The sequence below is a fragment of the Microseira wollei NIES-4236 genome, assembly GCF_020521235.1.
Taxonomy (GTDB): Bacteria; Cyanobacteriota; Cyanobacteriia; order Cyanobacteriales; family Aerosakkonemataceae; genus Microseira; species Microseira wollei.
Genome location: NZ_BLAY01000083.1, coordinates 1 through 43,269 on the forward strand (window position 1 = coordinate 1; position 43,269 = coordinate 43,269).

Below are 43,269 nucleotides of genomic sequence, written 5' to 3' on the forward strand. Positions count from 1 at the left end.
AGCTTGCACAGCTATTCACAAAAAGGATGGTTATTCGTATGCGGCATAGACCTTGCCCCTCCTTTCCTCTCACCGCCAAAGGTCGTACCGTTATGGCGGGAGTCTCCAGGAGGGAAGACAGATGAAAACAAAAATATACCTTTAGCGCGATCCTGGCGGTAGTTCTAAATGCTGAATCAGAAAAAAAATCAGCCTTCGGCGTGACCCTGGTGTCAGCCCTAGGGTAGTATGTTGCTCTAGCCTTGAGTTAGTAACCTATAAATCGATTAGCTAATCGGTTAAAAATTCATCATAAAAGGGACGGATCTCATGGCTATTCAACGTGGTTCTAAAGTACGAGTTCTGCGGAAAGAATCCTACTGGTTTCAAGATATAGGAACGGTGGCTTCTGTTGACCAGAGCGGCATCAAATATCCGGTTATCGTTCGCTTTGAAAAGCTTAACTACGCAGGCGTTAATACTAATAACTTTGGTATGAACGAACTCGAAGAAGTGGCAGGAGCGCAAAAAAGCACGCCCGCAGCTTCTGGCGGTTACCAAACCAAACTCGACGCAGGTCGCCGCAAAACAGGTGTTGATATGCCAACCGATGGCAAACCAACTGCTGCACCAGAGTCTGGAGAAGGTAGCTCTGTAGTAGCAGGATCTCCAAATCAAGGAACTGAATCTCGTTAAGTTGTGCCGGAATTACCCGAAGTAGAAACAGTTAAACGCGGTCTGAATCAAGTAACCTTGAACCAGCAAATCCAGGGTGGAGATGTTTTGCTCTCCCGCACCATCGCCCACCCGTTTTCTGCTGTCGAGTTTTTGGCTGGGGTTAAAGATGCTGCAATTGTGCAGTGGCATCGCCGGGGGAAGTATTTGCTGGCGGAATTGGCAGTAGGAGAGGCGGGGACGCGGGGAGGCGGGGAGGCGGGGAGGCGGAGAGAGGAAGAATATGGTTCCATCCAAAATTCTGCGGGGTGGTTGGGGGTTCATTTGCGGATGACGGGACAATTGCTTTGGTTGCATCGCGATGCGCCTTTGCAGAAACATACGCGGGTAAGATTGTTTTTTGGCGAAGATTGGGAGTTGCGGTTTGTAGATCAGCGCACGTTTGGGCAAATGTGGTGGGTTCCGCCAACAGAAGCACCCCAAAATGCGATCGCCGGACTGAAAAAACTGGGGCCAGATCCTTTTTCAGATGGGTTTACTGTGGATTATTTGGTGGAAAAATGGCGCTCGCGTCGTCGTCCGATTAAAAACGCGCTTCTAGATCAGGAGTTAGTCGCCGGAATCGGTAATATCTATGCCGATGAAGCGCTGTTTCTCGCTGGCGTCCGACCAACTACCCTGTGTACGGAATTAAATCGGCAACAAATCGAACGTATAAGAAATGCAATTATCGAGGTTTTGCAAGCAAGTATTGAGGCGGGGGGAACAACTTTCAGTAATTTCCTAAACGTACAAGGTATTAATGGGAACTATGGAGGCGTGGCTTGGGTTTATAACCGCGATCGCCAACCCTGTCGCGTCTGCGGCAGCAAGATTGAGAAATTGAAGTTAGCAGGGCGATCGGCTCATTTTTGTCCCCAGTGTCAGTGTTGACCAAGACGACGCCCAGACGCCCAGACGGGGAGATGCTCTGCGCGACCGTTCTCAAGTGAGAAGCACCCGGTATGATGACAAACCATTTTAAAATGCAAGCAGGTATAGATGAAGAAGTGTTGAAAGAGTGAGCTATGGCAGTCAAAAAGGGCGATTTGGTGCGTGCGGTGCGGGAAAAGTTGGAAAACAGCGTAGAAGCGAAGGCTAGCGATACGCGGTTCCCGCCTTATATTTTTGATAGCAAGGGGGAAGTGGTAGACTTGCGGGGTGACTATGCCCTGGTCAAGTTTGGGAAAGTACCAACCCCAAATATTTGGTTGCGCGTCGATCAATTGGAAGCTTTTAAATGATAATGCCTTCCTCTGTTTGGCCAAACAATTCTCCGGCACGGGTTTCGATTATCGGTGCTGGAAAAGTTGGTAGCACCTTGGCGCAGCGAATTGTGGAGAAGAATATTGCTGATGTGGTGTTGCTGGATGTGGTGCCTGGTTTGGCAGAGGGAATGGCGCTGGATCTGATGCAGGCGCGAGGGATTGAGAGATGCGTTCGCTTCGTTTTCGGGACGAATAATTACGCAGATACCGCCGAGTCAAATGTAGTAGTTATTGCTGCCGGAAGTCCGCGCAAACCGGGGATGAGTCGCGACGATTTGTTGCAGGTTAATGCAAAAATTGTGGTCGAAGCAGCTAAGAAAGCGAACGCACATTCCCCCGATGCAATTTTGCTCGTGGTTACTAACCCGCTAGATGTTATGACTTATCTGGCATGGCAAGCTAGCGGGTTGCCATCTCAGCGCATTGTTGGTATGGCAGGCGGTTTAGATTCAGCCAGATTTCAAGCATTTATTGCTATGGAATTAGGCGTGCCGACTGTAGATGTTAGCGCGATGGTACTGGGAAGTCACGGCGATTTAATGGTACCTTTAACCCGATACTGCACAGTCAGCGGCATTCCGATTACCGAATTAATGGACAATGCAACCATCGAGCGTTTAGTTGAGCGGACTCGTAACGCCGGTGCAGAGATTGTGCATTTGTTGCAGACGGGGGGTGCTTATTTCACCCCTGCTGCTACTACTTGTTTGATGGTGGAATCGATTTTATTTAACCAGTCGCGGTTCATGCCAGCTTCTGCTTATTTGCAAGGGGAATACGGTTTAAAAGATATTTTTATTGGCGTTCCCTGTCGCTTGGGAAGCATTGGCGTTGAAAGCGTATTGGAATTAAATTTAACCGAAACCGAACGCGCCGCGCTCCATGTTTCGGCTCAGTCTGTGCTAAAAAATATCCAGCGTGCCAAACAATTAATGTAGGGTGCGTTAGGCGAAAGCCGTAACGCACCATTGGGTGGCAACTGGGTGCGGGTTTAAATAAACAGTCGATGATTCCATAGATAGTTGCTAAAACCCGCCCCTACATATCTGACCAATTAGCAATTAGCAATTAGCAATTACCAATGACCATCAAAAAAATTATTTCGATTGGATTGTTAGTTTTCATCCCCATTTCGATTGCAGCGGAATATTTAGAATGGGGTGCGCTGACAGTTTTTATCACAGCAGCGCTAGCAATTGTACCCCTGGCAATTTGGTTAAGTACGGCAACCGAAGAAGTAGCTATTGCAGTGGGTCCTTCGATTGGTGCTTTGTTAAATGCCGTGTTTGGTAATGCGACTGAGTTGATTATTGCTTTGGTAGCTTTAAAGGCGGGATTGGTTGATATTGTTAAAGCCAGTATTACGGGAACAATTATCAGTAACCTGCTGTTAGTGATGGGACTTTCGATGCTGTTTGGGGGAGTAAGATATAAAGAACAGGAATTTCAACCAATAGTGGCGCGGGTGAATGGGTCATCGATGACATTGGCGGCGATCGCTATCGTTTTACCTACAACGGTAATCTACACCTCGAATGGCGTTGAAGATGCAGCAATTCGCAATCTTTCCTTAATTGCGGCAATTGTATTAATCGCGGTTTATGCGCTAACGCTGCTGTTTTCTTTGAAGACTCATAGCTACCTATACGAAGTTGGATTGGTCGAATTAGAAACAGAAAATGGCGAAAATACAGAAGCAGAGAAGCCAAATTTAAAACTTTGGTTAGCCGTGTTGGTAATATCAACAATTGCCGTAGCGTTTGAATCGGAAATATTTGTTGGCGCGGTGGAAGAAGCGACCAAAGGATTGGGGTTAACGCCGCTGTTTACGGGGGTGATTCTTTTACCGTTAGTTGGCGGTGCGGCAGAATATGTTACCGCAGTCAGCGTGGCGATTAAAAATAATATGGAACTATCGGTTTCGGTGGCGATGGGGTCGAGTTTGTTAGTCGCTTTGTTGGTGGCTCCGGTTTTAGTTTTGGTGGGGTTTGTGATTGGTCAACCGATGGATTTGAATTTTAATCCATTTGAAGTAGTGGCGGTGGCGATCGCAGTCCTTATTGCCAATTTAATTAGTTTAGACGGACGCTCGAACTGGTTGGAAGGAGTGCTACTTTTGGCAACTTATATAGTTTTAGGAACGGCTTTTTATTTTCATCCGGTTTAGGATTTTGCTGGCTAATTGCTAATAGGTAATTGATTTAACCATTAGCAATTAGCTATTAGCAATTAGCGCTAAATTGTATCTGTATCGATATTCAATTCTCGCAGTTTAGCTGCTAATATTTCCGATTTTTGAGCTAACTGTTGTACTTCTTCTTCCGGCGATAAAACCAACTGTCCTTCTGGAGTGAAGTAGCGCAATTTTCCAGAGTGAATTCCCAGATACAATTGTAACTGGTGACTCCACAACAAACTTTGTGGGTTTGGTTCTATGGGTTGATACTCACCATCGACTAAATGGAATCCAGCAAATTCTAATGTATCGGGGTCGAACCAAAAATAATCGGGGGTGGGAAAGATGTCTTGGTAAATTTGTTTTTTTAATCCTCTGTCAGTGGCGGCTGTTGAGTCAGAAAGGATTTCTATAATTAAGTTAGGATACTTGCCATTTTCTTCCCAAACAACCCAACTTTTGCGGGGTTGCGGATCGGTTCCTAGCACCACAAAAAAATCGGGACCTCGGAAGTCTTCAGATTTTCGCCAATCAGGACTGTAGTATATGGTAAGGTTGCCAGCAGCGTAAAAGTCGTTGCGGTTTCGCCACAACAATTCAAGGCATTGTAGAAGCAGCATTATTTGCCGCAGATGCAAGTCGCTTTCCCAGGGAGGTTCGTTGCTATATAAATCGCTAGGTGGAAAGATAACATCTTTTGGCAAATCTGCGGTAGTTTCTAAATCTTTAGCGAGGGACATATAGCGGATTGCAGTCGGATGAGGTACACCTTGGTTTGTCAAGCGCGCAGCATTAATGCTGCCCGCACACTGCTGGCGCGAAAATTGCTGTACCTAGACTCGCTTGCAATCCGCTGTAACTTGAGGAGAGGAGTGGGTATGAGTCTAGTTTAGCGGAGTGGGATTTAGGCGATTGCTGAATCGGGAAGAATCCAGTGGGATACCTGCTACGGACACCCACTCGCGCTTCCCAAATGGGAGAGCGATACCTGCTACCCACACGCTACCCTTCGGGAACTGCTTCCCAGAACGCGATCCCACTTGCTTGCCAGACGCGATTGCTATTAGTATAAAAAGGATGCTCAAACTAAACTTTCGCGCATCTCTAAATTTAGATAGCAATCTGATACAGAGTGCTAGATAATGCTATGGAAGTCAGTGTAATTGCTGAGGTAGTTAAAGTCCCGTGGCAAGAAATTAAATAACGAATATGTCAGACAGATCAGAAACAAAAACAGGTCTACGCAGCAGTGAAAGTCAATCAACAACTCGCCTGCTTCTAGCATTGTGGGAGTTAGGAGCGCATAAAAGTGATGAGGTGAAAAGGGTAGATTTGACGGAAAAAATTAAACGAACCGGAGAGAAAGCTTCAGATTATCAGAGCATATTTGACAAATGGGAGCAAGAGGGAGCGGACGCATTCGAGATCAAAAACCGCAACAGAGTCATCTGACTGACAGAAAAAGGCGTGTAGATGCTAAGGGAGTCGCTTAATAGTGACGAATTTTTTGAGAGTGCTGCTATGAATTTAGTTTAGCCGACTGGGGTTGGGGCGATCGCTTAAACTGACTCCACCACTGGGGAAAAATCTAGTGGGATACCTGCTATAGACGCTGACTCGCAATTTTCCTGCCATTAGGCATACAGGATACTTGCGCTTCCCACATGGGAGAGCGATACGTGCTAGGCACATGCTGCGCGTGAAGCGAAGCTTTTGCCTCAGGGATACGCACTTGCTTGCCGGATGCAATCTCTATTAGTATAAAAAAGGGACTAAAACTAACCTTTCGTGCATCTCTAAATTTAGATACCCATGTCATTGGGAGTGCTAGATAATGCTAGCATTTTTAGTGGAATCGCTGAGAATGCTAAATTCCCTTGTTCAACAAAGTAAATAACGAATATGTCAGACGCATCAGAAACAAAAACAGGTCTACGCAGCAGTGAAAGTCAATCAACAACTCGCCTGCTTCTAGCATTGTGGGAGTTAGGAGCGCATAAAAGTGATGAGGTGAAAAGGGTAGATTTGACGGAAAAAATTAAACGAACGGGAGAGAAAGCTTCAGATTATCAGAGCATATTTGACAAATTGGAGCAAGAGGGAGCGATCGCATTCGAGATCAAAAACCGCAACAGAGTCATCTTCCTGACAGAAAAAGGCGTGCAATTGCTAAGGGAGTCGCTCAATAATCCCGAATTTGAGTTTGATAGTCAAATTGGCGCCAGAACCGCAAATGCCCTCTTGCGGTGGATGCGGGAGATGGCAAGTTCTGGTAATGGAGCGAGTGCGACGGTAAAAGAAGAGAAGGGAGAGGGAGAGATCGCATCCTACGACGAGTTTAAGTCTGTAGCCTTGGAAGTATACGACAAACTGAACAGCGACTACAACTTAGACGATCTAGTCCCGATTTATCAACTCAGGCGAGAAATTGGAGAACGTGTCAGCCGTTCTCAATTTAATGAATGGCTGCTGGAAATGCAAACTAATGACATTTTCCAACTAATCGGCGGTGAAATGCCCGGTATTACCCCAGAGCAAGTGGAAGATTCTATCAAGACCAAAATTGGCGGAGTGCGTTACTACGCCAAACGCTTATAGTTCTCAAAACCCATCTATTTTGGTTAGAGTTTACTACCTCACACACAAACCACAAACCATGACAAACCTCCAAGAAATTAATGCTGCTCTAGAGCGACAAAACCCCTTTGCCAAGCCTCCTTTTCTTAATGCACAAGATATTTGGGGTAAAGAATTCTTCGATTTTGAAAGTTTAAACTCTCATGCTTCTGATGCTGTATTTAAAGCACTTGAGCAAATTCGTGTGGGTCAATACCCAACCACTTCAATCGCCATCACCGCTCAAGACGGAACAGGTAAAACCCACATTATCAGCCGCATCCGTCATCGTCTACAGTCTCAAGGAGGTGCATTGTTTATTTATGCGAACAAATACGGGAATCTTCAGCAAATTAAACAAGGTTTCCAAACCATTTTAGCTGATAGTCTGGCAAATATTGGTAGCCAAGAAGTTCGGCAATGGCAAGAAATAGCAACAGATATGGCTAATGAGGCATTAAGAGCCGCTAACCCGAACAAAAATAATTTTTCTGCCAAACAGCTAATCCAGAAAATAGAGAATTTTGAAGAAACTAAACCTGAAGAATTTCAGAATTGGCTGAAAAAGCTTACTCAAACATTTTGCAGAATAAAAGATGTTAACAATCCTGATATTGTCAGAGCAATTTTCTGGACACTTTCAGACGAACAAAATCTTTATGCAATCAAATGGTTAGGCGGTCAAGAAATAGCCCAATATAAAGCGAACGAACTTGGATTACCTACACAAAACCAATCTTTCGATGCGGTTATACAAATCCTGAATCTGATTAGTGAATCCAACGAAATAGTTGTTTGTTTTGATGAACTAGATAGTCCAGAAATTGACCATGAAACATCTTTAACCAGAGCGCAAGTTGTCGCTGGGTTAATCAAAGAACTGTTTGAAAATCTCAAGCGTGGGGTTATTCTCAGCGTCATGATGCCCGGTGTTTGGAACAACAAAATCAAAACACTACCAGGGGGAGTGTCTGGTAAGATTTCTGCTCAAGGAAACCCGTTAGAACTCCAATATATGAATGGGGATTCTATCGTCCAGTTAGTGAGTTTGTGGTTAACGGAATATTACAAAGCGAAAAACTTAGTACCTCCTAATCGAATTTATCCATTTACAGAAAGTGAACTCAGGAGTCTGGCAAGCGAAAAACCAACTGTTAGACAAGTTTTGCAGTGGTGCAGAGATAACTGCAACCCTGGCGTAGAACCACCAAACCCAGTTGAAGTTGCTTTTGCTAAAGAACTGGAAGAAAATATGGGAAGTGCTTTAGATGATAATTTCCTCATTGCTAATGCGCTTCTGTTTAGTTTCCAGAGGTTGATCGCTCAAACAGTTGAACGGGTAACAATTGAAGATGTAACGGAGAAAGTGAAGAAAAGAGGTGGCAAGGATGATTACATTAATTTCAAGATAATTGGCAAAGAAAATGGAAAAAATATCAGCATTGGAGTTGCCGTCCTACAATACACTGGCGGCAAAGCTTTAGGCGCGGGATTAAGAAGGTTAAACGATTACGAAACCTTTGGTTTAACTCGCGGTTGTTTGGTTCGTTCCAAAAACAAAAAAATTACTACCCACATGGAAAACAACTATCTTGTACCTCTGGTTAAGCAAAAAGGTGGGGAAGTGGTGCCGTTGAAAGAGGAGGAAGTCAAACCCTTAATAGCGATTCATGCTGTTTATCAAAAGCGTGACGTTGACTATAAGGTGAGCGACTTACAGATTTTTAATTTTATAGCTGAGAAAGGGGTTGAGAAAATGCTAGGAGCTAGTAACCCTTTAATTCAGGAGATTCTCAGCGATCCATCTTATGAAGTTCCTAGCGAGATGATTGAAGAAGAACCCGTATTTTCAGAAGAAGCTCAAGCGGCTGATGTATCTGGTTCGGATAGTATAGAGGAGGGAATTGATAATTTACTCAGTCAGATAAATCAAGGCTGAATTTAACACTGCTTTATCTAATTTTTGGCATAACCCGTCCATATTAAAGCCCGCCAGGGATTCAAACCCCGCCCCTGTTAAAGCCCGCCAGGGGTTCAAACCCCTGGCTAATAGCGAAAGTCCGTTAAAACGGACTGAAAACCCAAGTCTTCCCAGTCGGTTTTAACCGACTTAAGCTAAAAGCCCTTGGATTTAAATCCCTGGCGGGCTGGCGGAATAGCAGATAATAACATAACCATATGACGCGACTCTATCTTGACACTGCAATTAGGCTACCTGCGCCAGATGTTGAAGCATTAATCCAAGGTCGAGCGATCGCTGCTATACCTCAACAATTTCTCGATCCGGGGCGGATATTTGCCCTATATCCTGCTGATGCGGCTAACTCTCCACCAATAAATTCTGAAACAGTCCAGATTAAAGCTTGGGCTAGATGCGAACTTTGCCAAATTTTGGATAAGTCTGAACCTTTAGAATCTTTGTCTCGATTAACTATTTGGACAACAGAAGCGTTAGAAAATATCCTATCCCAACGTCCTTATATTTTTCTGGCCTATTTCCGCGTTTATTTACTACCAGAACCATTAGAAATACCTGCAAACGAGCGGGGTCAATTTGTGGGATTACCCCAAGCAATGAGTGTTTCTGATTCTACCGCAGTGTTAAGCGAACGCACCTTCTCCCAACGCCGCCATCAGCTAGAAAACCGCCTCCCACCCCCGCATCCAGAATTAGAAGAATTACAAGCAGCAGTCGCTCAATTAAACACCCCCGAATCCAAACAATTAGACGAGCAAATCCAAATATTTTTAGGCTGGAAAGAAGCAGAAAATGCAACTGAAGATAATTCAGATTTAGCTTGGATTAAAACCATTACAAGTTTAGGCGATCGCAGCCAAGAACTGGATGAGAAAAAAAGCAACTACCAAGCTGGTACAGATTTTGAAAATATTGTGCGTAAAAGCTTAGAATATTTAGGTTTTACCGTCGATGAAGCCTACAAAGGCGGTGCAGGTGGCTTAGATTTATTCTGCTCAAAACCCTATCCTCTAGTTGGGGAATGCAAAGCCGGAAAAGCCATTCCCAGCCGTACCGCTGAAGAACTAATTAAACTGGGTGGAATGCGTCTGGATGAGTCACAATTTCAAAATGCAGCTAAATTAATTATCGGCCCAGGTAAGCCTTCTAAAGATGTTTTAACAGCCGCACAGAAATTCAAAATTAGTATTATTAATCCTATGAGCCTGCAAAAATTAACCGAATTGCAAGCACAATATCCCGGTTCTGTCAACTTATTTGAGTTGAAGAAATATTTAGAACCGGGACAAATCGATAACAAAATTGACGAGTATGTTGAGAAAGTAGTGAAAGAGGTTAAGCTGCGATCGCACCTCGTTAGTCTAGTCAAAAAATACCTGGAAAATACAGGACTAGAGAATGTTGGGGTTGACGCTTTACACGGTATATATTTCGGATCAAATCCAACTCAGCCATTAAAAACAGAGGAAATGTACGAAATTCTGCTCGAACTTTCCTCGCCGTTGACGGGATATTTGGGACGGAATAAGGGGAGCGATTGGAGGAGCGATCGCTTCTACTTCCTCCGCGACTTGACAGTAGACTTAAACATCAACCCCTCGACTAAGTAAATCAACTGAAAATAGGGCGGGCGAGACGCCCACCCCACAAGAGGCTGAATTGTCTTGTGGGGTGGGCATTCTGCCCGCCCCCCACCCCAGAAGCGGCTGAATTGTCTTGTGGGGTGGGCATCCTGCCCGCCCCATCTTTAACGCAATCATAACGGCTACCGATCCTCAGCAGGTGCAGTCAAGTACAGGCGGATAAAGTCGTCTGCTGCGGCTGGATTAATGCTGTACAGTCCATCCCTGATTTCCAGAATCGTCTCACCACCTGGATCTCTAACCTCATTCACCCAACGGCTGACATTGGCAGCTCTAATCCCCATCACGACTGCTAATCCGTTTTGGCTGATGCCATGAATCTCCAACACCTTTTTAAGGGCTTTGCCTGCTCTTCCCATGCTGAGATTGTGTCACGACTGCTCCCGATCTTGATCTGGAATATCCAAATAAAGCTGAATAAACTCATCTGCCGCCTCTGGGTTAAGAATCATCAGCGCTTTCCTAACTTCATATACCGCCTCAGCTACGGGGTCGCGAATTTCATTCACCCAACGGTGAACGTTCCCTCGTCGAATACCCATTGTCACCGCCAGCCGATTTTGGCTGATTCCATATTTATCCAGCACGTGTTTAAGCGCTTTGCCTGCTCTTCCCATGCCTCAGATTTTGTCAAAGGCTCATGACCAAGTAAATGCCCCCTTAAGGGGACATAAGGTGTAAAATGAAAACGTCTCCCATAGGGGACAATACCGTCTATAACAAAGTAAAAACCCAATGAACAAAAGCTTTTTCTTACAAACCGCGCCAACACCAACCTTTCCCAGCCTTCTGGGTGCGCTGGGCGATCCAATGCCAGGTAAAATACCCGTCCGCATCCTCGTCATCAGCACTCCCTTTGGCGTCAATCAAACGATTCACACCTTGCACGCTCTCCGTTTTGCCGATGTCAGTCTGTGGAGTCCCCTGTTACCCGCACCCAACCCAGGGGAAGTCATGAGTATTTTGACGCGATATCTGACCCTATAAGCGATCGCGCAGAAACCCGGTTTCTCAGAGAAACCGGGTTTCTGTTTCACCCCTTTTGTCATATTTCTTTAACATTTAGCCAAAAAAGCAAAAAACGGTAGCTTATAATACAGAAATAGAGAGAAACATTTATCTCATTACCCCGATTGACATAACTTGACAGGAGACAGACTTTATGAAACTCAGTTATCGCGGCGTCGCTTACGAATACGAACCACCTGCCATCGATATGATCGAAGGCGAAATCGGCGGCAAATATAGGGGACAGCCTTGGAGATGCAGCTATCCTAGACACATACCCGTACCCCAACCGGCACTTGATTTAAAGTATCGAGGGGTTGCCTACAGCACCTATGGGAAAGCGCCAGCAGGTGCGATCCCACAAACCGGCAACCCTGGCAAAGTCTCCCCCGAATTGGTAGAAACTCACCTAGCGAATATCCGCCGCCGCCTAGAACATAGATTGCAAGTTGCCAAAGACTCCGGCGATCAAAAATTAATTCGGATGCTGGAAGCCGAGTCAAAGCAATTAGTGAGATCGCGCTAGTTTTTACTAACGCAAGTTGCTAATTGCTAATTGCTAATTGCTAATATGAGGATTTTCTCTGACATTAACCATTAGCCATTAGCCATTTGCTTCTATTCCTGAGATAACTAGCAACTTGCGTTACTAACTAATTCGTAACTCCTCTACACTCGTGAGTAAATCTTGTGCTACCTTGACAAGATTTTGCAGATTTTCCGATGCTTTCTGTGCGGCTTCTTTTGAAGTATCTTGGGGTTTGAATTCGACTGTTTGAATAGTTGCGGCTAGACTTCGCGCAGTTTGATCCAGTTGCTGCGTATCATCGGTTATCGCGGGCGCTACCACATCCCACTGTTGTTTTACATTCAAGATATCTTCTAAAGACTGTTTGACTTCTTGTGCCAAGTTTGTGCAATCAGTCACTTGCTGAGTTTCAGCTTGCATTGCATTCATTACCGAGGTAATATCATCCTGCATTTGCTTGGTAATCTGTTCGATTTGTTGCAACGATTGCAAAAAACCGTTGCTTAACTGTTGTAAATTGTGAGCAACTTTCGCCATTTGCTTCCCTTTATCCCCCACACCCGTTGCCTCAATCGAAGCATTGAGTGCTAGCAAGTTGATCCGGGAAGCATTTCCAGAAACATCGGCAACATAATCCGAAAGTTCTGGCAAAAATTCCCCTAGTCGCTTGATTTTTGGCGGTGTTGTTCCTAAAAATTCTTGTATTTGTACAATTTGTGCCGCGCTTTGTTGCGCGACTTCATCCCCATTTAACGCCGTGGATGCGGTAACTTCAGCTAATTGTTCCACCTCCCGCCCATTCAGGGCAACCCGTTGTAGCGAATCGGTCATCGCCTCGATAGAATTAACCGCCGGGGTTAGTTGTTGAACTTGCGGTAGCGGGTAGGCGGCGAAAAATTTGGCGATATTTTCGCTATTGGTAACTTCCTGAGCCACTTTTTGGGCGCTAGTCTTGACTTGTCGCACCCTTTCTTGTAATGAAAGTGCAATCAAATTTAAACCGTAGGCGACTACGCCCAATTCCTCTGGCAATTTTGCCCTGGTTGTTACGGTAAAATCTCCGTTTGCCCAACTTTTGATCGCTTCCTCAAGCACAAGTACCTGACGGGTTATATTTTGGCTATCGTATTCCCAGGTTTGCACTTGCCCATCGAAATCGTCCATCATTTTTTCGACGACAACAGCCATTTGGTTAAATTTTGTGGCTAACTGTCCCAATTCATCCTGAGAATAAACCCTAGCGCGGGCTGGGTAATTACCTTGACAAAGGGACTCCATTTGGGATCGCATATCTTTCACCTGTCGCCGCATCCGATTAGATAGATAGCTTTCTAACCCCAGGGAAACGATAAACGACGCAGCACCAGCAGTCCCCGCGATATAGCCTTTTTCAGTCGGATTAAACGCAGCCCCAGGGAGTGTATAAGTAGTGGTGGCGGTGGCTAAAGCCGTTATCCCGCCACAGATCAAAGCATTCCAGAAGGATTGATAAGGCATGGGATGGGAAAATTAATTTGTTATGGTTCATTTTCCATTACACCTCTTGCATCAGCGCCTGGAAATAAATTTCATGGTGTAGGGAAAGTAGAATAATTTTTGGTTTATATTGAAAGGTTATCTAATTTTCCCTACTGGTAGCAGAAACCAGAAGTAGGGACACGGCGTAGAATAATTTTTGGTTTATATTAAAAGATTATCTTATTTTCCCTACTGGTGGCAGAAACCAGAAGTAGGGGCACGGCGTAGAATAATTTTTGGTTTACACTAAAAGATTATCTTATTTTCCCTACTGGTGGCAGAAACCAGAAGTAGGGGCACGGCGTAGAATAATTTTTGGTTTACACTAAAAGATTATCTAATGCCGTGCCCCTACAAAACCCCTACTCAGCTATAAGCCTCCATCGGTAAGCAAGAACAGACGAAATTGCGATCGCCAAACGCACTGTCAATCCGTCCCACTGCCGGCCAAAATTTATACTCCCTTGTCCAAGGTGCGGGATACGCCGCTTGTTCGCGAGTATAGGGATGTTTCCATTCCCCAGCAATTAAACTTTCTGCGGTGTGGGGTGCATTTTTAAGCACATTATCCAGCGCATCGGCTGAGCCATTTTCAATCGCTTCTATTTCTTTACGAATCGCAATCATCGCCTCGCAGAAGCGGTCTAATTCTTCTTTGGATTCGCTTTCCGTCGGTTCTACCATCATCGTACCCGCGACGGGCCAAGAAATAGTAGGGGCGTGGAAACCGTAGTCCATCAGGCGCTTAGCGACATCCTCGACTTCGATGCTGGCGGATTTTTTCAGCGATCGCAAATCCAGAATGCACTCATGCGCCACTAAATTCGACTCGCCTTTATACAAAACCGGGTAGTAAGGTTCTAACCGACGGGCAATATAATTCGCATTCAGAATTGCCACCTTAGTTGCATCGGTCAACCCCGCGCTGCCCATCATGGCAATATACATCCAAGAAATTACCAGAATGCTAGCACTCCCCCAAGGCGCAGCCGAAACCGCACCCATTGACTTCTGTGCGCCCCCCCTTGCTAAGGGGGGGTAGGGGGGGATCCCATGACCGGGTAAAAACGGCACTAAATGGGAAGCAACGCCAATCGGTCCCATACCGGGTCCACCGCCGCCGTGGGGGATGCAGAAAGTTTTGTGCAAGTTCAAGTGACAAACATCAGCACCGATATCTCCTGGACTGCACAACCCGACTTGGGCATTCATATTCGCCCCATCCATATAAACTTGTCCGCCGCAAGCGTGAACGATGTCGCAAATTTGTTTAATTTGTGACTCGAATACCCCGTGGGTGGAAGGATAGGTAACCATCAACGCCGCCAGTTCGGATTTATGCTTTTCGGCTTTATCTTTAAGGTCGTTGATATCAACATTACCAAGGTCATCGCAAGCAACGGGAACGACTTTCATGCCGCACATAACAGCGCTGGCGGGGTTGGTTCCATGTGCCGAGGTAGGAATTAAACAAACGTTGCGATTGCTTTCTCCCCGACTCTCGTGATATTCCCGAATTACCAGCAACCCGGCATACTCACCTTGAGAACCCGCATTTGGTTGCAAAGAAATCCCCGCCAACCCGGTAATTTCTGCTAACCATGTTTCCAATTGCTCGAATAAAACTTGATAACCCCGCGCTTGGGATAGCGGTGCAAATGGATGAATCTTGCCAAATTCAGGCCAAGTCACCGGCATCATTTCCGCTGTAGCATTCAGCTTCATCGTACAAGAACCCAACGGAATCATTGAGGTCGTTAGCGATAAATCTTTTGCCTGCAAGCGATGCATGTAGCGCAAAAGTTCCGTTTCCGAATGATAGCGGTTGAAGATAGGATGGGTGAGGTATTCCGTACTCCTGGCGAGGGATTTTGAACTTTCACTCCCCCCCAAACGATCCCCCTCCTGTCCCCCTTCCAAAGGGGGAAGCCAGCGGATGCTGCGCTTTTTTTCTCCGGGGGTCAGGGGGGGATCCGATGACAATTCTTCTAAGGTAAAGGGAAGTGAAGCCGAACCTGCAAAAATCTCCAATAAGTCTTGCAAGTTTTTTGTTGTCGTTGTTTCATCCAGGGAAATCCCGACGGTTGTGTTATCGAAAACCCGGATATTAATTTGACGCGCTTCCCCAGCTGCTAATATTTCTTCTAAGCTGCGATCGCCCAATTCTACCCGCAAGGTATCGAAGAAGTATTCCGAACCGATTTTATATCCTAACTGCTTTAATCCTGCTGCCAAAATTGCGGTCAGATTATGGATATTTTCGGCTATTTTTTTCAGTCCTGCAGCGCCGTGATAAACCGCATACATACTGGCAATCACTGCCAGCAAAACTTGCGCGGTACAGATATTACTCGTCGCTTTTTCGCGGCGGATATGTTGTTCGCGGGTTTGCAGTGCTAAACGCAGAGCAGTTTTACCTTGAGCATCTTTAGATACGCCGACAATTCGTCCCGGAACTTGCCGTTTATACTCTTCTTTAGTGGCAAAATAAGCTGCATGTGGCCCACCATATCCCATAGGAACGCCAAAGCGTTGCGTACTACCAACTGCTATATCAGCGCCAAATTCTCCCGGTGGTTTTAGCAAGCACAAACTTAACGGATCTGCTGCTACCGTTACCAATGCACCGACGCTGTGCGCTTGTGCGATAAAAGCTTGGTAGTCGTAAATTGTGCCATCGCTGGCGGGATATTGCAGAATTGCGCCAAAAATAGGTTTATCGAAGCTAAAAGTTTGATGGTCCCCCACAATAATCTCAATGCCTAGGGGTTTGGCGCGGGTTTGCAATACGTCGATGGTTTGGGGATGACAATCTTGGGAGACGAAATAACCGTGAGCTTTATTTTTGCAGATGCCATAACTCATCGCCATCGCTTCGGCGGCAGCGGTTGCTTCATCGAGTAAAGAAGCGTTGGCAATTTCCAACCCCGTCAGGTCTATAATCATCGTCTGGAAGTTTAACAGCGCTTCCAGGCGTCCTTGGGCAATTTCTGGCTGATAGGGAGTGTAAGCAGTATACCAACCTGGATTTTCCAGAATATTGCGTTGGATAACCGGCGGGGTGATGCAGTCGTAATACCCCATGCCGACAAATGAGCGGTAGACTTGATTTTTCGAGGCAATTTCTTTTAATTGAGCTAAAGCGGCGTATTCGCTTTGTGCCGGTGGGAGTTGCAGCGGATTCCTCAACCGGATCGACTCTGGCACCGCTGCGTCAATTAAAGCATCCAGGGTATCAAACCCCAATAGTTCCAGCATTTGCTGAATTTTATCCGCTGTCGGCCCAATGTGCCGCCCGACAAAAGAATGAGACACTAGACCTGTTTCTCCTTGTTGCAGATGGGTGGTAGAACCTGGCACAGATTGCCCTCCAGATATGAATAGCTTATTAAGTTTTAACAATTATTTCAGCATCTGGAAGCAAGTAACGAACGAGGAAAGATGCGCTACGCACCTGAAACACCGGAATGATATCATGTCCGCTCGGCTAAGGCATCGTGGCAGGGGCGGGTTGATCGATACAATTCGCTTTCTACCAAACGGGACTGGTAAAACCCGCCTCTACGACGCCATTAACTATCAGGACTTACGCAGCAACTCCAGATATGGTGGAGATGGTGCGTTACACTGCGTTAACGCACCCTACATATAGAGATGTTGCGTAAGTCCTAAATATACGAGTAGAGACATTACATGTAACGTCTCTACTACCGGACTGGATATGATTTCGCCGCGTCGCCGCGTCGCCGCGTCATCCCTATTCCCCTTCCACCAAAGCGCGATACTCGGCAGCAGATAGCGCATCGTCGAGTTCTCCAGGGTCGTCGATGCGAACTTTGAGCAACCAACCTTCGCCGTAGGGGTCTTCTGCTATTTGTTCGGGAGAGTCCATCATCGCTTCGTTGCGTTCGACTACCGTCCCGGAGATGGCAGAATTCAGGTCTTCTACCGCTTTCACGGACTCGATGGTACCGAAGCTTTCTCCCTTGGAAAGCGCCGCGCCGATTTCTGGTAATTCCAGAAATACGATATCGCCTAGCTGATCGACGGCAAAGGCGGTAATGCCAACGGTGGCAATGTCACCATCCAAGCGCACGAATTCGTGGGTGTCTAGGTATTTTAGGTCATCGGGATATTCAAAAGGCATTTTGAAAAGCTCCTCAAACAGCCTTGCTCAGTTTACAACACCCGATCTAAGCGCGATCGCATCTCATTAAAATACAGTTAGATCGCTCCCAACCCGATGGACAAAAAAACCGTTAACAGACTACTCTGGGGAGAGTTTTCCCTAAAGCGGATGATACGTTCTACCATCTTCATCTACGCCTGTTTTTGCACCTGGGCTTATTTTTACACCGACCGGATGATATTTCTGCCCCAACCATCCACCTATGAGGACACGCAAGACATTCTCAAGCTGACAACCGCCAATGGCGTCCAAATCTCGGCAATTTACCTGCCCAATCCCAACGCCAAGTATACTATCCTCTACTCCCACGGCAATGCGGAAGACTTAGGCTATGGTCTGCCTATGTTGAAAGAATTGCGAGATATCGGATTTAGCGTTTTTGCCTACGACTACCAAGGTTACGGAACCAGTCAGGGTACCCCAAGCGAAGGCAATGCTTATAAAGATATCGATGCTGCTTACAATTATCTAACTCAGGAGTTAAAGATTCCACCCAATAGGATTATCGCCTACGGACATTCGGTTGGGGGAGGCCCATCGGTAGATTTAGCTGCTCGTAAACCGATTGCTGGTCTAATTGTAGAAAACACATTTATCACCGCATTTCGGGTCGTCACCCACATTCCCATCGTCCCTTTCGATAAATTCGCCAATATCGACAAAATTAAAAACCTGCGTTGTCCGGTTTTGGTCATGCACGCAACTGCTGACGAAGTAATTCCTTTCTATCACGGTCAAAAACTGTTTGATGCGGCAAACGAACCCAAGCGCTTTTTGTGGATTGAAGGTGCGGGTCACAATAATTTTAAATGGGTTGCGGGGGAAAGATATGTAACAGCTTTGCGCCAGTTTGTGGAATTAGTGAGCAGTCAGTAATTTGTTATCGGATCTTTGATGGCTAAAAACCCGGTTTTTTGGGATAAGTATGCACTTTTAGAGCTAAATTTTGCCAGAAAAACCGGGTTTCTTGGCTGATTGTGAATTTTATCAGAAGTTTTATCTTTCCACATAGCGATCGCCGAGTTTTTATTATAAATTTAATCTAAGTGTTTTTCTGACCGCAATGACCGCTATCCCACATCCCCCAAAAGACATAATCTGCTCAGCTGTAGAATTTCCCGGCGCCCCAATACCCCTTGATTCCCTATTTTACATCGAACGCCCTCCCCTAGAAGCACGCACCTATGCAGAAATCAGCAAACCTGGGGGTTTGGTGCGGCTAAAAGCTCCCAGAAAAATGGGAAAAAGCTCCCTCATGCTACGCATTGCCGATCAAGCTGCGGTTTTAGGCTATCGTACAGTCACCGTAGATTTTCAGCAAGCAGACTCAGCTATTTTTACCAGCTTGGACAAGTTTTTACGCTGGGTTTGTACCAATATTGCTCGTCAACTCGAAATAGAACCGGATTTGGATGATTACTGGGATGAAGACATCGGCAGTAGTTCTAGCTGTTCTATTTATATGAAAGGTTATTTACTCAAGCAAATAACCTTTCCTCTGGTTTTGGTATTGAATGAAGTCAATCGAGTGTTTGAACACCCCCATATTGCCCAAGATTTCTTGCCATTGCTGCGATTTTGGTACGAACAAGCAAGACAAGACAAAGTTTGGCAAAAACTCCGCATGGTAGTAATTCACTCCACCGAAGTTTATGTAACGTTAAATCTGAATCAATCGCCGTTTAATGTAGGACTAGCGCTCAAGCTATCCGAATTTACACCAGACCAGATGCAAGATTTAGCGCAACGGTATGGACTCGATACTGCTTTATTCGAACCATTAATGCAGATGGTAGGAGGACATCCTTATTTAGTACATTTGGCTCTCTATCACCTGAGTTGTCAAGACCTAACTTTAGATAAACTACTGCAAGACGCTCCCACTAACCAGGGAATTTATAGCAACCATTTGCGAAGTCTCTTGGCGACGCTTCAGCAGCGCCTCGAACTAGCATCAGCGTTTAAACAAGTTGTGACAGCACCAGATAGCGTTTGCTTAGACCAGCTGATTGCCGATCAGTTAGACAGTATGGGAGTGGTAAAATTGGCAGGAAATGCTTGTACTGTATCCTGCGAATTGTATCGTCTCTATTTCCAAGCGCAAAACTTAGACGAAGAGCATTTAAAGTCTGTTTCCCGCCTCAAGCAGTTGGAGCAAGAAAACCAAAAGCTAAAAAGTTTAGCTAATGTAGACGAACTGACTCAAATTTTCAATCGGCGATACTTTAATAGTTACTTGCAAGCCGAATGGGAACGAATAGTTAGTCAAGCTTCTCCTCTTTCTATGATTGTGGCTAAAATCGAGCAGTTTAAACTTTACAAAGAAGTTTATGGCATTCCTGCCAGCGATAATTGCTTGGGAAAAGTAGCCCAGGCAATTAGTCAATTCCTGCAACGTCCTGGCGATCTAGTCGCTCGGTATAACAGTGAAGAATTTGCCATTTTTATGCCTGAAACCGATGCAACAGATGCTATGAGAATTGCCGAAAAAATTCTAGAAAGAGTTGAAGATTTAGCGATCGCTTTCCAACCCCCTGGCATGGGAGGTCTGCCAAGCGATGTCATCACGCTCTCTCTAGGAGTAGCTAGCACTATTTCCAATCGGCAAAAAGATGCATCTATACTGATCCAAACTGCTGAAAAAGCGCTGAATCAAGCGAAAAGAGAAGATATGGGTATCTACTTAATTCAATTTTAAATTGGTTAATGGGTAATAGAACAAACAATTACCAATTACCAATTACCAATTACCAATTACCCATTACCAATTACCCATGACAAATTACGCTTACCAAGTTGGCGGGAGTCTCGCCACCGATGCTCCTACCTATGTAGAAAGACAAGCAGACAAGCAACTTTACGAAGCCTTAAAAGCGGGTGAATTTTGTTACGTCCTCAACTCCCGTCAGATGGGAAAATCTTCTCTGCTGGTAAGGACGATGCATCGATTGCAAGCCGAAGGATACAAATGCGCTAGCATCGATATTACCAGTCTCGGCAGTCAAAATATTACTCCCGCTCAGTGGTATAAAGGCATCGTTTCCCAATTATGGCTGGGATTCGATTTGTTAGGAAGTTTTAATTTAAAAAAATGGTGGCGCGAACAAGAAGAAGTTTCGTTAATTCAGCGGTTAAATTGGTTTTTTGATGAATTGTTGAGCGGTCAATTTTATCAAGAGAATATAGTTATTTTTATCGATGAAATTGATAGCGTTTTGAGTTTAGATTTTCCAGTGGAAGATTTTTTCGCTTTAGTGAGATTCTGCTATAATCAAAGAGCGATTAATCGGGAATATCAACGCCTTACTTTCGCAATTTTTGGGGTGGCAACGCCGTCAGATTTAATTAAAGATAGAAAACGCACGCCGTTTAATATCGGTAGAGCAATAGAATTGCATGGCTTTAAATTAGAGGAAGCGCAGCCCCTAGCGAAAGTATTAGGCAATAAAATCGGCAATTCCCAAATAATTCTCAAAGAAATCTTAGCTTGGACTTCAGGACAGCCGTTTTTGACGCAAAAGCTGTGCGATTTGGTACTGGATATAGTAGAAACCAGGGAAAACTCGTCCAATCTGATAATTCCCCCTGGAACAGAAGCATTTTGGCTAGAAAATTTGGTGCGCGATCGCATCATCAAAAATTGGGAATCCCAAGATGAACCAGAGCATTTGAAAACGATACGCGATATGCCTCCGGCACGCTACGCGAACGCATCCTCCGCAACGAGCAACGCGCAGGCAGATTGCTAGGCATTTATCAGCAAATTTTACTAGAAATAGCAGTTCCAATCGATGACAGCTCTGAACAAACCGAACTAATCCTATCTGGATTAGTTGAAAAACAAGACGGGTTACTCAAAGTCAAAAATCGAATTTATCAACAAGTCTTCAATCTCGAATGGGTAGAAAAACAATTAGGTTCCCTGCGTCCCTATTCTCAAACCTTTGATGCTTGGATTGCTTCCAAACAAACAGACTTCTCTCGACTGTTGCGCGGACAAGCCTTAAAAGATGCCCAAAAATGGGCGCAAGGCAAGAGTTTGAGCGATTTAGACTATCAGTTTTTAGCTTATAGCGAAGAGAGCGATCGCCAAGAAACCCAACTCGCCCTAGAAGCGGAACGGCTCAAGGAAGTTGAGCGCAGACTCGCGCAAGAAAAACAAGCTGCCAAACGACAAAAGTTATTCATCGTTGCACTTTCATCAGCATTCGCGATCGCTACTGGATTAGGCATCAGCGCTCTCTGGCAATATCGCCAAGCACGTGCGAGCGAACGGCAAGCCAGGATAAACGAAATTCGAGCGCTGGTATCTTCTTCAGGGGGGCTATTTGCCTCCAATAATCGGTTAGATGCGTTGATAGAAGCACTGCGAGCCAGAAAAAAACTGCTGTCATTAACTGAAGTAGATCCCGATACTCAAAGCAAGGTAGAATTAGCCCTCCAGCAAGCAATTTTGGGTGCGGATGAATACAATCGCTTGTCAAAACCTGCTGCTGGAAACTGTGGGCTTACCTTTAGCCCGGATGGCGAGACGATCGTGGCGACGGGCAAGGAAAATACCATCAACCTGTGGGCAAAAGACGGTAGGCTGCTGAAAATGCTCCAAGGGCATCAGGCTTTAGTGGGAACGGTAGCCATCAGCCAGGACGGTCAAATCATCGTTTCTGGTAGTGGCGATCGCACTGTAAAAGTGTGGAAAAAAGACGGCACCTTACTCCACACTTTAAAGGGTCATCAAGCCCACGTGGGAGGCGTTGCGATTAGCCCCAATGGTGAATTCATCGCTTCTACCAGTGAAGATGGAACGGTACGGCTGTGGGGTAAAAATGGCACCCTGCTCTTCACCTTCAGTGCAAATACAGTGATGAATTCGCAAGTTGCGTTTACTCCAGACAGTCAGAAAATCGTTGTCGGTAGTGCCAAGGGAATGCTGAATATTTGGCAGGTTAACGGTCAACTGCTAGCTAGCGTTAAGGCACACGAAATTGTGGCAATTGGCGTTGCCGTTAGTTTTGTTGGAGATACCATTGCTACTGCTTCAATGGATGGCACAATTAAACTTTGGCAATTGTCTGGAAACGTCCCCCGACTGCTGACAACCCTCACAGGACATAGCGGTATGGTTTTGGCAATCGCCTTTAGTCCCGACGGTACGCAGTTGGCATCGGTATCAGATGATAAGACTGTCAAGCTTTGGCAGCGAAATGGCAGGACTTGGAATCAGGTAGAACTTCTACGCACTTTTGCCGGACACAGTGCCATGATTCTGAGTGTAAACTTCAGTCCGGATGGCAAAACCCTTGCGTCTCTGAGTGTAGACAACAAGGTGAAACTCTGGAAACCCAATAACTCCCTACTTAAACCCCTCAATGGGCATAAAGCGCTGGTGTTTGGACTCGCCTTTAGTCCGGACGGCAACACTCTAGCTTCCGCCAGCGTCGATAGAACCGTTAAACTATGGCTCTTTGGCGATGGGAGTAAGTCACCATCCCTACGCACCCTGAAGCATGATGGCGTTGTTATGGGAGTTGCTTTTAGCCCCGACGGCAAGCGGTTAGCTACCGCCAGTGGGAATGCCACAATCAAACTTTGGACACCGCAGGGAGAATTGCTGGCAACCCTCAAAGGACATGAAGGTGCAGCCAGAAAAGTCAACTTTAGTCCTGATGGCAAGCTGCTTGCTTCTGGCAGTGCCGATGGCACACTGGGACTGTGGAATCTGGAGGGGAAAACCCCTGTTCTGCTGGGGCGGTTCCGGGGACATCAAGGCGGACTCTGGGTTGTCAGTTTTAGCCCCGACGGTCAGATTATTGCTTCCTCTAGTGGCGACACGACAGTCAAACTCTGGAAAAAGAACGGTGAGTTACTCAGAACCTTACAAGGGCATAAAGCAATAGTGAGGTCGGTGGCGTTTAGTCTTGACGGTCAACTGCTAGCCAGCGCTAGCGATGACAAAACCGTGAAACTTTGGCGACCTGACGGGACGCTGCTGACAACCCTTGTCGGTCATAGCGATGGAGTCCTGTCCGTGGCGTTTAGTCCTGACGGTCAACTGCTGGCTTCCAGCAGCGCCGATGGGGTAGTTAAACTCTGGAAACTAGAAACGGGCCAGATGCCCGTCTTGCTGACAACCCTGAAAGCCCATACTGGGGGCATTTGGGATCTGGCTTTCAGTCCCGATGGCAAGTTACTCGCCTCTGCTGGCGAGGACGGTAAGGTAATCTTGTGGAACCTGCAACAGGTGAAATCTCTTGACCGCGTTATCGCCTATGGTTGCGATTGGGTGCGCGATTATTTACGCACGAATGGGAATTTAGAAGAAAGCGATAGAAATTTGTGCGATGGGATTGGAAATTAAATACAGTAGGGGCACGGCAGTATAGATTTTATCGGTAAAACAACCAAATCTCCGACGCCGTGCCCCTACTGTCATTAAGATCGGTTTAGCGTTGACAAAATCCATATGTTATTAGACTACAATCCACTCCATTGTCGCCCTTCTTCCGAAGAACTTCCCGACTCGGACGATACCCCCGTGGATAACCAACTACAACATTTAATTCCCACCCTCTTAGAAGCAATTCTTGCACTGCTCTGGGCCGAGCGGCAAGATTGGTATTTTGGCGTAGACATGGGAATTTATTACGATGAAAACGAACCCGCCATTGTCCCTGATGGATTTCTCAGCATAGGAGTCGAGCGATTTATCGACGAACTGTTGCGCCTCAGTTATGTCCTGTGGGAAGAACAAACAATCCCGATTTTCGTCTTAGAAGTCGTTTCACAAAAATATCGGGGAGAATACAGTACCAAAAAGCAAATGTATGCTGAATTGGGAGTCTTATACTATGCCGTTTATAACCCGCGTCGCCGCCGCAAACCTTCCTTGGAAGTTTATCGATTAGAACAGGGAAAATATGTGTTGCTTTCAGGCAATCCGATCTGGCTGCCAGAAATTAATTTAGGATTGGGACACCAAGTAGGAACTTATCAGGGAATCACGCGGGAATGGCTCTATTGGTATGACGAGCAAGGGCAAAAGTTGCTAACACCGGAAGAACGGATACAGGAAGCACAACAACGCGCACTGACGGAACAACAACTGCGCTTCGCAGCCGAACAAAAAGCAGAAATACTAGCTCAAAGACTCAGAGAACTGAATATCGATCCAGAAACCCTTGCTTGACGAGAGATTGTGCGATCGCTCTCTGTGCGACGGCATCGGAAATTCAGTAATTACAATCAATGTAGCGCTAGCAAAACCCATATGTTATTAGACTACAATCCACTCCATTGTCGCCCTTCTGCCGAAGAACTACCCGACTCGGACGATACCCCCGTGGACAACCAACTGCAACATTTAATTCCCACCCTCTTAGAAGCAATTCTTGCACTGATCTGGGCCGAGCGGCAAGATTGGTATTTTGGCGTAGACATGGGAATTTATTACGATGAAAGCGAACCTGCGATCGTCCCCGATGGGTTTCTCAGTTTGGGAGTCGTGCGATTTATTGACGAACTGTTGCGCTTGAGTTACGTCCTTTGGGAAGAACAAACAGTTCCGATTTTTGTTTTAGAAGTAGTTTCGCAAAAATATCGTGGGGAATACAGCAGCAAAAAGCAAATGTATGCTGAATTGGGAGTCTTATACTATGCCGTGTACAATCCTCGTCGCCGCCGCAAATCGCCTTTGGAAGTGTATCGATTAGAAAACAAAAAATACGTCTTGCTTTCGGGAAATCCCATCTGGCTACCCGAAATTAATTTAGGACTGGGGCGAGAGATAGGAACCTATCAAGGAATCACGCGGGAATGGTTGTACTGGTATGACGATCGAGGACAAAGGTTGCTGACACCCGAAGAACGCATTCAGACAGCCGAACAACTTCGACTCACAGCCGAACAACGCAGTCTTGAAGCCGAACAACTTCGACTCACAGCCGAACAACGCAGTCTTGAAGCCGAACAAAACGCACTTCTCGAACAACAACGTCGCCTCGCAGCCGAACAAAAAGCAGAAATTCTGGCTCAAAGACTCAGAGAACTCAATATCGATCCAGATACCCTTGCTTGACGAGAGGTTTTGCGATCGCTAGTTTGTGCGATCGCATCAAAAATTAAGTCTTGACAAATCAACTAATTTCTGGGATGATAATATCATAATGGGAATCCGTGCGCCCATATAAGCTCTGGAGAAATTAAGATTTTAAAGTCAAATAGAATAGTTATCTGGGCGGTTAGATATCGAGGATAACCATAGCCATCCAACCATTGTCTGTTTCCTCTCAAGCAAATTAGAAATTAAGTCTTGACAAATCAACTAATTTCTGGGATGATAATATAATAATGGGAATCCGTGCGCCCATATAAGCTCTGGAAAAAATCAGATTTGAACCGAGAATAGAATAGCAATCCGGTTTTTGGGTAGTTAGATATCGAGGATAACCATAGCTGTCCAACCATGGTCTGTTTCCTCTAAAGCGAAGCGGTGTAAAGTGACAGCTTTGACATCGACTCTTTGGTGATGTTTTTCTGGGTCGAGAGTTTCGCCAGAGGTGATGGCGTTGAGGTGAAAAAGGGTATCTTTTTGTGCGATGGTGACTTGTTGCGGACGGAGTAGGAGGAGTTCGCTGTCTTTGTAGTAGATGAATTCTTGCAGAAAGTTGAATAGCAACATGTCTAGGGCGTCGTTTTCCAGAGAGAAGGTGCGAGTTTGGTGAGGTGCGATCGCATCCAAATTTTCGATCATAGTATTAACGGTAGCATCCCCGGCGGCGATGAAAAGAGCTTCCAGGTCGCTTCCCGTAGCACAGAAGGCGATGTCGGCGATCGCAATATCTTCTAAAAACTCGTATTTTCTATTCAGATTCCGCACCCATTAATACCGTTTCATAGCAAAACTATCAACTGTCAAAGCTACTTAGATTGACTCGAAGAAACTGTACTTTTACGTGAAACCAAAATGTTTGTAGGTCCAAAAGGAAGCCACTTCTTAAATGCATATCGTTTTACCTCTTTATAACCATCTAGAGGGCTAAATGAAATCATATAATCATCTTTATCCACCCACCACCAACTTTTTTCACGCTTCCCCTTATACTTAGGGCTGTATAAATACCAGCCGTTAAATTCAAACCCACCGTCGATCTGGTTAGGCGATATCTTAGATTCTTGCATTAAATTATCTAAGGCTTGCCAGCGAACTCGGTTCCATGATAAGTAGTCATGTGTCGCTCCTATAGTGAACCAAGCGGAGAATAACATGATTATCATAACAAGAGAAATCAAGCGTTTATCGAACTTTTCATTCGCCGCAATCTTTCTGGTAAAAACTACAACCAGCATCATCAAAAACGGCAATAAAAAAAGCAGATAGCGGTCGAAAAAACCTCCTATTCCTAGTGGGGCAAAATAAATGCCTATTTCAGAAATTATAAAGACTTTTAACCATTTTTGATTGTCTTGATAGCTGGAATCATTACTGAATATTCCTCTGACAGCAAAAAGTAAATATAGAATCAGTAAAACAGCACCAACTATGCTTATAGATGTTATGATTAGCCAAAAGATTTTCACAGCCTCCGGCACAGGTAAATTGTTTAGGATGAAGGCGTCACGCAGTGTTAAAGGACCCAGGCCAAACTCAGAGAGAATATTTCTTGTTATAGGGAGTTGAAAGCCTTTTGATATCACTGATATTCCGACTATTATAAAAATCATCAATAAAGCAAAAACAGTTAATTTCCTTTGTGTCTGAGAAAATTGCTGAAATTTGAGCGGGAATATTACTAGAGTAAACAGTAACATAAATAGCCCCAGATATACTAAAGCAAGCATTGTATTTCTCATAAAAAATTCACTCAAATAAAGCAAATTAAAACCGGAAAAACTATTTAAAATATCCTGAATTTGCTTACCGTGTAAGTTTGGTATACCTTGTCTTGTTGAACGCAACCATCCTTGATAATATAGCTGTATTAATACACCTAAGATTGTCGGGCTAAAACCTTTAATAAAACTTTTTAACGCTGCTCCTTTTTTTATGACGTAAGCGCAACCGAATGCTAAAAATATTGCGAATCCTAACTGACGAATTAAGATGGCTATACAAGCAAATAAGATGCCAATAATAATTTCAATATTTGAGTCGCGTTTAATTCCACGTATCAAAAAATAGACAGATAAAGTCCCAACCGCAAAAAAGGGAACATCAGTCATAAAAGTATTGGAAAGTCCAAAATATATTGGATTCAATGCCACTATCAAAGCTCCATATAAAGCCAATCTTTGGGTTAAATTTACTTCTCTAAGAAGCCCATAAGTCGCGTTCACACCTACTAATCCTAAGGTTAAAGTTGAAAAGCGAAGTGCCGTAAATGAAAAACCAAATGGCAAACAAAATAATGCTCCCCAAAAAATCTGAGCCAATAGGTTTGTAGCAGTCCAACCTGAGATTTTAACATCCCCTTTTTCGACTATATATTTTACAGAAAATCCATAAGCCCAGTCATCATTTAAACCAAAATCCCCGATAGGATTTACCAGGATTACCATCCCAGCCCAAATAGCAGTTATTATCAACAGGTAGATAATTTCAGAGTTTGACGACTGACTAAGATATCCCCAACCAAGTAACTTTTGCTTCATAATTTACACCTGGACTTGATTGCCAATTTTCAGTTATAAAAAAACTTAGCCAAAGCTAAGAAGTTGAACCACCAAAGATGTCAACTAGAGCGCGAGCCCACAGCCATTTAGATTACCAAAGACATTAGCATATATTTGTTAAATTGTCCAGATTAAAATATTAAGAATAACTATAGCCATTGTGGGAAAAAGTTGAATAGCAGCATGTCTAAGGCGTCTTTTTCTAGAGTAAAAGTTGCCTTCACTGCTGATGGCAAGAAGATTATGTGCTGCCGCACGGACAAAACCCTCAAATTTTAGCATCTCAAAGGTGAATGGCTCAATACCATTAAATTACAATCATCTGCTCAATCTTGGACGGCAACACTTAGCCGATTATTCAACTATGGCGGCGAGATGGCAAGTTGCAGTTTACCTTGATTGGACATACGGCTGTTCGTTGCAATTGGGTGCAGGATTATCTGCACGGGAGTACAGAGTTGGCAGAAAGCGAAATACTGTAGGACGCCTTGCCCTCTTGCTTGACAAATAAATAGTTTTGTGTTATGTTAAAATTATAATGGGAATCCGTGCGCCCATATAAGCTCTGGATAAAATAAGATTTTAACCGAGAATGGAATAGCAATCCGGTTTTTGGGTAGTTAGATATCGAGGATAACCATAGCAGTCCAACCATGGTCTGTTGCCTCTAAAGCGCAGCGGTGTAACGTGACAGCTTTGACATCGACTCTTTGGTGATGTGGCGACGATCAAGGTATGGCGCGGGAATGGTTATATTGGTATGACGAGCAAGGACAAAAGTTGCTGACACTGACCGAGCAACAGCGCCGTCTAGAAGCAGAACAAAAAGCACAAATTTTGGCGCCAAGGCTTAGAGAACTTGGTATCGATCCAGAAACCAATTTCTAGAATCCCGGTTTCTGGGAAAAATTCTTGATCGATCTACTTGACAAATGCCGTAATTTTCTGGGATGATAATTTCATAATGGGAATCCGTGCGCCCATATAAGCTCTGGAAAAAATCAGATTTGAACCGAGAATAGAATAGCAATCCGGTTTTTGGGTAGTTAGATATCGAGGATAACCATAGCTGTCCAACCATGGTCTGTTTCCTCTAAAGCGAAGCGGTGTAAAGTGACAGCTTTGACATCGACTCTTTGGTGATGTTTTTCTGGGTCGAGAGTTTCGCCAGAGGTGATGGCGTTGAGGTGAAAAAGGGTATCTTTTTGTGCGATGGTGACATGTTGCGGACGGAGTAGGAGGAGTTCGCTGTCTTTGTAGTAGATGAATTCTTGCAGAAAGTTGAATAGCAGCATGTCTAGTGCGTCGTTTTCCAGAGTGAAGGTGCGAGTTTGGTGGGGTGCGATCGCATCGAGATTTTCGATCATGGTGTGAACGGTAGCATCCCCAGCGGCGATGAAAAGAGCTTCCAGGTCGCTTCCCGTTGCACAGAAGGCGATGTCGGCGATCGCAATATCTTCTAAAAACTCGTATGGCATAATTTTAACCGCTCGATAATTTCTGCTCTTTTTGGCAGCAACTGCTTACCGATAAAAACTAACTCGGTTGCATCTTGCTCAAAAGGTTCGAGTTCCCAGCGTCCGGCGACAAAATTAAACAGATAAATCCGATCCTCAAATCGGATAAACCCTTTAGCGCGATAAACGTCGGTTCCCAGACTGGCAACAAAATCATCGAAGCAGTCGCGATTGAAATTGGCGCTGGAAGTATAGCTAAACGATTCAAATTCCGGTTGGTGGACGTGGTGCGGGAGAGGTTGCACGCGTTCGCGTCCAATGCCGAACAGCAAATCAGAGTCTACTTTACAGCGGATGGTGGGTAAAATAGTGGCAATTTCGTTGATACTCCGCAACTTTGCTTCTATTTGTTCTAACTCGGATTCCGACACCAAATCAGCTTTATTTAAAAGGATAGTATCTGCGGCTGCGATTTGGATGCGGGTAGTATGTCCGATACTGGGATATTTGATGATGGAATCCGCATCCATCACCGTTACAACGCCATCGAGTCGCACGGTTGGCAAGCTTTCTTGAATATCGAAAACCAGCGCATCCGGTTCGGCAACGCCGGTTGTTTCCACAATGATGTAATCCGGAGCGACGCTATCTATAATTTCGTTGACAGCAGCTTCAAATTCTCCCAGCAGGGAACAGCAAACACAACCCCCACCCAGATCCGCCATCTCGACGTTTTTCCCTTGAACGATCTTACTGTCGATGGCAATTTCGCCAAATTCGTTGATCAAGATGGCGATCTTTTGGGGAAAAATATCGAGAATGTGGCGCAGGAGGGTGGTTTTTCCACTCCCCAAGGGTCCCGTAATCACTGTTAGCGGCGTCCGAACTTGCATCATAGGATTTCAGATTTTAGATTATTGGTCACGGTGCGATACATCTTATCTCTTCTTCTCTTCCTCTGGAGCGTCCTCTGCGCCTGGAGCGGTTCATTTCAATTACCCCTTAATATTGCCAATCGGACTAAGGCGCACCACCTTTTTACTAATTCCAGCTAACTCAGCAGCTTCGATCACATCGTCGATATTTTTATACGCACCTCCTGCTTCTTCTGCAAGTCCAGACCACGAAGTACTGCGGATATAAATACCTCGGTTTTCTAGATCTTTTTGCAGCTTTTCTCCCTGCCAAGTTTTGCGTGCTTTAGTCCGACTCATACTCCTGCCGCTACCATGTGCAGTACTAAAGAAACTTTGCTCGCCGCTGCTAACTCCCACTAATAAATACGATCCAGTTTCCATGCTACCGCCGATAATCACGGGTTGACCAACGGTTTGATATTTTTGCGGCACATCTGCCATGTTGGGACCAAAGGCGCGGGTTGCACCTTTACGATGGACTAAGAGATTGCGCTCAACTCCATCTACCATATGTCTTTCTAACTTGGCAGTATTGTGAGCTATGTCGTATACGACACGCATTCCGAGGTCTTGTGCATCGGTGCCAAATATCTCGGAAAATACTTCGCGGATGCGGTGTAAGATGACTTGGCGATTGGCAAAGGACATGTTTAAACCGCACTTCATCGCCGTAAAATAAGCTTGTCCTTCGGGGGAGTTAAACGGCGCGCAGGCAAGTTCGCGGTCTAAAATTTTAATGCCGTACTTGCTTTCCATTACTTTGAGGAAAACTTGCAGGTAGTCGGTGGCGACTTGGTGTCCAAATCCGCGACTACCGCAGTGGAACATGACGACTACTTGATCTGGTTGGGTAATGCCAAAAGTTGCAGCTAATTCGGGGTCGAAGAAGTCCTGTTTTCTGGCAACTTGTATTTCCAGATAGTGATTCCCCGATCCTAAAGTGCCTATTTGATTAAATCCTCGATCGATGGCTTTTTCGCTAATTTTTGACGAGTCTGCACCCTCGATGCATCCGTTTTCTTCAGTCAGGTCTAAATCTTCTTCCCACCCATAACCGTTGCGGATGCACCATTGGGAACCTTGTTCGACAACTTGGCGAAATTCTTGCCGGGAAATTTTGACAAAACCAGTGCTTCCGACTCCGGCGGGTACTCTTTCGTAGAGTCTATCTACGAGTTTTTTGATATAAGCCCCAACGTCTTTGTAGGTGAGGTTTGTAACTACCAGGCGCATGCCGCAGTTGATATCAAAACCGATACCGCCGGGAGAAATGACGCCGCCTGCTTCTACATCCATCGCCGCAACGCCACCGATGGGAAATCCATAACCAAAGTGTCCATCTGGCATACACAAGGCGTATTTTGTGATGCCTGGAAGCGTGGCGACGTTGGTGACTTGATCGTAGACGCCGTCGTCCATCTCGCGCATTAATTTTTCGGTGGCATAAATGCGTGCGGGTACTCGCATTCCTTCTTTGTAGGAAACGGGTATTTCCCAGACGGTGTCGGATATTTGTTGGATAATTTGTTCTATATTTGCCATGAGAAGCTCTCCTGGCTCTACTGTTTGCTATTTTAGAGGGTAGTTTTTGATCGCTTGTCCCTCTAAAGTGGGATACTTTCTCGCTTTCCAACCGCAGCATACATAATTATATCAAATCCGGTTCGACAACCCCTCTTATCTTCCTCTTCTTGGCGTTCTTGGCGTCTTGGCGGTTCATTTAAAAAGGGGGTGATTGAATGAACCGCGAAGACGCGAAGGACACGAAGGAAGAGGTAGGTAGAGTTTGTGGGTAGTTCACCCTTCTACTAATTGCCAGAAGCGATCGCTTTCTACCAGCGCGTCAAAATCCGGGTCGTTTTTCGCTTGTTCGCGATATTTTGGTTCGAGAGCGATTGCGCGTTCTAAACTATCTAAGGCTAGTTTTGACCGCTCTTGTAAGGCATAGCAGAGTGCTTTGTTGTAATATGCATTAGCATATTTTGGTTCAATTTTCAAGGCGCGATCCAAAGTTTCGATTGCTTCTAGATCGCGTTCTAGTTTTATCAGCATTTCGCCTTTGTAGTTCCAAGCTTTATGGGAGTCGGGGTTGAGTGAGATAGCGCGTTCAAAGGATGCGATTGCATCTTCATACCGCTTTAATACTCCCAATGCCAAACCGCGATTAATCCAGGCTACTGCATCGTCGGGTTTCAGTTCAACTGCTTTGTCAAAGGATTTGAAAGCTGCTTCAGATTGTTCCAGGGTTCCGAATATTACACCGCGATTGACCCAAGCTTCGCGATCGCCCGGATTTATTTCCAATGCTTTATCGAAGGATGCGATCGCTTCTTCATAGCGTTTCAATTTTCCTAGAGTCATTCCCCGCTGGAACCAAGCTTTATCGTTTTCTGGTTGAATTTCTACGAGTTGGTTAAAGGTGGAATATGCGACTTCATACCGCTTTAATTCTTTGAGGACTAAACCGCGATGATACAAGGTATCGGGGTCATCTGGTTTGAATTGCAGGGTTTTATCGAAGGATGCGATCGCTTCGTTATACTGCTTTAATTCCCAGAATGCGAGGCCGCGATTGTACCATACTTTGGCATTATCTGGTTTGAGGTCGATGGCTTGTTCGTAGTTGGCGATCGCTTGTTCATAACGCTGTTGCGCTAATAGTTCATCGCCTTGATTCACATAGTCATCGGGACTCAAAAATAACTGGGGATGATTCGCTTTGAGGCGTTCGATTTCTGCGCTCAAAGCTATGACTTTTGGCATTACTTCGGGGATGACTGCTTCCGCAATAGAGATAGGCGATTTATCTGCTAATTCTTGCAATATTTGTTCTTTTTGGGCTTTAATTTCCGCGAATAATTCAGCCATCCTTGTCGAATAGGTTGTTTCAAAGTTTTCCAGATTCTGGTGGGTTTTATCCTTTTGGGTTTCAATATCTGTCTGGAATTGGGACAAGAAAGCTGTGATGTCGCTTTCGAGTCTTTCCAGATTTTGTAATGCTTTATCTTTCCGCTTTTGGATCTCTGTCTTAACTAGGTTAAATTGACCTGCTACTTCGGTTGCCAATTGTTCTAAACTTTGCAGGGTTTGCTTTTTCTTGTCTCGCATATCGGTTCGCGATCCTTCTACTTCATTGGCAAACTGGGATTCTATATTTTTCAAGCTCGCGAGTATCCCATCCATTTGTCCTTGAATTTGGGCATGAGATGCTGAAAGTTGACTTGTTTGAGCAACTCCCATTTGCTCCATCTTTTGCAATGCTTGCTCGTGTAGCTGTTGAGCTTTTTTGGCTGCTTCTGAATGAATTAAATTCATTTGTGGCACAAAATCTTTCTCGATTTTACTCAGATTCTCCAAAAGTAAATCCCGGTGCTTTCTCACTTCTGACTGAAGTTGTCCCACTTGCAGAGCAAACTCGGTTTCAGCTTGTTTTAAGCTATGCAATACAGATTCTTTTTGTCCTTCTACTTCCGACTGCATTCCCGCTAGCTGGGGTGCAAATTCGGCACTTAATTTTTCTAGGTTTTGAATGATTAATCTCCGTTGCTTTTGCAATCCTGTTTGCAGTTCGGTTATTTGGGTAGCGAACTCGGTTCCCAATCTCTCTAAATTCTCTAAAACTGCTTGCTTTTGCTGTTGAACATCGGTTTGAATACCCGCTAGCTGGGGTGCAAAGTCGGCGCTGACTTTCTCTAAATCTTGAACGATTAAATCTCGTTGTTTATATAAATTGGCTTGGATTTCAGCCATGCGAGATGCCAATTCGGATTCGGATTTTTCTAAATTTTGCAATACGGCTTCTTTTTGTGCTTGAACGTTGGTTTCAATGACTTGTAACTGGGGTGCGAATTCGGCACTCAATTTGGCTAAATTATCCAGGAGCAACACTTTTTGCTGTTCTGCATCCGACCGGAGGTCTACGAGTTGATGCCTCAAGTCTGTCTCTAAGTTTCTAATCGTTGCGTGTGCGGATTGAATTTGGGTTTCTAATTCGGTTATTCCCTGTTGTTTAGAGTGGGATAATTCCGCGAGCAATTTAGATGTATTTTCCCGTTTAGTGCCGAGTTCGTGCTGAAAGTTTTTGGCTTCTTCATGGATATCGTCTTCCAGGTTTTCCGCCTCTTCCAGCAATCGAAGCACTTCTTGATTTGCTTGCGCCAGCTTGGTTTCTAAATCTTTGACTTCTTTGAGGTGATTTCTGACAATTTCTGCGACTTGGTGAATCACCGCTTTCCGCAATAGGAATAAAGCTGCGATCGCACCCGCCAACAGCAGCGCTAAAATAGCCAGCATGACGTTAAACAGCGTCGTCGTCTGTGCCACCCTAGCATCGACTTGCTGTTGCACGCGCTGTTGTTGGCGCAAACGCTCCAATTCTTGCCGTTCCTGCTTGGAAATTCCAGAGGAAGTCTGAGCTAGAGTAGGTTTTTCACTGACAAAACCAACAGACAATAGCAAGGTGGAAAGGACAAGGTTGCGTTGGGATAGTATTAAGGCGAAAAGATTTAGATTCTGGCGCTGCATTTTAATCCCCCAAATTAACTTTTGTTCCACTACTTGCTAACCTGCTAATGGCTCAAGATATTACCACGGCTGCATTTTCAGATGCTAGCACGTTGTATGGAGCGTTGTGCTTTGATGCCAACCCGGAATTATTTGGCGAAAACCGTTAGCAGAACCGGACCTAACAGGTGATGGTGACCCAAACAGTTTAATCGTACCTGTTTTCCCAAGCGATATGCCGACCGCACGCTGCGCGAACGCGCGCCGCCGGACTGTAAAACCGAACCCCACCCGGAGAAACGGGGATATACGCCGACTCGGACTCAGACTGCCTGCGGGTGGTGATATCGACCAAATAAAACCGACCGTTGGGACGCAACACGCGACTGACTTGCTGAAAAACTTGCTCAGGCGAGTCGTAGTGCAGAAAACTCAGCGTGTTGAACACAGCATCAAACTGATTTTCCCCAAAAGGCAGCGCCGTTGCATTCCCTTCTAGGAAGATGATACGGGGTCGGTGACGGTTATGGGCGCGCGCTTGCCGAATCATTGCGGCAGAAAAATCCAATCCCGTCGCTTGTAAAGTCGGTTCCTGACTTGCCAAACGGTCAAGCAGGCGGGAGGTCCCGCATCCAATATCGAGGACTTGCGCTTCCCTGGGTAACTCAACGTATTCGAGTAAGCGCTTGTGAATTGCCTGATAAAACACCGATGGGAACAAGATATCGTAAGCAGGTGCCCACCGATCGAATAGTTGCTGTTTGTTATTCGGTATCCGATGAATCATATCATGTCCCTGAGCAAAGGTTGTGTAACTGCTAATAGCTAATCGCTCATGGCGGTTCTGGAGGCAATTGACAATTAGCAATGAGCAATGAGCAATTAGCAATTAGCCATCCATACACTACCGATACTACCGAACATGATATCATTGATGTTTGTTGCTTTGGCGAATCGGGATTTCAATCCACAACTCGGTTCCCCGACCGGGTGCGGAAGAAAACAGCAAATTTCCCCCATGTTTTTCTACTACAATTTGGTAGCTGATGGCTAGCCCTAAACCCGTACCTTGACCGACTGGTTTAGTCGTAAAGAAGGGGTCAAAGATGTGTTTCTTTACCGCTTCTGTCATGCCTTGCCCGTTATCGGCAATCCGGAGCGTAATGCAATTATCGCCTGTAACTGCGGTGCTAATGTGAATTGTTGGTAAATCGCCTATTACCGATAACCCATTCCCCTGTTCCAGTGCATCAATTCCATTGCTCAAAATATTCATAAATAACGCAAGTTGCTAGTTATAAACTTTGGCGTTGCTAATTGCTAATTGCTAATTGCTAATCTAGGATTTTTACTGACATTAGCCATTAGCCATTAGCCATTAGTCGCTCCCAGAGAGATAACTAGCAACTTGAGTTAAATACCTGATTCAGTTGTGCGGCATAACATTCTACCCAAGGTAAATTGCCGTATTCTTTAATCACCACGCTCTCACGCTTTCCCGTTTGAGGACGCAGGCGATGTTGCAATAGTACCAGGGTATTATCGCTCCCTTCGTGAATGTCAACAGCTTTCATTTCCGCTTGTTCTAAGCGAGAGAAGTTGCGTAAGGATAGGACAATTTTACGGATGCGGTCTGCGCCACTTTGCATTGAGGATAGCAGTTTGGGTAGGTCTTCTATAATAAAGTTGAGGTCGATGGTTGCGGTTTCTGCTTGAATTTCGGGTACTGCAGCGGGATAGTGTTGGTTATAAAGCTGCAATAAGCTGAGCAATTGTTGAGTATATTGTTTGGCGTAGACGAGGTTTCCGTATTTTTCGCTATACCAGAGTTATATTTTTCTATTTCCTAGCTGCACCCAAATCAAGCAATAATGTTTCTAAATTCTCTTGTCAGCCTTAATTTTTCAATCTATCATTATTTTATCGGAATTTTTAGCCTCTCAAAACAAACGCTTTAGAAAAAGTAATTTATCGAAAATTCTATTCTTAAATGGTTTACATAGGTTAATTCGTATCGCCTTATACTGAAATAAGAAACCGGGTTTCTTGCTGCGAACGCGAGTGCGGAAGGGAGGCATATCTCTAGTTCCCAAAGCGACGATTTTTCAGAGAAATCCGGTTTCGCAAAGAAACCGGGTTTCTAGAGGACAAAAAGGAAAGTTATTAGCGACTGCGCTTATAAAAAGGCTTCTTAACCACAACTCCCGGATAAACCTTACCGCGAATTTCCACTTCTATTGGCTGTTTCACCGTTGCTAACTCAGTCGAAACGTAAGCAAGTGCAACGGGATAACCCAAAGTCGGAGAAAGAGTTCCGCTAGTCACTTCTCCCACAATTTCCCCTTGATACAAGACGGGATAGCCGTGACGGGCGATATTGCGTCCTTGCATTTGCAATCCTACTAACCGCCGCTTCACTCCAGCAGCTTTCTGTTTTTCCAAAACAGATCGACCAATAAATTCTCCTTTAGTATCGAGGTGAACCAGCCAATTTAACCCAGCTTCTAGAGGCGTAGTTGTATCATCAATATCTTGTCCGTAAAGTGCCATTGCTGCTTCCAAGCGCAGGGTATCTCTAGCACCCAAACCGCAGGGAATCACCCCAGCTTGATGCAGACTGCGCCACAATTCAATCCCCACTTCTGGGTCTACCATGATCTCAAATCCATCTTCGCCGGTATAGCCGGTGCGGGCAATAAAAGCGGGTTGATTTAACACGGTCGCTTCTAAATGACCAAATGGCTTCACCGATGTCAAATCTTCTTTAACCAGGGGTTGAAGATAGCTAACAGCTTTTGGCCCTTGAACTGCTATTAAAACTTTTGACGATGAAATGTTTTGAAAATCGATTTTATCCCGTTCTAAGTGGGACAAAAGCCAGCGTTTATCTTTCTCAGTCGTAGCAGCATTAACAATAATAAATCCCCGCTGTTCGCCTGTTCCAGTTTCCCCCTGGTAATAAAAAATAATATCGTCAATAATTCCAGCATTGGGATTTAACAACACCGTATACTGAGCTTGACCTGGTTGCAGGCGACTCAAATCTGAGGGAACTAAGCGCTGGAGTTGTGTGATTAAATTTTTTCCCCGCACAACAAATTTTCCCATGTGGGAGATATCGAACATGCCAGCAGATGTTCGCACAGCCTGATGTTCTGCGCCAATGCCACTGTATTGCACGGCCATTTCCCATCCCGCAAAAGGAGTGAGGCGCGCTTTGAGTTCTACAGCTAGATCGAATAAAGGAGTGCGAGATAAAAGTAATAGCTTTTCCGGTTGTTCGCTCATTGTTAGGACAAAATTGACAGAGATGATAAATATAACTTACAGGACTTACGCAAAGAAACCGGGTTTCTCTGAAAAAAGAGAGCGCAGCCAGAAACCCGGTTTCTAGGTTCATTAAAGACTAACAATGAGTCTTCTGTGCGGTCAATAAATTATTTTGTTGCAGCCATCTGGTTGGCAATTTCATCGGTTTTGGCAGCCATAACGAAATCATTTTGGTGCAGTCCGCCGATCTCGTGAGTCCACCAACTAACGGTTACTTTACCCCATTCGGTGAGCAAAGCTGGGTGGTGACCTTCTTTTTCTGCTGCGTCGCCGACGCGGTTAGTAAATGCTAAAGCTGAAACAAAGTTGGGAAACTTGTAAAGGCGTACGAGGCGTGATATCCCTTCTACCTCAACTACGTCCCAGTTTGGAACTTGGGGTGTGAGTTCTGCTATTTGCTCAGAGTTGAGACGGGGTACACCGCCAGAGCAAGGTACGCATTTTTGTTGTGTCAGCTGTTCCATAGTCTCGCTACCTTCGTTTTGGAAGTCCAGCCAAAGCCTGTCTGCAAAGGTACTTTACCACAAGATGCGTTCTCGTTTCTACAACTGTCCTGAGATCCGAAACAACTCCAATTCTGCACCATAATACCGTTGCGTGCGACCCATCGGCATCATTCCCAACCGTTGCGTTACCCGAATCGATGGGTAATTTTCTGGTTTGACCACCGCATATATTACTGGTAGCTTGAGCACCTTAAATCCATACTCAAGCGCCCATTTTCCTGCTTCAGTAGCGTACCCCTTACCCCAAGAAGCTTTCCTAAAATGCCAACCCACCTCGTAATCTTGTGTCAAATTACCTTGATTGTCGGGCAATTGTTTGAGTATAATCGCCCCGACAATTTGTCCTGTTTTTTTTTCAACCACTGCCCAAGAACCCGTGCCATTATTGATTATTGCATATTTTTCTATTGTTGTTTCCAGTGCTGCCTTTTGTGCCTCGACACTCGCTGGAACTCGGCTGTTAATAAACCGCATCACATCCGGATCGCCGTAGATTTTAAAAGCTTGTTCTGCATCTGTTTCAGGGTTCCAGTCGCGAATTATCAGGCGAGTCGTTTCAAAGAAGGCGTTCATCAGCAAACTTCTATTCCAGGAAAAAGTTATACAAACCAGCTTTCTCTAACAATACCTTCGCCAAATCCGACACCCTTAAGCGTGCGGCGTGACAAACTTTGGCTGCCAAGGCAGCCTGTAAGGATTTGAGCCTGCGTAGGCAGGCTTTGTTTGTGCAGCCCCAGGCTTTAGCCTGGGGGCGTTCTGTGACAATTGGCGCAGGTATTATTAGATCACCCCGGTTTCTTTAGTTTAACAGTATTTCACCCGCCATATTGCTTTGCTTGCATTCCCCAAAGCACGCATATTCACCACCTTGTCGCCGCAGTTCTTCATGGTTTCCTTGCTCAATTAAATGTCCCTCCTTGAGGACTAAAATGCGGTCAGCCATGGGAACCGATGCCAGACGATGGGTAATCAGCAGCGTCGTTTTTCCTTGAGTCAGCGAAGCAAAACGACGGTAAATTTCGTACTCGCTGCGGGGGTCTAATGCTGCGGTTGGTTCATCTAATATTAAAATCTGAGCATTGTTCCGCATAAAAGCCCTCGCCAATGCTAGTTTTTGCCACTGTCCTCCCGATAGTTCGGTGCCGTCAAATTGTTTTCCTAATAAAGTCTGATAGCCTTGCGGTAACTCTTCGCACAGTTTATCTAAACCCGCTTGTTGACTGGCTTTTTTGATTTGTTCTAAATCTGCCAAAGCTGGAAGTTTTCCCAAAACAATGTTTTCCCCCAAGCTGAAACTATAGCGCCCAAAATCTTGAAACGCGACGGCTATTTGTCTTCTATATCTAAATCTCTTAAATCTGTGCCATCGAGCCAAATACCGCTGTCGGGTCATAAAGTCGCGTCAAAAGCTTGACATTTTCCCCCACTAAAGCCACAGTTTCCCCCAAACGCAGGGTAAAGGAAATATTGGCTGCATCGCTACCATCCGAATAACAAAAGCTGACGTTATCAAACTGAATTACCAATTGAATTTGTGCTGGGACAAGTTTGGGATTTAAACTTAAAATCAGCGAGGGTTTGGTTGCCAAAAAGTCTAACAGTCGCCCCATATTTAGCAATACTTCGTAAAGGTTGACCGTTACGGCGCTCAGGATGAAAAGTCCCCGTTGAATGTATGCAAGTGACTCGACGAATAGGAGGACATTTCCGGGACTGAGGTTACTTTCTATCCTGAATTCAGACGGGTTAATTGCAAACAGCAGGTTACGACAAGAGCGAATTGACTACCGTGATATTGCTCACGATCGCATCCAGGATCGGCGAGCAAGAAAGCCCGTTCCCTGTAGTGCAAGAGGAACATTGTACGATGACGTACCGTTCTATTTTGCCCCACGCTCTCCCATGCTCTATGCCATTCACAAACGCAATGTAGATCGCTATTTTCAAGGAAAAAATTTTGTAATTCCCTAGTTTCTAAAGCATCGCGGTTATGGTGATGGGACGACAAGTAACGCCGAAATTTATGTATTACCCGCAGGCAGAGAAGCAGCACAAAGTTTTCTAGAAAAAGAACCCGATGCACAAAAGCGTTTAGAGCGAGTTAGCCGCCTGAGCGCTGGTTTTGAGACTCCCTACGGACTGGAACTTTTGCCAACGGTTCACTCGGTTGCTCAAGAACCCAAGGCAGCAGAAGATAGCCAAGTTGCGCTCGCACTCGTACATCAATCGAGCGATCGCCAGCGTCAAATCTTCAAAGAACAACACATTCGTAAAGCTTGGCAGCGCCTTGACGCGGAAAACTGGCTTAACTCCCAGTGAAATAGGGCGATACCTGGGTAGCACAGGTGCGATCGCAATTCTTAGTGAGTTGCATCACATTCCTCAACCGAAAAAGTGCGATAATGAAACAGTGAGAGAAAAGGCGGAAGCAACATCATTCCCAAGGGGGATAACTTATGAACCGCAAACTTTTGGCTACTTTAACCCTGGTAACTCCGCTATTTTTTACAAGTGCGGTCAACGCTGCGAATCCGCAACACGTAGAGCAGCTGTTGTCAACCAGGGAATGTTTCCAGTGCGATCTGTCGGGTGCGGACCTCAGCGGCGCACATTTAATCGGTGCTGACTTGCGAGAAGCTAATCTGCAAGGTGCTAACCTGCGAGAAGCCAACCTCGAAGGCGCTGACTTAACGGGGGCAAACTTGACAGGCGCTAACTTAACGTCTGCTTTTTTAACCAACGTTGATTTTAAACAAGCCGATCTCGACAACGCCAATTTGACACGTGCCACGATTTATGACTCGAATGTCTACAGGGCATCCATGAACAACCTGAATATCACCGATGCCGATATCTTTAACACCGCGATTGGTATTGGTGGCGAAGATGGAGAAATCCCCGACTGGAACCAGCAGGTTCTTGAGTAATATCATGTCCTTAGGTATCGCTAGTTTATCGATGGCTAATTGCTAATTGCTAATGGCTAATTGTCAAGTGCCTCCAGAGCAGCCATTAGCGATTAGCTATTAGCAGTTACACAACCGTTGCCTAAGGACATGATAGTTAAACAGTTGGATTTTTCGCTCAAACGGACAGCGGGAGAGCATCAATTTACACAGAGTGTGGGCGACAAAAGAGTCTTGTACTTCAATCGCATCAAGCTTTTGACGGATGGGATGCAAAGCAGCCGTTATCAAAGTAATGAAACTGTATTGACTCATAGGTTTTGTACCTGCAATCTCTCTGAGCGAGCTAGTGATAAAATTCAATTATTGATGGCTGTTTTCTGGGAAAATTCACCTCAAAATCAGCAGCGAGTCACGGCGGGACAGATGAAGAGTCTGCCTCATATAGAAGAACTTGTAGAAGCACTTGCTTCGAGGGTAAGCTTGTCACTGACTGAGTCAGGCAGAACAACGATCCACCTACCAGTTTTGGCGTCGCGATAAGTGGTAAAAGGATTGGGTTTTAAGGGTTTTTGGCTTACCTGATCCATAAAAAGTTTTTCCCGTTGTCTGGTTTTTACTTTAAACTCAAATTGTGCAGTTCTTGTGCAGATCCAAGTCATATCAGTTTGCTTGAATACCCATAGTTAGGACTGACGCTCGCTCCGCGGGGACACTCTGACGCTCTGAGTTTTAATTAAGGGCTATTTGCCGGACATTATCTCAAAAAATTAAAAAAACCAAAATCAAGCCAAAAAATCAGGACGGTATGACTTACCGTCCAAGTATCATAAGTAACAAGCAAACCGAAATATCCCAGTGGTAGGGACACGGCACGATTAACATTATCAGATTAACCGAAATATCCCAGTCGTAGGGAACACGATTAAGTTTATCAGATTAACCAAGACATTCATCTTGCCCTGCCCTGGGAGAGCGGGTAACTGGCAACTATCTTTTTAACTGGCGTCCAAAACTTGCGATCTGGCGCTCAAATTGAGCAAAAAATCCGCTCAAAGTCAACCCTATTTGGCTTAATTCTTGTAAGTGTTGCGCTGGCGCGCCGCCAAAAACCAGGGAAAGTAGGAAAACATGAGATTCACCCAGGAATTACGATCAGATTCCCCGTTTATCTCCCAAAGAATCCCAGAGATTTACCAAGAAACAAAGGTGATAAAATCGTCGTGCGTCAATCCCGTAACCGAGATATTTATCTTGCCGTCCCCTGGGAGAGCGGGTAACTTCTTAACTTGCGTCCAAAACTAGCGATCTGGCGCTCGAATAGCGGAAAAAATCCGCTCAAAGTCAATCATAAAATTATTAAA

General features: G+C 45.1%; 43 protein-coding genes and 2 pseudogenes. 23 read left to right on the plus strand and 22 right to left on the minus strand.

From position 1 onward, the window contains the following. Positions 1 to 309 precede the first annotated feature (309 nt). From MiSe_RS25320 to cax, 5 genes are all read left to right on the plus strand, one after another. Positions 310 to 675, plus strand: coding sequence for a photosystem I reaction center subunit IV (locus MiSe_RS25320; protein WP_226585936.1), 366 nt, complete (start codon positions 310 to 312; stop codon positions 673 to 675). 3 nt (positions 676 to 678) lie between these two features. Continuing rightward, the gene (locus MiSe_RS25325) at positions 679 to 1,587 is read left to right on the plus strand and encodes a DNA-formamidopyrimidine glycosylase (protein WP_226585937.1); all 909 of its coding nucleotides are present in this window, start codon (positions 679 to 681) and stop codon (positions 1,585 to 1,587) included. 134 nt (positions 1,588 to 1,721) lie between these two features. Next, positions 1,722 to 1,937, plus strand: coding sequence for an NAD(P)H-quinone oxidoreductase subunit O (locus tag MiSe_RS25330; RefSeq protein WP_226585938.1), 216 nt, complete (start codon positions 1,722 to 1,724; stop codon positions 1,935 to 1,937). Positions 1,938 to 1,939: 2 nt separating this feature from the next. Beyond that, the gene (mdh, locus tag MiSe_RS25335; RefSeq protein WP_226585939.1) at positions 1,940 to 2,899 is read left to right on the plus strand and encodes a malate dehydrogenase; all 960 of its coding nucleotides are present in this window, start codon (positions 1,940 to 1,942) and stop codon (positions 2,897 to 2,899) included. A gap of 143 nt (positions 2,900 to 3,042) precedes the next feature. Further along, entirely contained in the window at positions 3,043 to 4,128 is a 1,086-nt protein-coding gene (cax, locus tag MiSe_RS25340) for a calcium/proton exchanger (RefSeq protein WP_226585941.1), read from the plus strand. Between the two features lie 68 nt (positions 4,129 to 4,196). Here the strand turns inward: cax and MiSe_RS25345 are convergent, their stop codons facing one another. Continuing rightward, positions 4,197 to 4,877 (minus strand): Uma2 family endonuclease, encoded by a 681-nt coding sequence (locus MiSe_RS25345; protein ID WP_226585943.1) that lies wholly within the window; start codon positions 4,875 to 4,877, stop codon positions 4,197 to 4,199. Between the two features lie 469 nt (positions 4,878 to 5,346). Here MiSe_RS25345 and MiSe_RS25350 point away from each other — a divergent pair, with 469 nt between their 5' ends. The 4 genes from MiSe_RS25350 to MiSe_RS25365 all read left to right on the plus strand — a co-directional run bounded on the left by MiSe_RS25350 (position 5,347) and on the right by MiSe_RS25365 (position 10,341). Next, on the plus strand, positions 5,347 to 5,589 hold the full coding sequence (locus MiSe_RS25350) for a hypothetical protein (protein WP_226585945.1): 243 nt from the start codon (positions 5,347 to 5,349) through the stop codon (positions 5,587 to 5,589). A 450-nt stretch (positions 5,590 to 6,039) separates the two neighbouring features. Then, complete coding sequence (locus MiSe_RS25355; protein WP_226585947.1) at positions 6,040 to 6,735, plus strand: hypothetical protein; 696 nt, start codon at positions 6,040 to 6,042, stop codon at positions 6,733 to 6,735. A gap of 58 nt (positions 6,736 to 6,793) precedes the next feature. Next, positions 6,794 to 8,692 carry a P-loop NTPase fold protein gene (locus tag MiSe_RS25360; protein WP_226585949.1) on the plus strand — a complete coding sequence of 633 codons (1,899 nt, stop codon included), beginning with the start codon at positions 6,794 to 6,796 and terminating at the stop codon, positions 8,690 to 8,692. Between the two features lie 239 nt (positions 8,693 to 8,931). Then, a complete protein-coding gene (locus MiSe_RS25365) occupies positions 8,932 to 10,341 on the plus strand; it encodes a DUF1802 family protein (RefSeq protein WP_226585951.1) in 1,410 nt (469 codons plus the stop codon). A 155-nt stretch (positions 10,342 to 10,496) separates the two neighbouring features. On the opposite strand, the gene MiSe_RS25370 is transcribed toward MiSe_RS25365, so the two are convergent. Both MiSe_RS25370 and MiSe_RS25375 read right to left on the minus strand, forming a co-directional pair. After that, the gene (locus MiSe_RS25370; RefSeq protein ID WP_226585953.1) at positions 10,497 to 10,733 is read right to left on the minus strand and encodes a helix-turn-helix domain-containing protein; all 237 of its coding nucleotides are present in this window, start codon (positions 10,731 to 10,733) and stop codon (positions 10,497 to 10,499) included. A gap of 12 nt (positions 10,734 to 10,745) precedes the next feature. Further along, complete coding sequence (locus MiSe_RS25375) at positions 10,746 to 10,991, minus strand: helix-turn-helix domain-containing protein (protein WP_226585955.1); 246 nt, start codon at positions 10,989 to 10,991, stop codon at positions 10,746 to 10,748. Between the two features lie 118 nt (positions 10,992 to 11,109). Here MiSe_RS25375 and MiSe_RS25380 point away from each other — a divergent pair, with 118 nt between their 5' ends. Together MiSe_RS25380 and pirA are read left to right on the plus strand one after the other, a co-directional pair. Beyond that, a complete protein-coding gene (locus tag MiSe_RS25380; protein WP_226585957.1) occupies positions 11,110 to 11,361 on the plus strand; it encodes a peptide ABC transporter substrate-binding protein in 252 nt (83 codons plus the stop codon). Positions 11,362 to 11,536: 175 nt separating this feature from the next. Continuing rightward, the gene (gene pirA / locus MiSe_RS25385) at positions 11,537 to 11,908 is read left to right on the plus strand and encodes an arginine synthesis PII-interacting regulator PirA (RefSeq protein WP_226585960.1); all 372 of its coding nucleotides are present in this window, start codon (positions 11,537 to 11,539) and stop codon (positions 11,906 to 11,908) included. Positions 11,909 to 12,031: 123 nt separating this feature from the next. Here pirA and MiSe_RS25390 read toward each other — a convergent pair whose 3' ends face one another. Together MiSe_RS25390 and gcvP are read right to left on the minus strand one after the other, a co-directional pair. Next, positions 12,032 to 13,408: a methyl-accepting chemotaxis protein gene (locus MiSe_RS25390; protein WP_226585962.1), complete on the minus strand. Its 1,377-nt coding sequence runs from the start codon at positions 13,406 to 13,408 to the stop codon at positions 12,032 to 12,034. Positions 13,409 to 13,795: 387 nt separating this feature from the next. After that, the gene (gene gcvP / locus MiSe_RS25395) at positions 13,796 to 16,687 is read right to left on the minus strand and encodes an aminomethyl-transferring glycine dehydrogenase (RefSeq protein WP_373872868.1); all 2,892 of its coding nucleotides are present in this window, start codon (positions 16,685 to 16,687) and stop codon (positions 13,796 to 13,798) included. A 217-nt stretch (positions 16,688 to 16,904) separates the two neighbouring features. On the opposite strand from gcvP, the gene MiSe_RS25400 reads away from it, so the two are divergent. Then, complete coding sequence (locus MiSe_RS25400) at positions 16,905 to 17,081, plus strand: hypothetical protein (protein ID WP_226585966.1); 177 nt, start codon at positions 16,905 to 16,907, stop codon at positions 17,079 to 17,081. Positions 17,082 to 17,186: 105 nt separating this feature from the next. On the opposite strand, the gene gcvH is transcribed toward MiSe_RS25400, so the two are convergent. Further along, positions 17,187 to 17,576, minus strand: a complete 390-nt coding sequence (gcvH, locus tag MiSe_RS25405; protein WP_226585967.1) for a glycine cleavage system protein GcvH — start codon at positions 17,574 to 17,576, stop codon at positions 17,187 to 17,189. 96 nt (positions 17,577 to 17,672) lie between these two features. Here gcvH and MiSe_RS25410 point away from each other — a divergent pair, with 96 nt between their 5' ends. The 6 genes from MiSe_RS25410 (at position 17,673) to MiSe_RS25430 (ending at position 25,692) form a co-directional block, all read left to right on the plus strand. Further along, positions 17,673 to 18,494, plus strand: coding sequence for an alpha/beta hydrolase (locus MiSe_RS25410; RefSeq protein WP_226585968.1), 822 nt, complete (start codon positions 17,673 to 17,675; stop codon positions 18,492 to 18,494). A gap of 187 nt (positions 18,495 to 18,681) precedes the next feature. Then, on the plus strand, positions 18,682 to 20,316 hold the full coding sequence (locus tag MiSe_RS25415) for an AAA-like domain-containing protein (protein WP_226585969.1): 1,635 nt from the start codon (positions 18,682 to 18,684) through the stop codon (positions 20,314 to 20,316). Positions 20,317 to 20,392: 76 nt separating this feature from the next. Continuing rightward, complete coding sequence (locus MiSe_RS52180) at positions 20,393 to 21,367, plus strand: AAA-like domain-containing protein (protein ID WP_307731532.1); 975 nt, start codon at positions 20,393 to 20,395, stop codon at positions 21,365 to 21,367. Then, entirely contained in the window at positions 21,361 to 23,976 is a 2,616-nt protein-coding gene (locus MiSe_RS25420; protein WP_307731533.1) for a WD40 repeat domain-containing protein, read from the plus strand. The genes MiSe_RS52180 and MiSe_RS25420 overlap by 7 nt, the downstream gene beginning before the upstream one ends. Positions 23,977 to 24,081: 105 nt before the next feature. Beyond that, the gene (locus MiSe_RS25425) at positions 24,082 to 24,804 is read left to right on the plus strand and encodes a Uma2 family endonuclease (protein WP_226585970.1); all 723 of its coding nucleotides are present in this window, start codon (positions 24,082 to 24,084) and stop codon (positions 24,802 to 24,804) included. Between the two features lie 81 nt (positions 24,805 to 24,885). After that, entirely contained in the window at positions 24,886 to 25,692 is an 807-nt protein-coding gene (locus MiSe_RS25430; RefSeq protein WP_226585971.1) for a Uma2 family endonuclease, read from the plus strand. A 354-nt stretch (positions 25,693 to 26,046) separates the two neighbouring features. Here MiSe_RS25430 and MiSe_RS25435 read toward each other — a convergent pair whose 3' ends face one another. Then, entirely contained in the window at positions 26,047 to 26,493 is a 447-nt protein-coding gene (locus MiSe_RS25435; protein ID WP_226585973.1) for an archease, read from the minus strand. 41 nt (positions 26,494 to 26,534) lie between these two features. After that, on the minus strand, positions 26,535 to 28,265 hold the full coding sequence (locus MiSe_RS25440) for a glycosyltransferase family 39 protein (RefSeq protein ID WP_226585975.1): 1,731 nt from the start codon (positions 28,263 to 28,265) through the stop codon (positions 26,535 to 26,537). Between the two features lie 250 nt (positions 28,266 to 28,515). Here MiSe_RS25440 and MiSe_RS25445 point away from each other — a divergent pair, with 250 nt between their 5' ends. Next, a complete protein-coding gene (locus MiSe_RS25445; RefSeq protein ID WP_226585977.1) occupies positions 28,516 to 28,797 on the plus strand; it encodes a hypothetical protein in 282 nt (93 codons plus the stop codon). A gap of 109 nt (positions 28,798 to 28,906) precedes the next feature. On the opposite strand, the pseudogene MiSe_RS25450 reads toward MiSe_RS25445, so the two are convergent. Then, positions 28,907 to 29,005 (minus strand): annotated as a pseudogene (locus MiSe_RS25450) (archease); the annotation flags it as partial. A gap of 16 nt (positions 29,006 to 29,021) precedes the next feature. On the opposite strand from MiSe_RS25450, the gene MiSe_RS25455 reads away from it, so the two are divergent. Continuing rightward, on the plus strand, positions 29,022 to 29,174 hold the full coding sequence (locus MiSe_RS25455; RefSeq protein WP_226585979.1) for a putative periplasmic lipoprotein: 153 nt from the start codon (positions 29,022 to 29,024) through the stop codon (positions 29,172 to 29,174). A gap of 158 nt (positions 29,175 to 29,332) precedes the next feature. On the opposite strand, the gene MiSe_RS25460 is transcribed toward MiSe_RS25455, so the two are convergent. The 11 genes and pseudogenes from MiSe_RS25460 to MiSe_RS25515 all read right to left on the minus strand — a co-directional run bounded on the left by MiSe_RS25460 (position 29,333) and on the right by MiSe_RS25515 (position 40,609). After that, complete coding sequence (locus MiSe_RS25460) at positions 29,333 to 29,764, minus strand: archease (RefSeq protein WP_226585981.1); 432 nt, start codon at positions 29,762 to 29,764, stop codon at positions 29,333 to 29,335. Further along, a complete protein-coding gene (locus tag MiSe_RS25465) occupies positions 29,746 to 30,636 on the minus strand; it encodes a CobW family GTP-binding protein (protein ID WP_444980548.1) in 891 nt (296 codons plus the stop codon). The genes MiSe_RS25460 and MiSe_RS25465 overlap by 19 nt, the downstream gene beginning before the upstream one ends. 102 nt (positions 30,637 to 30,738) lie before the next feature. After that, positions 30,739 to 32,202 (minus strand): RtcB family protein, encoded by a 1,464-nt coding sequence (locus MiSe_RS25470; RefSeq protein ID WP_226585983.1) that lies wholly within the window; start codon positions 32,200 to 32,202, stop codon positions 30,739 to 30,741. A 255-nt stretch (positions 32,203 to 32,457) separates the two neighbouring features. Then, a complete protein-coding gene (locus tag MiSe_RS25475; RefSeq protein WP_226585984.1) occupies positions 32,458 to 35,214 on the minus strand; it encodes a tetratricopeptide repeat protein in 2,757 nt (918 codons plus the stop codon). A 157-nt stretch (positions 35,215 to 35,371) separates the two neighbouring features. After that, on the minus strand, positions 35,372 to 35,950 hold the full coding sequence (locus tag MiSe_RS25480) for a class I SAM-dependent methyltransferase (RefSeq protein WP_307731534.1): 579 nt from the start codon (positions 35,948 to 35,950) through the stop codon (positions 35,372 to 35,374). Positions 35,951 to 36,091: 141 nt separating this feature from the next. Beyond that, positions 36,092 to 36,974 (minus strand): annotated as a pseudogene (locus MiSe_RS53990) (sensor histidine kinase); the annotation flags it as partial. 352 nt (positions 36,975 to 37,326) lie between these two features. Continuing rightward, entirely contained in the window at positions 37,327 to 38,451 is a 1,125-nt protein-coding gene (gene gcvT, locus MiSe_RS25495) for a glycine cleavage system aminomethyltransferase GcvT (RefSeq protein WP_226585985.1), read from the minus strand. Between the two features lie 149 nt (positions 38,452 to 38,600). Continuing rightward, positions 38,601 to 38,957, minus strand: a complete 357-nt coding sequence (locus MiSe_RS25500) for a 4a-hydroxytetrahydrobiopterin dehydratase (protein ID WP_226585986.1) — start codon at positions 38,955 to 38,957, stop codon at positions 38,601 to 38,603. 78 nt (positions 38,958 to 39,035) lie between these two features. After that, the gene (locus tag MiSe_RS25505) at positions 39,036 to 39,572 is read right to left on the minus strand and encodes a GNAT family N-acetyltransferase (protein WP_226585987.1); all 537 of its coding nucleotides are present in this window, start codon (positions 39,570 to 39,572) and stop codon (positions 39,036 to 39,038) included. A gap of 226 nt (positions 39,573 to 39,798) precedes the next feature. Next, a complete protein-coding gene (locus MiSe_RS25510; RefSeq protein ID WP_226585988.1) occupies positions 39,799 to 40,392 on the minus strand; it encodes an ATP-binding cassette domain-containing protein in 594 nt (197 codons plus the stop codon). Then, entirely contained in the window at positions 40,352 to 40,609 is a 258-nt protein-coding gene (locus tag MiSe_RS25515; RefSeq protein WP_226585990.1) for a hypothetical protein, read from the minus strand. Before MiSe_RS25515 ends, MiSe_RS25510 begins: the two co-directional genes overlap by 41 nt. Positions 40,610 to 40,670: 61 nt before the next feature. Between MiSe_RS25515 and MiSe_RS25520 the strand changes: the two genes are divergently transcribed. The 3 genes from MiSe_RS25520 to MiSe_RS25530 all read left to right on the plus strand — a co-directional run bounded on the left by MiSe_RS25520 (position 40,671) and on the right by MiSe_RS25530 (position 41,926). Beyond that, a complete protein-coding gene (locus MiSe_RS25520) occupies positions 40,671 to 40,970 on the plus strand; it encodes a DarT ssDNA thymidine ADP-ribosyltransferase family protein (protein WP_226585991.1) in 300 nt (99 codons plus the stop codon). Positions 40,971 to 41,147: 177 nt separating this feature from the next. Continuing rightward, entirely contained in the window at positions 41,148 to 41,318 is a 171-nt protein-coding gene (locus tag MiSe_RS25525) for a hypothetical protein (protein ID WP_226585992.1), read from the plus strand. A 137-nt stretch (positions 41,319 to 41,455) separates the two neighbouring features. Further along, positions 41,456 to 41,926, plus strand: a complete 471-nt coding sequence (locus MiSe_RS25530; RefSeq protein ID WP_226585993.1) for a pentapeptide repeat-containing protein — start codon at positions 41,456 to 41,458, stop codon at positions 41,924 to 41,926. A 99-nt stretch (positions 41,927 to 42,025) separates the two neighbouring features. Here the strand turns inward: MiSe_RS25530 and MiSe_RS25535 are convergent, their stop codons facing one another. Both MiSe_RS25535 and MiSe_RS25540 read right to left on the minus strand, forming a co-directional pair. Continuing rightward, complete coding sequence (locus tag MiSe_RS25535) at positions 42,026 to 42,220, minus strand: Mo-dependent nitrogenase C-terminal domain-containing protein (RefSeq protein WP_226585994.1); 195 nt, start codon at positions 42,218 to 42,220, stop codon at positions 42,026 to 42,028. 125 nt (positions 42,221 to 42,345) lie between these two features. Beyond that, positions 42,346 to 42,567 (minus strand): hypothetical protein, encoded by a 222-nt coding sequence (locus tag MiSe_RS25540; RefSeq protein ID WP_226585995.1) that lies wholly within the window; start codon positions 42,565 to 42,567, stop codon positions 42,346 to 42,348. Between the last annotated feature and the right edge of the window lie 702 nt (positions 42,568 to 43,269).

Coding starts and splice junctions, on each gene's coding strand:
- MiSe_RS25320 (WP_226585936.1), top strand. CDS start 310: ATGGCTATTCAACGTGGTTCTAAAGTACGAGTTCTGCGGAAAGAATCC.
- MiSe_RS25345 (WP_226585943.1), bottom strand. CDS start 4,877: ATGTCCCTCGCTAAAGATTTAGAAACTACCGCAGATTTGCCAAAAGAT.
- MiSe_RS25535 (WP_226585994.1), bottom strand. CDS start 42,220: ATGAGTCAATACAGTTTCATTACTTTGATAACGGCTGCTTTGCATCCC.
- gcvH (WP_226585967.1), bottom strand. CDS start 17,576: ATGCCTTTTGAATATCCCGATGACCTAAAATACCTAGACACCCACGAA.
- MiSe_RS25460 (WP_226585981.1), bottom strand. CDS start 29,764: ATGCCATACGAGTTTTTAGAAGATATTGCGATCGCCGACATCGCCTTC.
- mdh (WP_226585939.1), top strand. CDS start 1,940: ATGCCTTCCTCTGTTTGGCCAAACAATTCTCCGGCACGGGTTTCGATT.
- MiSe_RS25530 (WP_226585993.1), top strand. CDS start 41,456: ATGAACCGCAAACTTTTGGCTACTTTAACCCTGGTAACTCCGCTATTT.
- MiSe_RS25470 (WP_226585983.1), bottom strand. CDS start 32,202: ATGGCAAATATAGAACAAATTATCCAACAAATATCCGACACCGTCTGG.
- MiSe_RS25500 (WP_226585986.1), bottom strand. CDS start 38,957: ATGGAACAGCTGACACAACAAAAATGCGTACCTTGCTCTGGCGGTGTA.
- MiSe_RS25355 (WP_226585947.1), top strand. CDS start 6,040: ATGTCAGACGCATCAGAAACAAAAACAGGTCTACGCAGCAGTGAAAGT.
- MiSe_RS25400 (WP_226585966.1), top strand. CDS start 16,905: ATGTCCGCTCGGCTAAGGCATCGTGGCAGGGGCGGGTTGATCGATACA.
- MiSe_RS25505 (WP_226585987.1), bottom strand. CDS start 39,572: ATGAACGCCTTCTTTGAAACGACTCGCCTGATAATTCGCGACTGGAAC.
- pirA (WP_226585960.1), top strand. CDS start 11,537: ATGAAACTCAGTTATCGCGGCGTCGCTTACGAATACGAACCACCTGCC.
- gcvP (WP_373872868.1), bottom strand. CDS start 16,687: ATGCTGGAACTATTGGGGTTTGATACCCTGGATGCTTTAATTGACGCA.
- MiSe_RS25375 (WP_226585955.1), bottom strand. CDS start 10,991: ATGGGAAGAGCAGGCAAAGCGCTTAAACACGTGCTGGATAAATATGGA.
- MiSe_RS52180 (WP_307731532.1), top strand. CDS start 20,393: ATGACAAATTACGCTTACCAAGTTGGCGGGAGTCTCGCCACCGATGCT.
- MiSe_RS25390 (WP_226585962.1), bottom strand. CDS start 13,408: ATGCCTTATCAATCCTTCTGGAATGCTTTGATCTGTGGCGGGATAACG.
- MiSe_RS25425 (WP_226585970.1), top strand. CDS start 24,082: ATGTTATTAGACTACAATCCACTCCATTGTCGCCCTTCTTCCGAAGAA.
- MiSe_RS25380 (WP_226585957.1), top strand. CDS start 11,110: ATGAACAAAAGCTTTTTCTTACAAACCGCGCCAACACCAACCTTTCCC.
- MiSe_RS25360 (WP_226585949.1), top strand. CDS start 6,794: ATGACAAACCTCCAAGAAATTAATGCTGCTCTAGAGCGACAAAACCCC.
- MiSe_RS25455 (WP_226585979.1), top strand. CDS start 29,022: ATGGCGCGGGAATGGTTATATTGGTATGACGAGCAAGGACAAAAGTTG.
- MiSe_RS25515 (WP_226585990.1), bottom strand. CDS start 40,609: ATGGGGCGACTGTTAGACTTTTTGGCAACCAAACCCTCGCTGATTTTA.
- MiSe_RS25410 (WP_226585968.1), top strand. CDS start 17,673: ATGGACAAAAAAACCGTTAACAGACTACTCTGGGGAGAGTTTTCCCTA.
- MiSe_RS25540 (WP_226585995.1), bottom strand. CDS start 42,567: ATGACTTGGATCTGCACAAGAACTGCACAATTTGAGTTTAAAGTAAAA.
- MiSe_RS25365 (WP_226585951.1), top strand. CDS start 8,932: ATGACGCGACTCTATCTTGACACTGCAATTAGGCTACCTGCGCCAGAT.
- MiSe_RS25520 (WP_226585991.1), top strand. CDS start 40,671: ATGTATGCAAGTGACTCGACGAATAGGAGGACATTTCCGGGACTGAGG.
- cax (WP_226585941.1), top strand. CDS start 3,043: ATGACCATCAAAAAAATTATTTCGATTGGATTGTTAGTTTTCATCCCC.
- gcvT (WP_226585985.1), bottom strand. CDS start 38,451: ATGAGCGAACAACCGGAAAAGCTATTACTTTTATCTCGCACTCCTTTA.
- MiSe_RS25510 (WP_226585988.1), bottom strand. CDS start 40,392: ATGACCCGACAGCGGTATTTGGCTCGATGGCACAGATTTAAGAGATTT.
- MiSe_RS25440 (WP_226585975.1), bottom strand. CDS start 28,265: ATGAAGCAAAAGTTACTTGGTTGGGGATATCTTAGTCAGTCGTCAAAC.
- MiSe_RS25445 (WP_226585977.1), top strand. CDS start 28,516: ATGGCAAGAAGATTATGTGCTGCCGCACGGACAAAACCCTCAAATTTT.
- MiSe_RS25430 (WP_226585971.1), top strand. CDS start 24,886: ATGTTATTAGACTACAATCCACTCCATTGTCGCCCTTCTGCCGAAGAA.
- MiSe_RS25465 (WP_444980548.1), bottom strand. CDS start 30,636: ATGCAAGTTCGGACGCCGCTAACAGTGATTACGGGACCCTTGGGGAGT.
- MiSe_RS25350 (WP_226585945.1), top strand. CDS start 5,347: ATGTCAGACAGATCAGAAACAAAAACAGGTCTACGCAGCAGTGAAAGT.
- MiSe_RS25415 (WP_226585969.1), top strand. CDS start 18,682: ATGACCGCTATCCCACATCCCCCAAAAGACATAATCTGCTCAGCTGTA.
- MiSe_RS25330 (WP_226585938.1), top strand. CDS start 1,722: ATGGCAGTCAAAAAGGGCGATTTGGTGCGTGCGGTGCGGGAAAAGTTG.
- MiSe_RS25480 (WP_307731534.1), bottom strand. CDS start 35,950: ATGATTCATCGGATACCGAATAACAAACAGCAACTATTCGATCGGTGG.
- MiSe_RS25370 (WP_226585953.1), bottom strand. CDS start 10,733: ATGGGAAGAGCAGGCAAAGCCCTTAAAAAGGTGTTGGAGATTCATGGC.